Raw genomic sequence first — 55,057 nt, 5'->3', positions numbered from 1 at the left:
CGACGCCTATCTGCGTGGCGAGGCGGTGCTGCGCCGCGAGGCCCGCGTACCGTTCCAGGGCTGGCGCATGGTCAGCTATACCGCCTATTCGTCCGTCCGCGAGCGGGTCAATGGCGTGCTGGCGCTGGAGGTGATGGGCTTTGCCATCCTGCTGGCGCTGTTGTTCTGGGTGTCCAGCCGCAAGGCGACCTCGCGCCTTGCAATCTTTGCCCGCGAATCGGCAGAGTTGCGCAGCCTGAACGTCGCCTTGCAGCGCGAGATCGCGGCCCGCAAGCAGATGGAGCGCAATCTGGAGGTGGCCGAGCAGACCGTGGCGCAGACCTCCAAGCTTGCGGCACTGGGCGAGATGTCGGCGGCGGTCAGCCACGAGCTGAACCAGCCGCTGGCCGCGATGAAGACCTATCTGGCGGGCGCGCGGCTGTTGCTGCAACGCAAGCGACCCGAGGAGACGCTGTCGTCCTTCCAGCGCATCGACGACCTGATCGACCGGATGGGCGCGATCACGCGGCAGCTGAAATCCTATGCCCGCAAGGGAACCGAGGCGTTCGAGCCGGTGGATACCCGTGCCGCCGTATCGTCGGCCCTGTCGATGATGGAACCGCAGCTGAAGACCCGCCGTGTCGAGATCAGCCGCACCCTGCCGGGTGAACCTGCGCTGATCTATGGCGACCGTCTGCGGCTGGAACAGGTCATCATCAACCTGCTACGCAACGCGATCGACGCGACGAAATCCGCGAACGATCCGCGGATCGACGTGATCCTCGCCGTGGGTGAAACCGTGACCCTGACCGTGCGCGACAACGGCGAGGGGATCGACGACCTCGAACAGCTGTTCGAGCCGTTTTACACGACCAAACAACCCGGTGATGGCGTGGGGCTGGGCCTTGCGATCTCCTCCGGTATCGTAAACGACCTTGGCGGGCGCCTGACGGCGCGCAACGGGGCTGACGGCGGCGCTGTGTTCGAAGTGCAGTTGCCGCTTTTCAAGACAGTCGCGCAAGCGGCGGAATAAGGATAGATGTCCATGAGCAAAGCCATGAAGATCGCGATCGTCGACGACGAGAAGGATATGCGCCAGTCGATCAGCCAGTGGCTGGCCCTGTCGGGCTTCGAGACGGAAGCCTACGCCAGCGCCGAAGAGGCGCTGCGCAGCGTCGGTGCCGATTTCCCTGGCATCGTCGTCAGCGACGTCAAGATGCCCGGGATGGACGGCATGCAGTTCCTGAAAAAGCTGCGCGGCGTCGATTCGGCGCTGCCGGTCATTATGATCACCGGCCACGGCGATGTGCCGATGGCGGTCGAGGCGATGCGCGTCGGGGCCTTCGATTTCCTTGAAAAGCCGTTCAACCCGGACCGGATGACGGAACTGGCGAAACGCGCCTGCACCGCCCGTCGCCTGACGCTGGACAACCGCGCGCTGCGCAAGGAATTGTCCGACGGATCGGCGCTGATCAAGAAGCTGATGGGTCAGTCCGCCCCGATGGAGCGGTTGAAGGAAGACATCCTCGATCTGGGGCAGGCCGACGGCCATGTGCTGATCGAAGGCGAGACCGGCACCGGCAAGACGCTGGTGGCCCATGCCCTGCATGCGGTGGGTGCGCGGGCCACGAAGAAGTTCGTGCTGGTCGCCTGTGCGGCCTTTGACGAGGCGACGCTGACCCGCCGCCTGTTCGGCCCGGCGGGCGAGGAGGAGCCGATCCCCGCGATGGAAGAGGCGCGCGGCGGCACGCTGGTGCTGGAGGATATCGAGAGCCTGTCCCAGACCCTGCAGGCGCGTCTGCTGACCGCGATCAACGATCAGGGCAACCCGGCCGAAACCCGCATCGTCGCGATCTGCAACCTGCAGGAACAGGACAAGACCTGCGAAAGTGTGCTGCGTCCGGATTTGTATTACCGTATCAGTGCCTTGCGGATCGTTGTTCCCCCATTGCGTCAACGGGGCGAGGATATCCTGACCCTGTTCACCCGCCTGTCGGACCAGTTTTCCGACGAATACGGCTGTGACGCCCCCGAGGTCAGCGCGCAGGAGGCCGCACAGCTGCTGCAGGCACCCTGGCCGGGCAACGTGCGCCAGTTGATCAATGTGGCCGAACGCGCCGTGTTGCAGAACCGGCGCGGCACCGGGTCCATTGCGTCCCTGCTGATGGCCGACAACGACGACAGCCGTCCCGCGATGACGACGGAAGGCAAGCCATTGAAAGAGTTCGTCGAAGCCTTCGAGCGGATGCTGATCGACAACACCATGCGCCGTCACAAGGGCAGCATCACCTCTGTCATGGAGGAGCTGTGCCTGCCGCGCCGGACCCTGAACGAGAAGATGGCGAAGTATAACCTCAGCCGGTCGGATTACCTCTGACCCAATTTCACAGGAGAGCCGTGGCGATGCTGCGCAGACTGACACTGATGATCGCAGCGGCAACGCTTGGCGGCTGCGTGGGCACCTTTGCGGATGATTTCGGCAGCGATGCGCCGACCGGCAACCGGTTCGGGGCCGCCGTCGCGGCGCCGACAACGTCGGGCAGTTTTGCGGGGATCGCCAACGCGGACCGCACGGTCGTCAGGGATGCCACCGGCAACGGCTATGCCTTTGCCTATGCGGAGGTGGATGGTTCTGACTTCGGCAGTGGCAGCGGGCCGGCCAATCTGGCGATCGCGGGCCTGCTGCCGGGCACTGATGTCGGGATCACGCCGATGACAGGCTCGGCCCTTATGACCGGCACCTACAACATGGTCGTGGTCGACAACGCGACGACGGCCACGGACCCTGCGACATGGACCGTGACGCGCCCCACCGGGACAATGTCGGCAGAGATCGACTTTTCCACCGGCCGTCTGACCGGCCAATCCGGCGACGGTGCGCTGACATTGACCGCGCAGGGCGACCGGGGCTTTGCCAACGGGTTCGCCGGCGACGCCGCCTACAACGGCACGCCGGGGCGGTTTGCGGGCGTGTTGGGAAACAATGACGCGGTGGCGACCGTGACCGGGCAGGGCGGCAGCCGCTTTTATGCCGGTGGTTTCAGCATCGGGCGCTAGCCTGCGGCCCAGGCCGCGGCAAAACGCACTTTGTGATTGTCTTATGACAGTCATCTCCCCTATGAAGGTGGTACGGGCGGTTGCCATGACGGTATGCGCAAATCCCCGGTGAGATTCTCTGGTGCGGTCTACGCGGGCAATGTCTGCGGTTCCGCTCAGCTGATTGGATCGGAAACGATCGCAAGTACGCCCTTGGTTTGCATGTGAACAACTGTGACCGGGCATTGAACCGGCCCCTGTTCGCACGGGCCAGATAAGGACCGCGATGCGAGGCGCGCAGACAGATGGCCACACGATCCGCACCCCAAGGGGTGTCGTCGTGGCCCGCGCACCCATCGCCTACATCAGACATGACAGCCGCACGATCGCGCCCCCCGGGGCCGATGGCGTGCGTCATGTGATTGGATATCATGAAGAAAATGCTGATCGACGCCACCCACGCGGAAGAAACCCGCGTCGTTGTGGTAGACGGAAACAAGGTCGAGGAATTTGATTTCGAAAGCCAGTTCAAGCGACAGCTTGCTGGCAATATCTACCTGGCCAAGGTCACGCGGGTCGAACCCTCGTTGCAGGCGGCCTTTGTGGATTACGGCGGCAACCGCCACGGATTCCTCGCGTTTTCCGAGATTCACCCCGACTATTACCAGATCCCGATTGCCGACCGGCAGGCGCTGATCGCCGAAGAAAAGGCCTATGCCGCCAGCCAGCGCGCTGACGACGATGCCGAGGATGAGGCGGACGAGGCCGAAGCCGCTGGCGACGACACCGGATCGAAGCCCCGCGTGCGCCGCACGCGCCGTCGGGGATCGCGCGCAGCGGATGCGTCGGGCGATGATGCGACGGCCAAGCGTGACGTCGCCGGGATGGAAACCATCGACCTCGACGATCCTGACGAAGGCTCCAGCCCGATGGAACTGGTCGGAGAGACTCCGGTCGATACCCCGAGCCACGACGACGAGGATGATCATGACGATCAGCCGACGGCCGCCGACAAGGACGACAGCATCGACGTCGTGGCCGAGGATGACAGCGACGACGTGCGCCCGGCGCGCAAGCCGCGGCCCAAGCGCTACAAAATCCAGGAGGTCGTGAAGGTCCGCCAGATCATGCTGGTGCAGGTCGTTAAGGAAGAGCGCGGCAACAAGGGTGCGGCGCTAACCACTTACCTGTCGCTTGCCGGTCGTTACTGCGTCCTGATGCCGAACACCGCCCGGGGCGGCGGCATTTCACGCAAGATCACCAACGCCGCCGACCGCAAGAAGCTGAAGGATATCGCAGGCGACATGCTGGTGCCCGAAGGCGCCGGCCTGATCATCCGCACCGCAGGCAGCCAGCGCACCCGGACCGAGATCAAGCGCGACTACGAATATCTGCAGCGGATGTGGGAAACGATCCGCGAACTGACGCTGAAATCCATCGCTCCCGCGAAGATCTATGAAGAGGGCGATCTGATCAAGCGGACGATCCGCGACCTTTATTCAAAGGACATCGACGAGGTCATCGTGGCCGGGGCCGAAGGGTTCCGCACCGCCAAGGACTTCATGCGGATGATCATGCCGTCCCACGCCAAGAACGTGAAGCAATACGCCGAGCAGATGCCGCTGTATGCGCGCTATCAGGTCGAAGGCTACCTTGCGGGCATGTTCAACCCGACCGTGCAACTGCCCTCTGGCGGTTACATCGTGATCGGCGTGACCGAGGCGCTGGTGGCGGTCGACGTGAACTCTGGCCGGGCGACCAAGGAAGGGTCGATCGAGCAGACCGCGCTGAAGACCAACCTGGAGGCCGCCGACGAGGTGGCGCGCCAGATGCGTCTGCGCGACCTGGCCGGTCTGATCGTGATCGACTTCATCGACATGGACGAACGCCGCAACAACGTGGCGGTGGAAAAGCGGTTCAAGGATGCGCTGAAGACCGACCGCGCGCGCATTCAGGTGGGCCGGATCTCCGGCTTTGGCCTGATGGAAATGTCGCGCCAGCGTCTGCGCCCCGGCATGCTGGAGGCGACAACGCAGCCGTGCCCGCATTGCCATGGCACCGGCCTGTTGCGGTCCGACGACAACGTGGTGCTCAACATCCTGCGCCAGATCGAGGAAGAGGGCACCCGTGCCCGGTCCAAGGAAGTGCTGGTGCGCGCGCCTGTGTCCATCGCCAATGTGCTGATGAACGGCAAGCGGGATCATATCGCCAGCATCGAATCGCGCTACGGCATGTCCGTGCGTGTCGAATGCGACGTGACGCTGGTCTCGCCGGATTTTGCCATCGACAAGTTCAAGACCGCGACGCGGGTCGTGCCGGATGCGCAGCCCTTCGTGCCGCCCGCGATGGACGCGCGCGATCAGGCTGACGAACATGTCTTCGACGAGGTCGAGGCGGAAGAGGTGGCCTCACCCGTGGCGGTCGAGGCCGACGCGTCGACCGAGGACAAGGCCCCGCAGGCGCGCACGGCACCCGATGCCGAGGCCGACGACCAGCCCCGGAAAAAGCGGCGCCGGCGGCGGCGGCGGCGGGGTGGCGCCGGTGGCGATCAGGCGAACGATCAGACCCAGGGCGATGACGACGACAGCGACGAGTCCGATGACGGCGCGGCCACGACGCCTGAGGGGGTCGAGGCTACAGCCGAGGAGAAGCCCAAGCGTACCCGCTCGCGCAGCCGCAAGCCCAAGGCAGAGGTGACGGCAGAAGCCGCGACCGACGCGGTGGCCGCCGAGACGGCGACCGATGCACCGGCCGAGGCGGCGCCTGCCGCCGCAGACGCGCCCGCAGCAGACGAAGCGCCGAAAAAGCGGACCCGGACGCGGCGCAAGCCCGCTGCCGCTGCCGAAGGCGAGGCCACTGAGGCCCCGACCGAAGAGGCGCCCAAGCCCAAGCGTCGCAGCCGCGCCAAGAAGCCGGTCGAGGCCGCAACGCCCGAAGTGGTGACGGAAGCCGAAGCCGCCGTCGCCGTGGCAGAGACGCCAGCGGCGGATGCAACGACCGAGACGGCCCCGGTGGCCGTGGAGGTTCCGCCTGCGGAGACCGCACCGGAGCAGGCACCCGCCGCAGCGCCGGAGACCATGGCCCAAGAGGCCGCGCCGGAGGTGAAATCCGTGCAGACCGCAGCGCCTGCCGCAGCGGAAGAACCCGAGGCCGAGGCTGAGGCCGACGTCGACGAGAAGCCCAAGAAGCGCGGCTGGTGGTCTTTGGGCCGCTAAGCCCCGCGCGACGCACATGAAAAAGGCGGGCCTCACGGTCCGCCTTTTTTAATGTCCGCGCTTCGGTCGGGTCAGCCCTTGCGGATGTAGTAGATCTGGACTGGGCCGTCGTCTTCGCTGGCGGCCAGCGCATGACCGGCCTCGGCGCAGAAGTGGGGCACGTCGATGACGGCGGCGGGGTCGTCGGCGCGCATGCGCAGCACCTGACCGCTGGTCAGCGCCTGCAAGCGTTTGCGGGCTTTCAATACGGGCAGGGGGCACAGCAGCCCGACGGCATCAAGTTCGGCATCATGGTTCATGCCGTCAGAGCTAGGGCGCCTGTGACAGTTTGTAAACGCCCTCGTGACGGATCGCGGCGTGACGCGGGCGGCGCGATGGCCTAAGCCTGTGCAGACAATCGCAGGAGTCTTCATGTTCGAAAATCTGTCGCTGCTGGACGCCAGCCTGCTGCCCGCAATGGCCATCGCGCTGTTGGCGGGCTTGCTGTCGTTCCTGTCGCCCTGCGTGCTGCCCATCGTGCCGCCCTACCTTGCCTATATGGGCGGCGTGTCGGTGACGGAACTGGACCAGACCGCGACGGCACGCCGCCGTGTGATGCTGGCCGCACTGATGTTCGTGCTGGGCCTGTCGACGGTGTTTTTGCTGCTGGGCATGGCATTTTCGACGCTGGGGCGGGCGCTTCTGCAATGGCAGGGATGGTTCGTGCCCATCGCGGGCATCGTCGTGATGATCTTTGGCGCGCATTTCATCGGGATCTTCCGCCTGCGGTTTCTGGACCGAGAGGCCCGCGTCGCCACCGGCGACAACGGCGGCAGCGCTTTTGGTGCCTATATCCTCGGCCTCGCCTTTGCGTTTGGGTGGACTCCCTGTCTTGGCCCGATCCTGGGGACGATTCTGGGTCTGGCCGCATCAGAGGGCGACGTCGCGCGCGGCACGGTTCTGCTGGCGGTCTATGCGCTGGGGCTGGGCCTGCCGTTCCTCGCGGTCGCGGCCTTTTTCCCCCGCTTGAAAGGCCCGATGGCCTGGATGAAGCGCCATATGGAGCGGATCGAGCGGACCTCTGGCCTGCTGCTGTGGACGGTGGGGCTGATGATGCTGACGGGGCAGTTCAGCGCCTTCAGCTTCTGGCTGCTGGAACGGTTTCCGGCCTTGGGCGCGATCGGTTAGTGGCTTAATTTCGCCCGGTTTACGCACTAGGGTCCGGGCATGAGCGATGTGCAGGCACAGGACGGGCAGGTGGCCAGACGGCGGGTGTTCTACATCCCCGGCTATGACCCCATTCATCCGCGCCGCTACCGCGAGCTTTATCGCACCGAGGGCGCGACACAGGCGGCGATCAGCGGCTATGACCTGACGTTGCGCCCCAAGCCGCGCGGCAAGACCTATGGCTGGCGCGTCGATGCGGTGATGGACGGCAATTGCGTCGCGGCAGAGGTCGACGTGCTGGTCTGGTCCGATATCGTGCGGGACAGCATGTCGAATTCCATCCCTGCCACTTATGCCCAGCTGGTCCGCACCGCCTGGACCTATATCGCCAGCGGCACGCTGCGGCGGCTGATGTGGCTGCGCAAGGGACCTGTGATCGCAGCACTCTATCCTGTGGGGATGCTGCTGGTGCAGCTTCTTGTCGCCATCCTGCTGGGGCGGCTGGCGGCGGCCATCGTGGCCCTGCTGCCCTTTGGCGGGATGCTGGGACAGGTTTTGACCGTCCTGTCGTGGATCGTCTGGGTCGCGGTCGCTATCGTCGTGCTGCGCTGGTTCGAGAAAAAGGACGGCAAGTTCTTTGCCTACTACCTGATGCACGACTACGCCTATTCCGCGCGGCTGAACGGGGCCAATCCCCCCGAACTGGAAGAGCGCATGGCCACCTTCGCCGACTGCATCGCAGAGGCCTTGGGCGAGGATCTGGACGAGGTGCTGGTGGTCGGCCATTCGTCCGGCGCGCACTTGGGCGTGTCGATCCTGTCAGATCTGCACCGCGCGGGGCGCGTGCCGCCGCACGGGCCAGCGCTGTCCTTCCTGTCCTTGGGACAGGTCGTGCCGATGGTGTCATTCCTAAAGGGTGCCAAGCAGTTGCGGCGCGATCTTCATTTTCTGTCGCAACAGGCAATGCCCTGGGTGGACGTCACCGCACCCGGCGATGGCTGCGCTTTTGCGCTGTGCGATCCGGTCAGCGTGTCGGGGGTGGAAAGCGCTGGCAAGCGCTGGCCGCTGGTGATCTCGGCCGCCTTTACGCAGACCCTGTCGCCCGCGCGGTGGAAAGAGCTGCGGTGGAAGTTCTTTCGCCTGCATTTTCAATATCTTTGCGCCTTTGACCGGCCCGGCGATTATGACTATTTCCGCATCACCGCGGGTCCGCTGACGCTGGGTGACCGGTATCGCGGACGGGCGCCATCCGCCTCTCGGATCGACGTGCCGGCATCAAAATACACGGATATGGCGCCGTGATCCCGGCCAAACCGCCGGCGCGGCCCGACAAGGTCTCGCTCTGGCGGTACCTGAGGCTCTTTCGTCAGGACATCCTCTCGGCACAGCCGGCCAAGCTCTACGGCGCGTGGATGGCGGAGTTTCGCACGCCGTTCTTTCGCAGCTACATGGTCAACGACCCGGAGGTGGTGAAGCTGGTGCTGAACGACCGACCCGATGATTTCCCGAAATCCGACCGGGTGGGCGCGGGGCTGCGGCCCTTGCTGGGGCAATCGGTGTTCCTGACCAATGGCGATCTGTGGAAGCAACAGCGTCGGATCATCGACCCGGCCTTTGCCGGCGGGCGGTTGCGCGATACCTTCCCCGCGATCCTGGCCGCCGGGCAGGCCGCTGTCGCCCGCATGGCGCCGCTGGCCGATGGCACGCCGCGCGATATCGAGCCCGAGACGAGCCACGCCGCCGCCGACGTGATTTTTCGCACGCTGTTTTCCGTCCCGATCGAAGACCGGGTTGCGTCAGAGGTCTTTGCCGCCTTCAAGACCTACCAGCGGACCCAGCCGATCCTGAACCTTGCGGCTTTCATCCCCGGCCCGCGCTGGATGCCACGCTTTTTTAGGCGCGAGACGCGGGCGACGGCGCGGCTGATCCGGCGTCTGATCACCGACATGACCGCCGCGCGGCTGGCGCAGATCGAGGCGGGAACCGCCCCAGACGATCTGGCGACCAAGATCATGACGACGGCGGATCCTGTGACCGGGCAGACGTTCGATGTGCCGGAGATGGTCGATCAGGTCGCGATCTTCTTTCTGGCGGGGCACGAGACGAGTGCGGCCGCACTGGCCTGGACGCTGTATCTGCTGGCGCTGCATCCTGACTGGCAGGACCGCGTGACGGCCGAGGCTGTCGCGTGGGACGGCAGCTTTGCCGGGTTGTCGGGCCTGCGCACGACGCGGGACGTCTTCCGCGAAAGCCTGCGGCTTTATCCGCCCGTTCCGATGATGGTGCGGGAAACCACGCGGCAAGAGGTCTTTCGCAAGCGGCCTGTGGGGGCCGGCGCGCAGGTGGTGCTGTCGCCCTGGCACCTGCACCGGCATACGCGGATCTGGGACAACCCGGACGCGTTCGATCCCGACCGCTGGCAGACCGAGAACGGCAAGACCGGGCAACGCACGGCTTATATGCCGTTTTCGGCCGGACCGCGCGTTTGCACCGGCGCCGGTTTTGCGATGATCGAAGGGGTCGTGCTGCTGGCGCAGGTGCTGGCAGCTTACCGTTTCGAGCTGGTAGCCGACCGCCCGCCGGTCCCCGTTGCGCATCTGACCGTGCGGACGGCTAACGGGATGTGGTTGCGCATGACGCCGCGCAGCGGCTGACAAGAAGGGCGCGGGACATCGCGCCGTTGTTTACCCGATCTTTTTCGGTCGGTGGTGATGTGAGGTCACGTCCCCCAGATCGGCAGCGTCATCATGTCCAGACACAGCAGACTCGCTCTCCTCCTTGGCAAAGGTGCGACTTGGCTTTGGGCGACGCTCAATCCCGAGCGGCACGATCCTTATGAACGCGATCTAAAGTATTGGCCGGTCAGTAGCATGAATGTCGCCCGGCAACCGTTTGACGTCACAAGCAAAGGTGGGCGCCTTGGCGTGACCCGAAATCACCTGCGCTGTCCGGGGCGCTAAGGCATCCCCTGCAAGTCGCGCAGCACATGCACCCGGATGGCAGAGGCAAGGCCCACATCGCCGCGATCCGCGTCGATCTGGCTGGCGAGGGCGTTGATCGTCATGTCCTGACGGGCGGCCAGATCGCGGAAGGCCTGCCAGAAGGCATCTTCGAGCGAGACAGAGGTGCGGTGCCCGCGCAGGGTCAGCGAATGCTTGACCGGGCGCGCGGAAACCGACGGTGTCATTCCTCGAACTTTGCCTGATCGAGTGCAGACCGCGCCTTGTCGGCGCGGGCGGCGTCCAGCAGGCGTTCGGCCTTGGTGCGGCCGAACTTGACTGCGTTCACGTCCGCCTCGGCCTTGTCGGCGGCGCGGTCGCGGGCCTTGCGCGCGCGGTTGAGGTTGATCGGCGTGTTGTCGGTCATTTCGGACCGATCATGTCTTCGGGGCGGACCACGCGGTCGAAGGTTTCGGCATCGACGAAGCCAAGCGCGATGGCCTCTTCCTTCAGCGTGGTACCGTTCTTGTGGGCGGTCTTGGCGACGGTGGTGGCGTTGTCATAGCCGATGGTCGGCGCCAGCGCCGTCACCAGCATCAGCGATTCGCGCATCAGCTTTTCAATCCGCGTGCGGTCGGCCTTGATGCCGACGACGCAGTTGTCGGTGAAGGCCATCGCCGCGTCGCCCAAAAGTTGCAGCGATTGCAACACGTTGTAGGCCATCATTGGTTTCATCACGTTCAGTTCGAAATGCCCCTGAGAGCCAGCAAAACCGACGGCGGCGTCGTTGCCCATGATATGGGCGCAGACCTGCGTGATCGCCTCGACCTGCGTCGGGTTCACCTTGCCCGGCATGATCGAGGAGCCGGGTTCGTTTTCCGGCAGGATCAATTCGCCCAACCCGCAGCGCGGACCGCTGCCCAACATGCGGATGTCGCAGGCGATCTTGTAGATCGACACGGCGGCGGTCTTGATCGCGCCCGAGATTTCCACGAGGCCGTCGTGGGCCGCGAGGGCTTCAAATTTGTTCGGCGCCGTGACGAAGGGCAGGCCGGTGATCTCGGCGATCTCCTTGGCCACGGTCTCGCCCCAGCCTTTGGGCGTGTTCAGCCCGGTGCCGACGGCGGTGCCGCCTTGGGCGAGTTCATAGATCGCGGGCAGGGCGGCTTTGATCCGACGGATGCCCATGGCGACCTGCTGGGTGTAGCCGGAAAATTCCTGCCCCAGGGTCAGCGGCGTCGCGTCCATCGTGTGGGTGCGGCCGATCTTGATGATGTCGTCGAATTCATCGACCTTGGCCTGCAGGGCTTTGTGCAGATGCTCCAGCCCTGGCAGGGTCACGTCGTGGGCGGTGCGCGCGACGGCGATGTGCATCGCAGTCGGGAAGGTGTCGTTGGACGACTGGCCCATGTTGCAATGATCGTTCGGGTGGACCGGATCCTTGGACCCGATGGTGCCGCCCAGCATCTCTATTGCGCGATTGCTGATCACCTCGTTCGCGTTCATGTTCGACTGGGTGCCGGAGCCGGTCTGCCAGACCACCAGCGGGAAATGATCGTCCAGCTTGCCTGCGACCACCTCTTTCGCTGCGGCGACGATGGCGTCACCGACCTTTGCGTCCAGCTTGCCGCGCGCCATGTTGGCGGTGGCACAGGCCTGCTTGATGACGCCAAGACCGCGCACGATGGCCACGGGCTGCTTTTCCCAGCCGATGGGAAAGTTTTCCAGACTGCGCTGGGTTTGCGCGCCCCAATAGCGGTCTGCGGGCACGTCGATAGGGCCGAAGCTGTCGGTTTCGCTGCGTTGGTCGGTCATTGAATTGTCCCGGCTTGTTATTCCAGTGGTCCGCTTATTTGCGGAATTTATCGAGGCTGACGACCTCGGCGTCCTTGCGGGGCGCGTCGTCGTCGTCCTCGACCATTTCGTCCATCGGTGCCTCGATGTCCTCGTCGTCGTCCTCGCCGGGCTGGGTTTCGAACCGCAGGCCGAATTCCACGCTTGGATCGACGAAGGTCTTGATGGCGTCGTAGGGGATGTAAAGCGGCTCTGGCGCGTTGCCGAAGTTCAGCGTGATCGAGAATCCCTCGTCGGTCACTTCAAGGTTATCGAACCAGTGCTGGATGACGATCGTCATCTCTCCCGGATAGCGGTCGGACAGCCAGTCGGCGATTTCGACGTCCGGGTGCTGGGTGTCGAAGGTGATGAAAAAGTGATGTGCCCCGGGCAGTTGCCCGGCCTTTTGAATGTCGGTCAGGACGTTCTGGATCAGGCTCCGCATGGCGCGGTGCATCAGGTTTCCATAGTCGATGGTGCGCGACATGTCTGATCTTCCCTCGAGTGTCTGGGTCTTAGCATAGCCAAATTGCGGCGGGATGAAAGGGCATCCGGTCAGCTGATGACCCGTGTGAGTTCGCGCAGGATCTTGGCCCGGATCGCGCGGGGATAGTCGCGGTGCATGCGGGCGGTCATGACGAAACCGTCGCGGGTGACGACTTGGCGGGCATAGAAATTGGTGATCGCCTGACCCAGCGATTCGATGGCGATGGCGTTGATCGTGATCCCGTCACGCTCTGCCTGACGGCGGGCGGCGGCCACGTCGCCGCCGGTGTTGGGCGTGCCGTCGCCGGAGATGTCGATGATGCGCCGGGTGCAGTCCATCACGGGGGCAAAGTTCGACAACGAAAACAGGATCGCTTCGGCCGGGGCGGTGCCGGAGAGGGTATAGGCACGCGGCATCAGCCGGGCCGCATCCGACAGGCGCGCCACGTCCAGCGCCGTGCGGATGCGGGTCCAGGGAACCGTGACGCTTTGGCGGTCCACGCCGGACCATTGCACCACGGACAGCGCCGATTGCCCGCGCACCAGCGCGTCGGTGATATCGGGATCGGTCAGGGCGTCGGCAAGCCCCTCGGCCTGCAGCCGATATTCGGCGACGTCGACGGAGTTCGACACGTCGATGGTCAGCATCAAGGCGGTGTCGCAGGCCACGGCCGCCCCCGGCGCGCCCAGACAGGCCAGCAGACCGAAGACGCGCGCCTTCATCCGACGGGGGCGCCGATCATCACGAGGCCGCCGGTCTCGCCCTCCAAGGGCCCGTGTTCGGCGCTCGTGGGTTTCGTCATCGCCTCCATCAGCACCGGGACGGGCGTCCAGTAGGGGATATACCACTCCTGATCGACCTCGAGGATCAGCACGCGGTCCGCCTCCGCGTCATAGGCACCGATCAGCGAGATATGCGGTCCGTCCCAGTCGCCGGTCACGACGCCCTGATTGAAATAGAGCAGGATCGCATTGTCGGCGGTGGCCTCGTTTTCCGCCAGCATGGCACGGACGTCTTCGATGGCGGCGTCATCGGTCGGCTGCAGCACGGTCACGATGCGGTCGGCCAGACCGTCGGCGGCCAGCGCAAGGGCGGTGAAATCGGCCAGTTGCTGGAAGGTGACGCCATCGCCCCCCTCTGCCGACAGCGCGGCCCAAGTGGGATCGCCGGTCTGCGCCAGCAGGGCTTGCTGGGTCATCACCTGATCCTCGGCATGGGGCAAAAGGCCGGTCAGGCCGTTCAGCGCCGCCGTGACCGTGGCGATGGAGCAGGCGGAGGTGGTGAACTGCGGTTTCACGAAGGGCGCGAAGGCCCAGTAATCCGGCGCGGGGGTATCGCGCAGCCAGGCGTTGTCGGCGGTGATCGGCACGGCGTTCGGCCCCAACTTTGGCTGCGCGTCCTGTGCCGCGAGCGGGCTGGCGGCAAGGAGAAGGGGCAGGAGGAGGCGCATGATGGAGTCCTTTTGCACGGGGCTTGGCGTCAGGCTAGACGGCCACGGTCCTGCGGAAAAGGGGCATCATCAAAGGGGGGAAAGGTGCAGGTTTCTGTTGCCAGGTACCTGCGGACCCCGCCTTAAGTCGCAAAACCTAAGGGCTTAAGGTTTCGATATTCCGCACAGCTTACGCTGCGAGGGCCATCGGTGCTTTGTTGTCATTTGCAACTAGCTTTTTTGTACCGATAACGGTGGTAACTCACCGAGACAAAGCATTACCCCTTTAGACGTTCGTCGATCCTGTTTCGTCCCCATCGCTGGCAAATGACCAGGGTGTTGGTGGAGACGCCGGGTACCGCCCCCGGGTCCGATCCGCTTATTACGAGCGCGTTTATGTCCATAGTCCCGAAGGACACCTTATAGATAGGCGCATGGGCGGTCGGTGGCAAGGGGTCAGTCGTGGGCCTTTTGCAGCACGAGGAAGGTCATCAGGCCAAGGGGCGGCAGGCTTTTCTGCACGACGACGCTCAGGCGCGGGTCCGACAGCACGGTGGACAGGGGAAAATCCGAATGCCAGCCCAGCTGGTTTTCCAGCGGTGCGAACAACCGCTCGATCCTTGCCATGACGCCGGTCTCTCGCTGGAAATGGTTGGCGATGACGACCTGCCCGCCGGGTTTGCAGACGCGGGCGATCTCTTGCATCACACGCTCTGGTTCCGGCACGACGGACAGGACGTGCATGGCGGCGACGGTGTCGAAGTGGTTGTCGGGAAAGTCGAGGTCGCGTGCATCCATCTGGCGCAACTCGCGCACATGGGTCAGACCGTCCTGCCGCACGCGCTTGCGCGCCTTGCCCAGCATGTCCGCGCTGTAGTCGATGCCGGTGACGGCCACCCGGTCGTCATACAGCGGCAGGGCAAGGCCGGTGCCCACGCCGACCTCCAGCACGTTGCCGCCGTGCTGCAGGATGTGATTGACCGTGCGCCGCCGCGCCATCGCGGTGATCCGCCCGAAGGTGTGATCATAAACCGGCGCCCAGCGGGCATAGCTTTTCTCGACGGCGGTGATGTCCAAGGGTCCGGTCCTTTTCGGGGTCAGGTCTTGCGGCGAATGGCACCCCATACAACCGCAACGATATAAGCAACGCACAGGGCGACCAAAGTGATCCACGGATACGTCAGTACCGCGGCAATCAGCACGACGACGCCCAGCAGGGCGTAGCGCACGTTGCCCGGTGCGATGCGCGCGGATTTGAAGGATGCGGTCTTGATCCCGCTGATCATCAGCAGGCCAATCGCGGCCATGTAAAGGCACAGGACCGGGTCCGGCAGGACCGCCGCATTGGCAAAGGCGAAGGAGGTGAACATCGGCAGCAGCACCAGCATGGCACCGGCGGGCGAGGGCACGCCGACGAAGTGGTCGGCCTTGGGTCCCGGTGTTTCCGATTTCGCATCGACGTTGAAACGGGCGAGGCGCAGCACGCAGCAGACGGCAAAGATCAGCACCGCGATCCAGCCGATCTTGCGGTAGTCCTGCAAGGCCCAGAAATACAGCATCAGGGGGGCGGCCACGCCGAAGTTGACGAAATCCGCGAGTGAGTCGAGTTCGGCACCCACCTTGGAATGGCTGCCCAACATCCGCGCCACGCGCCCGTCGATCCCGTCCAGCAGGGCCGCAAAGAGGATCAGCAGGGCGGCGGTCTTGAAGTCATGCTCGACCGCGGCGCGGATCGCCGACAGCCCCGCACCGATGGCCGTGATCGTCAGCGCGTTCGGCAGCAGTTGCAGCAGGGCGACATCGCGGCGGGGGGCGCGGGCCACCGCCTTAACCTTTCAGGTCGGCGATGACGGTTTCGCCAGCGACCATCGTCTGGCCGAGGCTGACCAAGGGCGCGACCCCCTCTGGCAGATAGACGTCGAGGCGCGAGCCGAAGCGGATCAGACCAAAGCGTTCGCCGGGGACGAGCGCCGTGTCGGGCTTGACGAAACAGACGATGCGCCGCGCGACAAGGCCCGCGATCTGCACGACGGCGATGTCACGCCCGTCCGCCATGGTGATCGCCACGGAATTCCGCTCGTTATCGACGCTGGCCTTGTCGAGGGAGGCGTTGAAGAACTTGCCGGGGCGATAGGCGATGGCCTTGACCGTGCCGCTCACGGGGGCGCGGTTCACATGGCAGTTGAACACGTTCATGAAGACGCTGACGCGGGTCAGGGGCGTGTCCGCCATCCCCAGCTCTGCCGGTGGCACGGCGGGTTCGATCAGGCTGACGATGCCGTCGGCGGGGCTGATGACGAGGTCTGCCCGCTGCGGCGTCACACGTTCGGGGTCGCGGAAGAAATAATAGCACCAGACCGTCAGCAGCACGCCCAGCCAGCCCAGCGGCTGCCAGATCAGGAACAGCACGACCGCGATTGCCGCGAAGATCGCGACGAAGCGGCGCCCTTCGGGGTGCATCGGCTTGATGAAGGTGCTGGCCATGTTCATGCGTGTCGGTCCCGTGACGTGTTCAGTCGCACCCGTCATAGGTGTAGGGGCGCGAAGCGCAAGGCGATAGACGCCACGCGCCTACTTTTCGGGCAAGATGCCGCGCGGGCTGAACCGCAGGATCAGCAGCAAAACCGTCCCCATCACGATGAACCGCATCTGCGGCGCGGAATCGATCAGGCTGGCCTTTAGCGCGCTGTCGGCGTGCAGGGCAGAGGTCGCCCAGATCATCAGGTCCGGCCCGTATTCGCCGACCGCGACCCACAGCCACCAGATCAACAGACCGCCAAGGGCCGCACCGATGTTGTTGCCGGACCCGCCGACGATCACCATGACCCAGACCAGAAAGGTGAACCGCAGCGGCTGGTAAGCGGCGGGCGTCATCTGCCCGTCCAGCGTCGTCATCATCGCCCCCGCCAGCCCGCAGATCGCCGAGCCGATGACGAAGACCTGCAGGTGGCGGCGGGTCACGTCCTTGCCCATCGCCTCTGCCGCGACCTCGTTGTCGCGGATCGCGCGCATCATGCGGCCCCAAGGGGAATGCAGGGCGCGCTGCGCGAGGATCAGCAGCACGATCAGGAACACGGCGAAGAGGCCCGCATAGGCAAGTTTCACCGCAAGGGTCGAGGCCGTCGTGGGGTCGATCCCAAGGTCCGCAGCCGCGGTGACAAAGGCCGGATCGGCCTGCAGGTCCGTCTCGTAAGGGACGGGCCGGGGCAGGCCGGTCACGTTCAGAACGCCCCGTGACATCCAGTTTTCATTCTTCAAAACGGCGATGATGATTTCCGCGATGCCCAGCGTCGCGATGGCCAGATAGTCCGACCGCAGCCCCAGCGCCGTCTTGCCGATGGCCCAGGCGGCGCCTGCGGCCAGCAAACCACCGACGGGCCATGCGATGATCGGCATCCACCACCAGTCACGGCCCGCGTCGCCACCGAAGTTCAACCCGCCAAGGTAGCCGGTCAGGGACGGATTGACCGCCTCGATCGCCGCGACACCGCCGTCGAAGACGCTGCGAAAGGCAAAGAACCCGGCGATCATCAGGACCAGCATGACGATGTTGCGGGTCCGGCCGCGCGTCATGCGCTTGTAGACCGTCACCAGCGCCACGATCACCGCCGCCCCGATGGCGAGGCCCAGCAAGGTGCGCCCGCCGCCGGCGGACCACGCCTCTGCCACGGGCGGCATCGAGATCAGGACGGACGCCAGACCTCCAAGGGCCACGAACCCCATGATGCCCACGTTGAACAGCCCCGCGAGGCCCCATTGCAGGTTCACCCCCAGCGCCATGATGGCCGAGATCAGACCGTAGTTCAGGATCACCAGTGCCAGGTTCCAATTGTCTAGAAACCCGGTGCCAAGGATCAGCAAGGCAACAAACCCCGCGAAAAGTGCGGTGCGGACACGGTCGGTCATATGTTCTGCCCCTTGAACAGGCCGGTCGGTTTGAACAGCAGCACGATCAGCAGGATCATGAAGCTGACGGCGAACTTGTAGTCACCGGACAGCAGCTGCACGAGGCCGTCCGGCCCCATGCCATCGGGCAGCCAGTAGGTCAGCACCTTCTTCAGCGGATAGGTCACGGTGACCTCGGCAAAGGCGATCAGGAACCCGCCGGCGATGGCGCCCACCGGGTTGCCGATCCCGCCGACGATGGCGGCGGCAAAAATGGGAAGAAGTAGCTGGAAGTAAGTGAAAGCCTTGAAGGATTTATCCAGACCGTAAAGCACGCCGGCAATGGTCGCGAGCGCCGCCACGATCAGCCATGTGACCCGCACCACCCTGTCCGGGTCGATGCCCGACAGCAGGGCCAGATCCTCGTTATCTGAGAACGCGCGCATCGACTTGCCGGTGCGCGTCCTGTTCAGGAACCAGAACAGCACGGCAACCGTGATCGCCGCCGTGACCAGCGTGATCGCCTGTGTGGTGCGGATCGCCAGCCCCTCGTCCAGACCGGTCCAGGCCTTGAACTGCTGCACGGTGAACAGGAACCGCGCGCCGTCCGCGAACTGGATGTCGCGCACGCCGATGAACACGCGTGTCACGCCGTTCAGCACGAACATGACGCCAAGGCTGACGATCACGAGGATCACCGGCTTCGCCTTCTGCTCGCGGTAGAATTTATACACGAGCCAATCGGTCCCCAGAAGCAACAGCCCCGTCGCGATGATCCCCACGGGCAGCGCCAGCAGGGCCGTCGGCAGCGGCCCCAGCGTGATGCCCAGCGCCACCAGCAGGGCCGTCACCTTGATCGTGACGGCGGTGCCGAATGCCATGGTGTCGCCATGGGCAAAATTGGAAAACCGCAGGATCGCATAGACCAGCGTGACCCCCAGCGCCCCGATCGCCAGCTGCGCGCCATAGGCAAGGGCCGGCACGATAACGAAGTTGGTCAGGAAGACGAGGCCGTTGAGAAATTCCATCAGGCCGGATCCTTGCAGGTCAGAAAATGAGTGGTTGCGGTGAGCGCCGTCACAGAGTTCTGACGCACCCAGAGCAGTGTATTTGGACCCGTCGGCATGAGGGTCTGCACGTCATCGGCCCCCTCTGCCCAGACGAAGGGACCGATCGTGTCCGTGTTCGTCATCGGGTAGGCCGCGCCGCCATGGGCGATGGTGTATTCACCTGCGCCACCGGGACCGACGTCGACGGGGGTCAGCGTAAAGACGATGGCCGCGTCGTCCGGGCCGCAGGCGCCTGCGGCATCGCAGGTGGTCGTCTGCGTGCAGTCAAGAACCTGCACCGCACCTTCGGCAAAGGCCGTCGTTGCCATCGCCGTCAGGGCAAACAGGACAGAAGACAGACGTCGCATCGTCACCCGCCCAAAAAACTGCGGCGAACCTCTGGGTCCGCCAGCAGCTCCTTGCCGGTGCCCGTGTGGGCGTTGGCACCCTGCACCAAGACATAGGCTTTGTCCGCAATCTCAAGCGCTTGCCGTGCGTTCTGTTCCACCATGAGGATCGGGATGCCGGTGCGTGCGACCTCGATGATGCGGTCGAACAGCTCGTCCATCACGATGGGGCTGACGCCCGCCGTGGGTTCGTCCAGCATCAGGACCTTGGGCTTCGTCATCAGCGCACGGCCCACGGCAACCTGCTGGCGCTGCCCACCGGACAATTCGCCCGCCGGCTGCAGCCGCTTTTCCTTCAGGATCGGGAACAGGTCGTAGATCTGCGCCATCGTATCGCGGAAATCGTCACGCCGGATGAAGGCACCCATTTCGAGGTTCTCCTCCACCGTCATGGAGGTGAAGATGTTGTGCGTCTGCGGCACGAACCCCATGCCCTTGACCACCCGCTGCTGGGGCGACAGGGCGGTGATATCCTCGCCATCCAGCATGACGTGGCCCGACCGCACGTCCAGCATCCCGAACATCGCCTTCATCGCCGTCGATTTGCCGGCGCCATTGGGCCCCACGATCACGGCAATCTCGCCGGGTTCGACGGCGATAGTGCAGGCGTGCAGGATGTCCGGCCCCTTGCCATAACCGCCAGTCATGGCGTCGCCGATCAGGAACGGTGTGCCGGGGGCGGGGCTTGACGCGCCGTGCCGCACCGGCTGGGCCGAGCCGCCGCCGGGTTTGGTGATCGACCGGTCCTTGTTGCCGCGGCCGTCCTGGTAAGGGTTGTCAGACATGCCGCTGCCCTTTCGGTCGGGTCTTCTTCTGGTCGAAAATACTTTCGGGGGTGAATGCGCGCCAGCGCAGAGGGGGCAGACAGCCCCCCTGCCGCCGCCCGCAAGACAGCCAGCGTACTCATGCGGAGGCCACCTGATCCTTGTTCTTCAACCCGGTGCCCAGATAGGCCTCGATCACATGCTCGTTGGCCTTGATTTCCGCCAGCGTGCCCTGCGCCAGCACGCGCCCTTCGGCCATGCAGATGACCGGATCGCAGAGGCGTCCGATGAAATCCATGTCGTGTTCGATGACCACGAAGGTATAGCCCCGTTCCTGATTGAGCCGCAGGATCGCGTCGCCGATGGTGTTCAGCAGCGTCCGGTTCACGCCGGCGCCAACTTCGTCGAGGAACACGATCTTGGCGTCCACCATCATCGTGCGCCCCAGTTCCAGCAGCTTCTTCTGCCCGCCGGAAATCTGGCCCGCCTTGTGGTCGGCCAGATGGCTGACGGTCAGGAAATCAAGCACTTCGTCGGCCTTGGCGCGCAAGGCGCGTTCTTCGTCCGCGATGCGTTTGCGGCCGAACCAGGTGTTCCACAGGCTTTCGCCCGATTGGGCGCCGGGGACCATCATCAGGTTCTCGCGGCAGGTCATGGAGGGGAATTCATGGGCGATCTGGAAGGTGCGCAGCAGGCCGCGGTGGAACAGATCGTGCGGCGGCAGCCCGGTGATATCCTGTCCCTGCATCGTCACCGTGCCGGAGGTGGGTTGAAGGACGCCTGCGATCACGTTGAAAAGGGTGGTCTTTCCGGCGCCGTTCGGCCCGATCAATCCGGTGATCGACCCTTCGCGGATCGTCAGGCTTGCGCCATCCACCGCGTGAAAACCACCAAAGGTCTTCACCATGTTTTCCACGACAATCATGCAGTGTCCCCGTCCGGCACGCGCAAGGCGTGCCGTAAATTATTGAAACGGCGCAGGATTGCTCCCGCGCCGTCCGTCAGTTCGCTTAGCGGAACTTCACGGTCTCGATCTTGCCGTCCTTGATCTCGATCTCGCGGTAGTTGCCGGCGGATTCGCCCGGTCCGATCAGCTCCACCGCCGTCGCACCGACGTAGTCGATGTCCTCGCCGGCCTTCAGCAGTTCGATCGCCTTGGCGAGTTCGCCCGGGAAGATCTCGGTGCCCGGCGCGTTGGCGACGTCCATGACCTTGTCCTTGAAATCGGCGGATTGGTTCGACCCTGCGGCCTGCATCGCCAGCATGATCAGTGCTGCGGCGTCGTAAGATTCCGGTGCAAAGGCGCCGGTGCCGTCAAAGCCTGCCTCTTTCGCCATCGCCTGGAACAGTTCCGCGCCCTGGCTGTCGGTGCCGGGGAACTGGCCGAAGGACCCGTTCAGGCCCGCGCCGATATCGTCGACCAGCTGCTGACCGACCATGCCGTCAGGCAGCACGAAGGTATCGAAGGCCCCGGTGTCGAGGGCGTTCTGGATGATGCCCTTGCCGCCCTGGTCGGTGTAACCGGCCACGACCAGCACGTCACCGCCGGCGGCGGCCAGCGCTGCGACCTCGGACGAATAGTCGCCTTTGCCGTCCTCGTGCGCGGCAGAGATCGTCACGGTGCCGCCCGCTTCGGTGTAGGCGGCCGCGAAGCTGTCGGCCAGACCCTTGCCGTAGTCGTTGTTGGTATAGGTCAGCGCGACCGTCTTGATGCCCTTGTCCATCAGAATTTCGGTCATCACCACACCCTGACGGGCGTCAGACGGCGCGGTGCGGAAGAACAGCCCGTCATCTTCGGCCGAGGACAGCGCGGGCGAGGTGGCGGAGGGGGAGATCATCACGATGCCATTGGGGCGGGCGACGTTCTGCAGGATCGCGCCGGTCACGCCGGAACAATCGGCGCCCATGATCGCGTTGACCATGTCGCCTGTGACCAGACCTTCGGCAGCGGCAGTCGCCGCACCGGCGTCGATGCAGGTGGAATCGGCGCGGATCGCGGTGACGGTGGCGCCGTCCAGCAGCGTGCCTGCGTCGTTCACTTCCTTGATCGCAAGGTCGGCACCGGCACCCATGGCGGGGGTGATGGATTCCAGCGGACCGGTAAAGCCGAGTTCGACCCCGATCTTGACGTCGCCGGTGTGGGCTGCGGCAAAGGCCTGTCCAGCCATCAGGGCGGTGGCGGCGGTCGCCAGAAGCAGTTTGTTCATCGAAAGTCTCCCAGGTTGGTTTATTATTCTGTCGGGCAGACTAACAGCGATAAACGGATTGTGAAGCGGGGATTTCAAGGCGTTCCGCCCGATTGACGCAAGGTTTGCGGGCCGTTCGGACCACCTTGCACGTCAGGCTTGCGGACGGCCCGCGTGGGCACCCCGCTCGCGGTAGGGGGTGGTGTCATAGTGCGACCGGTAGCACTTGGAAAAGTGCGAGGGCGAGGCGAAACCGCAGGCCAATGCCACGTTGATGACCGTCATATCGGTCTGCATCAGCAGGTTGCGCGCCTTGGACAGGCGCAACTCCATATAATAGCGTTTCGGACTGCGCGACAGGTAGCGGCGGAACAGGCGTTCCAGCTGCCGGGTCGACATGCCGACGTCATGGGCGAGGGTGGCGGGGCTGATCGGATCCTCGATATTGCTTTCCATCAGCTGGATCACGCGGCTCAGTTTGGGGTGCCGCACGCCAATCCGCGTGGGGATCGACAGGCGCTGGGTATCCTGATCCGTGCGGATCGAGGAATAGATCAGGATGTCGGCCACGGCATTGGCCAGATCCTCGCCGTGGTCATCGGCGACGATCTTCAGCATCAGGTCGATGGAGGCGGTGCCGCCGGCGGTCGTGATCCGGTTGCCGTCGATCACGAAGACCGATTTCGTCAGGTTCACATCCTCGAATTCCTCGGCAAAGCTGTCCTGATTTTCCCAATGAATGGTGGCCTTACGCCCGTTCAGAAGTCCCGCGCGCGCCATGGTGTAACCGGCGGTGCACAGCCCAGCGACGGCGGTGCCGCGGCGCGCCTCGCGGCGCAGCCAGTTCAGCATCCGCCGCGTCGTGGCCTCTGCGATGTCGATGCCGCCGCACAGCATGATCGTGTCGTCGCGGTCCAGTTCGATCAGGTCGCCGTCCAGCCGGAAAGTGCAGCCGTTGGAACAGGTGGCGGTCTCTCCGCCCTCGCCAAGGATCGTCCAGTCATAGAGCTTGCGCCCGGCGGTGCGGTTGGCGATGCGCAGGCTTTCGATCGCGGCGGAAAAGCACAGCATGGTGAACTGGTCCAGCAACACGAAGACAAACCGGCGCGGTTTGCCGATGTGAAGGGTCTCGATGATCTGTGGTGCGACTTGCATGGCGGCCCCGCTGGCTGTGCGGGAACACAATCCGTTATCCCCGGATGCCACAAGGGGGGCCTGCCTGAATAATGACCTTTTGCGACACAATCCGCCGTTTTTCGCCCCCGATTCCCCATTGGCCCGCCGCAGCGCCCGCGCTATAAGCGCCGCTCTTATGTACACGGACCGGCCACGGGAGGGTCAGATGACCAACTGGAAAAAATCGGACTGGCGCGCGAAGCCGCGGGTGCAGATGCCGGATTATACCGATGCGGCAGCCCTCGACGCGGTCGAGCGCAAGCTGTCCTCCTATCCGCCGCTGGTCTTTGCGGGTGAGGCGCGCCGCCTGAAATCGCATCTGGCCAAGGTCAGCCGCGGTCAGGCGTTCCTGCTGCAGGGCGGCGACTGCGCCGAGAGCTTTGCCGAGTTCAGCGCCGACGGCATCCGCGACACCTTCAAGGTGATGCTGCAGATGGCGATGGTGCTGACCTATGGCGCCAAGGTGCCGGTGGTGAAACTGGGCCGCATGGCGGGCCAGATGGCCAAGCCGCGCTCTGCCCCGACCGAGGTCGTGGGTGGCGTGGAACTGCCCAGCTACCGCGGCGACATCATCAACGGCTTCGATTTCACGCCCGAGTCGCGCATTCCCGATCCTGCCCGGATGGAACAGGCCTATTTGCAGGCCGCAGCCTCGCTGAACCTGCTGCGCGCGTTCTCGACCGGCGGCTATGCCGACGTGCACAAGGTCCACGCCTGGACGCTGGGGTTCACCGACAAGCCGGAGGCCGAGAAATACCGCGATCTGGCGAACCGGATCAGCGATACGCTCGACTTCATGGAAGCGGCGGGGCTGAGCACCGAGACGAACCACGAGTTGCAGACGGTGGAGTTCTATACCTCTCACGAAGCGCTGCTGCTTGAATACGAAGAGGCGCTGACCCGCGTGGACAGCACCTCTGGCAAGTGGCTGGCGGGATCGGGCCACATGATCTGGATCGGCGACCGCACGCGGCAGCCGGACGGCGCGCATGTGGAATACTGCAAGGGCGTGATGAACCCGATCGGGCTGAAGTGCGGGCCGAGCATGACCACAGGCCACCTCAAGGCGCTGATGAACACGCTGAACCCCGACAACGAGGCGGGGCGCCTGACGCTGATCGCGCGCTTTGGCGCGGGGCAGGTGGGCGATCACCTGCCGCGTCTGATCAAGGCCGTGGAAGAGGAAGGCGCAAAGGTCGTCTGGTCCTGCGATCCGATGCACGGCAACACGATCAAATCTTCCTCGGGCTACAAGACACGGCCCTTCGAGAGTGTGCTGCGCGAGGTCCGCGAATTCTTTGACATCCACAATGCCGAGGGCACGATCCCCGGCGGCGTGCATTTCGAGATGACGGGCAAGGACGTCACCGAATGCACCGGCGGCGTGCGCGCGGTGACGGACGAGGACCTGTCCAGCCGCTATCACACCGCTTGTGACCCGCGTCTGAACGCCAGCCAGTCGCTGGAACTGGCCTTTCTGGTGGCCGAGGAACTGGGCGAACGCCGCGTCAAAATGGCCGACGCTAAGGCCAGCTGATCAGCCGGCAATGCGTATGAAAAAAGGCGTCCCGTTAGGGGCGCCTTTTTTATATCACAGAGGACTGCTGAGCGGGACAAACCGACCATGCATGGCAGAGCCACGTGGCCGCCATAGCCCATTCAACCGAAGACCAGCCCACCGTCGACAATCAGGTTCTGCCCGGTCACGGCCCGCGCCCATGGGCTGGCAAAAAAGAGTGTCGCGTCCGCGACTTCCTCTGGTGTGGTGACCGACCCCAGGGGGGTGCTGCTGGCGATCAGATCGAACACCGCCTCCGGTGTCGCGGCACTGGCGTCGGTGGTGCGTAAAAGACCGCCAGAGACCATGTTGACGGTAATGCCCTTCGGTCCCAGTTCTGCGGCAGCGGTGCGCGTCAGCGCCAGCAGGGCGGCCTTTGCGGATGTGTAATCGTGGTAGGGCACGACGGGATTTTGCAGCAGATTGGTCCCGATGGTGATGATGCGGCCAAAGTGCGCGGCCTCCATCGCCGGAACCACCGCCTTGATCACGTTCAGCGCGCCCAGCACCGCTGTCGCGTGCTGCGTCAGCATGTCGGCGGCAGGCAGGCTGGCGAGAGTCTTTCTCGCATCGCCGTTGAAGCTGAAATCAGCCAGCGCGTTGTGAACGACGGTCGTGATCGGACCCAGCCGGTCGGTCGCCTCTGCGACCATCGCGGCGACGGCATCGGCGTCCGTCACGTCCGCGCGCACCGCAATCGCCCGGTCCCCCAGGCGGTGGGCCAGGGCCTGCGCCGCCGACTGGCTGTTGCGATAATTGATGACCACGCCGGCCCCTGCGTTGGCGAACGCGGTCGCGATGGCCGCGCCAAGCCCGCGCCCCGCGCCGGTCACCAGCACGGTCTGCGCGTTGATTGCTTGCGACATCGTCAGTCCTTCCAGAGGGTGTGAAAATGATGGACGGGCCCATGCCCGCGCCCGACGGACAGCGCGTCTGCGGCACCGATCGCGCCGGTGACATAGCGTTTGGCCACATCGACCGCCGTGGCGATGTCAGCCCCCTGCGCCAGTTGGGCCGCAATGGCGGATGACAGCGTGCATCCAGTCCCATGCGTGTTTTTTCCCGGCCTGCGCGGCGCGTCGAACCAATGCAACTGCCCCTGCGCGAACAGCACATCGGGGCTGTCCGGCTGCGCCAGATGCCCGCCCTTTACAAGCACCGCTGCGGGGCCAAGATCGGCCAGTGCCCTGACCTGATCCGCCATCGCCGCCCGGTCTGTGGCCTCGTCCCGTCCCAAAAGCTGTGCAGCTTCGGGCAAGTTGGGGGTGACAAGGGTCGCGAGCGGCAAAAGCGCGTCGCGCAGGGCCGTGATTGCATCCTCTGCCAGCAACGACGCGCCACCCTTCGCGACCATCACCGGGTCGAGAACGATGGGGATGTCGCGATGCACTGCCAAGGCATCTGCGATCACGCGGGCAATCTCGGCTGTCGCGATCATGCCGATCTTGACCGCATCGACGCGCACATCGTCGAAGACGGCCTTGATCTGCGCCGCCACGAACGCGGACGGCACCCATTCCACAGCGCTGACGCCTTGCGTGTTCTGGGCCGTCAGCGCCGTCAGCGCGGCCATGCCGTAGGTTCCGTTCGCGGCAAAGGTCTTCAGATCGGCCTGAATGCCGGCGCCGCCGGATGGATCCGATCCGGCGATTGTCAGGACATTTCTGATCATCTGTCGTCTCCGTTTGAAACAGTCAGGGCGTGGCGCAGGGCCCGGGCGGCCCGTTCGGGGTCCGGTTGACCGCAGATTGCGGACACGACGGCCATGCCGTCGCATCCGGCGGCCAGCACGCCCGCCGCGTGATCGTGCTTCAGTCCGCCGATGGCCACGCAGGGCAAGGCGGCGACGCGCGCCAGTGCCGCCAGACCGTCCATGCCGATGCTTGGCTTGTGATCGGCCTTCGACGTTGTCGGAAACACGGTCCCGAGGCCGAGATAATCCACCGCGTCCGGATCGGCGGCGCGCACCTGATCCACCGTTTCGCACGACAGACCGATGATCTTGTCGGGTCCCAGCCGCGCGCGCGCCGCAGTGACCATGAAGTCATCCTGACCCAGATGAAGTCCATCCACATCGGCGGCCAAGGCGGCATCAACGTCGTCGTTGATGATCAGTGGCACGCCGCTGCCCGCCAGCGCTTGCTTGACCGCACGGGCTGCGGCTATGCGGTCTCGTGTGGATCCCGTCTTGTCGCGCAGCTGAACGCAGGTGACACCACCGCGCACGGCCGCCGTCACGACCGCAACCAGGCCATGCTGCGCACACAACGAAGGATCCGTCACAAGATACAGCCTGAGATGGTCGCGGATCAAAGCCATGTCAGCCGGCTCTCATCCAGATCTGCGGGTTGGATCGCGTAAAGCTGGTCGAGGAAGCCAACCGCGAAACTGCCGGGGCCAGTGGCTGTTGCAGCGGCGCGTTCTCCGGCTGTGGCGAAATGAACGAGGGCCGCGACGGCTGCATCAAACGGTGATGCGACGGCGGCGTATCCTCCCATGACGGCGGTCAGGGAACACCCCAGCGCCGTGACTTTCGGCATCAGGTCGGACCCGCCCCGCACGGTGACGGACCGCGATCCATCCGTGACAAAATCGACCGGACCGGTCACCGCAACGACGCAGCTTTGCCGCACCGCAAGATCGGTTGCGTTCCCCTGCGCATCGGACACGCGGTCGCCGCTGTCGGCCCCCTTGCCAGCGCCAGCCCCGCCGGCCAAGGCGATGATTTCAGACGCATTGCCGCGGATGATACTGGGGGCGTGCGCCAGAAGGTCCTGCGCCACATTCGCGCGATAAGGTGTGGCAAAATGGGCGACCGGGTCGAGGACCCAAGGCACGGCATGCGCTTTAGCCGCCTGTGCTGCGATCAGCATCCCGTCGCGCCACGGTGCGGACAGCGTCCCGATATTGATCGTCAAAGCACCTGCGACGGGCACAAAGTCGCCAACCTCTTCGACGGCGTGGATCATCGCGGGGGACGCACCTGCCGCCAGCGTGACATTCGCTGCGATATTCATGGCGACATAATTGGTGATGCAGTGAACCAGCGGCGTCTGGGCCCGCATCGCCCGCAGGGCCTCGTTGGGTGTCATGAGTGTCTCTCCAATCTTTGACAAGACGGAGAGATGCGCCAAAACCCAAAGTCAGACACAACCTCCCTCCGCCAGCATTATCTGGTTCAGGTTCAAAGGGTGCATCTCAGCCTTGCGGCGCCCCTGGCTCTGACAAGAGGGTCATGCAGAATACGACCGGTGTCAAGGCGACCGCATGTCATGGCTGGCGGGCCAAAGCGACTTCGCCGCAACCCATGCCAAGCGCATCGCTGGCGGAAAGGAGGCGACGCGAACTTTGGCGCGACGCGTCGATCAGGGCGCAGTCAATAGACGGGGCGTCGCATCAGGCCTGACGTCGCCTCAACCGTTGTTGACGACCAGCCGCAGCATCGGCCGCTGCCCCGGCACCGGGCGGGCCCGGTGGCTGCGGCGGTCGGCGAAGGGCAGGTCCAGATCGTCGAACCGCAGGGTCGCATCCTCGGCGATGTCGAAGCGATAGCTGCGGTTGCCCAGCGGGCCGGCGGCCACCAGCGCGCCCATCATGCGCGTGGTCTGACCGGCGGCGTCACGCATCGGCAGCAGCAGCAGTTCCGCCTTCATCGGCTGGCGGCCCAGTCCGCGCGCGGCGGTGAGCGGCAGGCCCACGATGGCGGGGGCGTCGAAGGCGGACTCGACAATGTTCATCGCCACATCGCGCGCTGCCGCGGTGAAGAACGTGCCGAAGGACATGCCGCGCGGGTCGATGCGCAGCAGGTCGTGCAGGCGCTGGCCCGCGACGCGGATGCGCACCGCCGACGGGGCCGTGCGGTGCAGCAGGAACGCATGGGGCAGGGCGTCGTGCAGGGCGTGGGGGTCCAGCTGCGCGTGAACCGGAATCTCGGTGCCGCTGCACATCTGCCGCCAGTCCGCCTCCAGCAGGCGCAGGACGGCCTGTTCGGCCTGGGGCAGGCGGTGCGCGGTGGTGTGATGGTCGGAACGGGTATCACTGCGGTCGAACATGGCAAAAACCTTCTCTGGCAACGGGGACGGCAATCCCGCCGGGGGGATGCGTTTGTTAAGAGAATATTAAATTTTTATCGGCCGAAATCACTTAAGAAAGTCTTAAGCGGTTAATCGGCCCCCGGGACGATGACAGGTGCGGCGGCCCCTTGCCCCGGGCGTCGGAATTCCCTTAGGTGCTGCCACGACCAACGGGGACCCCGCATGACGCATTCGATGACCGCCTTTGCCAGCCGCACCGGCCAGACCGACACCGCCAGCTGGCACTGGGAGATGCGGGGCGTGAACGGACGCGGTCTGGATATCCGCACCCGTCTGCCAGACGGCATGGACCGGCTGGAACAGACGCTGCGCACGGCCCTTGGCAAGGCGCTGCACCGGGGCACGGTCACGGTCAGCCTGCGGCTGACGCGGACCTCTGACGCGGTGGATCTGAATATTGACGAGGCGCAACTGGACCGCGTGCTGCGCGCGCTGGATCTGGTGCAGGAACGCGCCTTTGCAGCTGGCGTGACACTCGGCCAGCCAACCGCCGCCGACGTGCTGTCATCGCGCGGTGTGGTGGGCACCCCGGCACCGGGGAACGACGACGCGCTGATCGCGGCGCTGACCACGGATATCGGGCCGCTGCTGTCGGACTTCCGCGCCATGCGCAAGCAGGAGGGCGATGCCTTGCAACGCATCGTGGCCGACCAGCTGGACCGCATACGTGCCCATGTGGATCAGGCCCGCACGCTGGCCGAGGCGCGCCAGCCGCGCGTGCGCCAGACCCTGCGCGAAGCCTATGCCCGCATCATGGAGGTGACCGCCGCCGACGATGCCCGTCTGGTACAGGAACTGGCGGTGCTGGCTGTCAAACAGGACGTGACCGAGGAATTGGACCGCCTGAAGGCTCATGTCGCCGCCGCCTGGGACATCATTGAGGATGACGCCCCCGCCGGTCGCCGCCTCGACTTCCTCGCACAGGAGTTGAACCGCGAGGTCAACACGCTCTGTGCCAAGTCGCAGGATACGGAGCTGACGCAGGTGGGCCTTGCGCTGAAACTGGTCGTCGACCAGATGCGCGAGCAGATCCAGAACGTGGAATAACCCCATGGCAAGACGCGGTTTATTGATCATCCTGTCGTCACCCTCCGGTGCGGGCAAGTCGACGCTGGCGCGGCGCCTGATGGCCTGGGATCCGTCGCTGTCGTTCTCGGTCTCGGCCACGACACGTGCCCCGCGACCGGGAGAGATTGACGGCGTCGACTATCATTTTGTGGCCGAGCCTGCGTTCCGCAAGCTGGTGGACGACCGCGGCATGCTGGAGCACGCGCGGGTCTTCGACAACTACTATGGCAGCCCCAAGGCCCCCGTGCAGCATGCGATCGAAGCCGGGTCGGACGTGCTGTTCGACGTGGACTGGCAGGGCGCGCAGCAGATCGCGAATTCCGACCTGCAAGACGCTGTTCTGTCGATCTTTATCCTGCCGCCCACGATCACGGAACTGCACCGCAGGCTGGTGGAACGCGGGCAGGACGCGCCAGAGACGATCAACCGCCGGATGCAGAAAAGCTGGGACGAGATCAGCCACTGGGACGGTTATGACTACGTCCTCGTGAACGACGATCTGGACACGACAGAGGCGCAGTTGCGCACCATCATCAGCGCGGAACGCCTGCGCCGTGCGCAGCAGCCTGACCTGCTGGACCACGTCCGCACCCTGCAACAACAGTTCGAGGATCGTTGAATGCCCATTTATGCGCTTGGCAACCTGACACCTGATCTTGCCGACGATGTCTGGATCGCCCCCGGTGCCCATGTGCTGGGCCGCGTGCGGCTGGAACCGGGCAGCAGCGTCTGGTTCGGGGCCACCTTGCGCGGTGACAACGAGCTGATCAGCGTGGGTCAGGGCAGCAACATTCAGGAAAACTGCGTGCTGCATACGGACATGGGCTTTCCCCTGACGATTCATGCGGGCTGCACCATTGGCCACAAGGCGATGCTGCATGGCTGCACCATCGGCGCCAACAGCCTGATCGGCATGGGGGCGACGGTCCTGAACGGTGCCGTGATCGGCGCCAACTGCCTGATCGGGGCCGGTGCGCTGGTGACCGAAGGCAAGGTCATTCCCAATGGCAGTCTTGTCATGGGCGCGCCGGGCAAGGTCGTGCGGCAGTTGGATGACGCAGCCATCGGCCGCCTGCGGGCCTCGGCCCTTCACTACAGCGAAAATGCGGCGCGCTTTGCCCGCGATCTGAAAGAAATCAAATGACGCAGCCCTCGAAAGCCCCTCTGAAAAGCATCGTCCGCCGCACCCAGTGGCCGACGTCCGTGTCGCGCCCCGTGGTGACGCCGTTGCAGCCGTCCGTCGTCTACAGCAGCCCCGATCCCGATGCGCTGGACGCGCAATACGCGGACAAGTCCGGCTATACCTATGCCCGCGAAGGCCACCCCAACGCGCAGGTGCTGGCTGAGAAGATCGACATGCTGGAAGGCGTCGATCCGGCGTCGGGCGGCGGGATCGTCACAGGGTCCGGCATGTCGGCGATCGGGGCCGTGTTCCTGGGCCTGCTGAAGGCGGGCGACCATGTGCTGGGCGGCGATCAGCTTTACGGACGCTCCTTGCGGTTGATGGCGCAGGATCTGCCGCGTTTGGGGATCGAAACCTCGCTGGCCGATCCGACGGATGCGAAGGCGATGGAGGCCGCACTGCGGCCCAACACGCGCATGATCCTGGTCGAGGTCGTGTCGAACCCCACGATCCGCGTGGCGGATATGGAGGGGATCGTCGCACTGGCAAAGGCGCGCGGCATCCTGCTGGTGGTGGACAATACCTTCACGACTCCCGTGGCTTACCAGCCGTTGTTGCAGGGCGCGGATATCGTCGTGCATTCGGTGACGAAGCTGTTGGCGGGCCATTCGGACGCGACGCTGGGCTATGTCGCGACGCAGGATCCGGAGCTGCGGCGCCAGATGAACGACGCCAACGTGACATGGGGCCTGACGCCCAGCCCCTTCGACTGCTGGCTGGCAGAGCGTGGCTTGCATTCCTTCCACCTGCGCCACCGCGCGGCACAGGACAATGCGCGCCGTCTGGCCGATGCGCTGGCCGAGATGCCGGGCGTGAAACAGGTCCTCTATCCCACCCGCAGCGACCACCCGGACCACAACCGCGCCGTGGCCTTGCTGGACGGGCAGGGCGGCAACATGCTGTCCTTTGCCCTGCACGGCGGGCGCGAGGCGGCGAACAAACTGACGCAGGCGGCGCCGGATATCGCCTTTGCGCCCACGTTGGGCGACATCGGCACGACGCTGTCGCATCCGCCGTCGTCGTCCCACCGCGGGCTGACGCCCGAAGGGCGCGCAGCACTCGGGATCACCGAAGGGTTCTTCCGCGTCTCGGTCGGGGTCGAGGATGCGGATCTGCTGATTTCCGAACTGCGCACTGCGGTCGCGGCCGCCACCGCGACGTGACCCGGGGCGGGGCGCGCGCAGATGGCTGACACCTCCGCGATCCCGACAGCCGCCCTGCCGTTTCCGGTCATGCTGATCGCCGCCGACCAGACGGTCGCGGCGATCAGCCCGTCGCTGGCGGCGGTGCTGGGCCACCACGTCGTCGGGCGCCATTATATCAACGCCTTGCGCCAGCCCATCACGCTGGAGGCGATCGAGACCGCATTGCGCACGCGCCAGCCCGGCCAGACCCGCTGGCTGGGCAGTGACGGCGGGCGCGACACGACCTGGCTGGTGCATGTGACGCCGGACGCCGGGCGAATCGTGCTGACTTTTGAGGACCGCACCGCCGCCGAGGCCGTCGGCCAGTTGCGCCGCGATTTCGTGGCCAACGTCAGCCACGAGCTGCGCACGCCGCTGACCGCCCTGCAGGGCTTCATCGAGACCCTGCGCGGGGCCGCCCGCAACGACGCCGTGGCGCGCGAGCGGTTCCTGGGCATCATGGAGCGTGAGACGGCGCGGATGACCCACCTTGTCGACGACCTGCTGTCGCTGAGCCGGGTCGAGGAGAACGAGCGGATGCGCCCCGCCGCCGCCGTCGATCTGGGCGCGCTGGTCGCCGCGACGCTGGCGGATCTGGAACCGGTGATCGCGGCCTCTGGCGTCACCGTCACGCTGACGGACGACAGCGAGAGGGCGCTGGTCAAGGCGGACGCCAACCAATTGCGGCAGGTGATCGGCAACCTGATCGAGAACGCGGTCAAATACGGTAGCAGCGGCGGTGTGCTGATCGTGACGCTGGACGCCGTGACGCAGCACCGGGTGCTGCGCGGCGAGGGCGTGGCGCTGCATGTGCAGGATCGCGGGCCGGGCATAGCGCAGCATCACATTCCCCGCCTGACCGAGCGGTTCTACCGCGTCGATACCCACCGCAGCCGGGCGCTGGGGGGGACCGGGCTGGGGCTGGCCATCGTCAAGCATATCGTGAACCGGCACCGGGGGCGGCTGCTGATCGACAGCACGCTGGGGCAGGGCACGACCTTTACGGTGATTCTGCCCACAGCCTAACCGCGCAACCGCGCGCGCGCCGCATTGCGGTTGCCGGTCGCGGGCAGACGTTCTGCCACGCGGCCAAGGCCGTAGGGCGGCATGCCAGCATAGATTGCTTCATATTCACCGGCGCGGACCAGATAGGTTTCGTGCCAGATGCCGACGTCGCCGCGGCTGTCCTTCATACGCCCATTGAAGGCCGTCCAGGCGGGAAAATGCGCGCGGTCGGGCGCGCGGGCGTAGGATTCGAGGTGATCGAAGCTGCGCCAGTATTGCACGATGCACTGCCGGTTCAGGCCGTTGTGGCCCAGAAAACCCGTCTCTGACACCGGGCGGGCCGCCAGTTCCTGCAACATCCGCGGCATGGCCATCAGGGCGGGCACCCATTTGTGCGGCTTGTGCCAGGCGTTGATGCGCAGACCGATCAGGAAGACGACGAAATCACCTTCGATCCGGGCGGACATGCGGCGGGGGTCGATGGGCGGCATGGCGATCACCGGGATGCTAAGGGGGCTGCGCGCAGCCTAGGCGCTGCGCAGAAAATAGCTACCGCCAAGTTAATTTCCGCGCTGTCATAAAACTTTTACAAGGTTGTCACAAAAGCGTAGTGGCCGGACCCTAGGTGGACGGCAGCGGTCGGACCCGGGGGGTTCGATCCATGAAGCCTGACAGGAGCAACACATGTCATTCATGAAAATCGCAACCTCTGCCCTTGCGATCACTGCCGCCACCGTCACCGTCGCCGCCGCGCAAGGCCGCGACAACGTGCAGATCGCGGGTTCGTCCACCGTCCTGCCCTACGCGAACATCGTCGCGGAAGCCTTTGGCGAGAATTTCGATTTCCCGACGCCTGTCGTCGAATCCGGCGGCTCTTCGGCCGGTCTGAAGCGGTTCTGCGAAGGCGTGGGTGAAAACACCGTCGACATCGCGAACGCCAGCCGCGCCATCAAGGACTCGGAGATCGAGACCTGCAACGCGAACGGCGTGACCGACATCATGGAAGTCCGCATCGGCTATGACGGCATCGTCTTTGCCAGCCAGATCGACGGCCCGGCCTTTACCGCCTTCACCGAAGATCAGTGGTACAAGGCGCTGGCCGCCGAACTGCCCGTCGACGGCAAGATGGTCGCCAACCCGAACAAGACCTGGGCCGACGTCGATGCGTCGCTGCCCGCCGAAGACATCATGGCCTTCATCCCCGGCACCAAGCACGGCACCCGTGAAGTGTTCGAAGTGAAGGTGATCGAGGCCGGCTGCGAATCCTCGGGCAACAAAGAGGCGATCATGGCGATCACCGCTGACGAGGACGCCACCATGACCGCCTGCACCGCGATCCGCACCGACGGCGCCTCTGTCGACATCGACGGCGACTACACCGAGACGCTGGCCCGCATCGACGCAAACCCGAACGGCGTCGGCGTCTTCGGTCTGTCCTTCTACGAGAACAACACCGACAAGCTGAAGGTCGCGACCATGGGCGGCGTGGCCCCGTCCACCGAGACCATCGCATCGGGCGACTATCCGGTGTCGCGTCCGCTGTTCTTCTACGTCAAGAAGCAGCACATCGGCGTCATTCCCGGCCTGAAGGAATACACCGAGTTCTTCGTCAGCGACGACATGGCAGGCCCCGACGGCCCGCTGGCCGAATACGGTCTGGTGTCCGACCCCGAGCTGGCCGCGACGCAGACCGCAGTGGCCGACGAGACCACGATGTAATCAGGCCTTTGCCTGATCCTTGGGCCGGGCGTGCGACAGCATGCCCGGCCCGTCCTGTCCCATACGTCAGACCGAAAGCTGCCCCATGTCCCTGACGCTTCCCCTTGTGGTCATCATCGTGCTGGCGGTCATCGGATCGTTGCTTGCGCGCAGGCGCGCCCTGTCCGTCTCCGGCGGCGATATCCGCCATCTGGCGTCCCTGCCAAAACAGCACGGGTTGAACGCGATCCTGTCCACGGTCGTCCCACCACTGCTGGCGATCGTCGTCTGGCTGATGGCAGCACGCATCCTTGAATACCGGGGGCTGGCCCCGATCTGGGTGCCGCTTGCGATCATGGCGCTGGCGCTGGCCGGGGTGATCCTGTCGGTGCTGAAGGTGTCGAACACCTTTCGCGCCCGCACCGCGTCCGAAACATGGATCAAGGTCCTGCTGATCGGCGCCTCGACCATCGCTATCCTGACGACCATCGGCATCGTGTTTTCGATGCTGTTCGAAACCGTCAGCTTCTTTCAGCAGTATCCTTGGCAAAAGTTCTTCTTCTCGACCAACTGGTCGCCCAATTTTCGCGGCAATTCCGACCTTGGCATCCTGCCGCTGCTCTGGGGCACGCTTTACATCAGTTTCATCGCACTGGCCTTTGCCGTGCCGACGGGCCTTTTCGCCGCGATCTACCTCAGCGAATACGCCAGCCCGCGGGTCCGCGGTATCGCCAAACCGGCGATCGAGATCCTCGCCGGTATCCCCACCATCGTTTACGGCCTTTTCGCGCTGACCACTGTCGGCCCGTTCCTGCGCGATTACTTCGCGCAGCCGATGGGGTTCGGCGACAGCGCCTCGTCCGTGATGACCGCTGGCCTTGTCATGGGGATCATGCTGATCCCCTTCGTCAGTTCATTGTCCGACGACATCATCAACGCCGTGCCGCAGGCGATGCGTGACGGATCGCTTGGACTGGGTGCGACCAAGTCGGAAACCATCCGTCAGGTCGTCGTGCCAGCCGCCTTGCCGGGGATCGTCGGCGCCGTCCTGTTGGCGGCATCGCGCGCCATCGGCGAGACGATGATCGTCGTGCTGGGGGCAGGGGCTGCGGCCCGCATCTCGCTCAACCCGTTCGAAGCGATGACCACCGTCACCGTCAAGATCGTCAGCCAACTGACGGGCGACACCGACTTCGCCTCGCCCGAAACGCTGGTCGCCTTCGCGCTCGGGCTGACGCTCTTCGTCATCACCTTGGGGCTGAACGTCCTCGCCCTCTTCATCGTGCGCCGCTACCGGGAGCAATACGAATGACCAAGTCCCTTTACACCGAAGACGCCCGCACCAAGCGGCGCAACGGCGCAGAGCGGCGGTTCAGGGCCTACGGCGCGGCAGCCATCGGCATTGCCATGGTGGCGCTTGTGATCTTGCTGACATCCGTGGTGACGCAAGGCATCGGGGCGTTCCGCCAGACCTATATCTCTGTCGACGTGCCCCTGCCGGAGGCCAAGCTGGACAAGTCCGGCACCCGCGATCTGGCGGTGATGAGCAAGGTCACGACCATCGGGTATGCACCGCTGCTGGAGCAGGGTCTGGTCGATGCGATTGCCGCCGCCGGGATCCAGACTGACCTGTCCAAAAAGGACATCGGCAGCCTGATTTCCAAGGAAGCCCCCGCCACGGTGCGCGACATGGTGCTGGCCAACCCCGATATGATCGGCAGTCCGCACCGGTTCGATCTGCTGGCCGACGGCCGTGTCGACGGCTATTTCAAGGGCCGTGTCACCATGGCAAGCGCCGCGCTGGACAAGAACACCAGCCCGGAAAAGCTGGAATTGGCTGACAAACTGGTCGATGCGGGCATCATGCAGGTCAAGTTCAACTGGGCCTTCCTGACCGCCCCCGATGCGTCGGACCAACGGCCAGAGGCGGCGGGGCTCGGTGTCGCGATCCTCGGCTCGCTTTACATGATGATCGTAGTACTGGTGCTGGCCCTGCCGATCGGTGTGGCAGCGTCCATCTATTTGGAGGAGTTCGCCCCCAAGAACCGCTGGACCGACGTGATCGAGGTGAATATCGCGAACCTCGCCGCCGTACCCTCCATCGTTTACGGCATCCTGGGCCTCGCGATCTTCATCAACTTCATGCAGTTCAACCAGTCCTCGCCGCTGGTGGGCGGCATGGTGCTGGCGCTGATGACGCTGCCGACGATCATCATCTCGACCCGGGCTGCACTCAAGGCCGTGCCGCCGTCGATCCGCGATGCGGCTTTGGGCGTCGGTGCCAGCAAGATGCAAAGCGTGTTCCACCACGTCCTGCCGCTCGCCGCACCCGGCATCCTGACCGGCACGATCATCGGTCTGGCGCAGGCGCTGGGGGAAACCGCACCGCTCTTGCTGATCGGTATGGTCGCCTTCGTGCGCGACTACCCGGAGGCCTATTCCAGCGCCACGGGCCTCTTCGGCGATCCTTCGACCGCCTTGCCGGTGCAGATCTACAACTGGACCCAGCGCGCCGACCCGGCCTTTGTCGAACGCGCGCAGGGTGCCATCATCACGCTGTTGGTCTTTTTGCTGATCATGAATACGGTGGCCATCATCCTGCGCCGCCGCTTTGAACGCCGCTGGTAGGAGTTGCCGCAATGGAAGACATGTATCGAATGGACAAGGCGATGAACGCACAGCAGGACGTCAAGATCTCGGCCCGGAACGTGAACGTCTATTACGGCGAAAAACACGCCATCAAGGACGTGAGTGTCGAGATTGCCGACAAGACCGTGACCGCTTTTATCGGCCCGTCGGGCTGTGGCAAGTCGACATTTCTGCGCTGTATCAACCGGATGAACGACACAATTGATATTGCCCGCGTCACCGGCGACATCCTGATCGACGGCGAGGATATCACCGATCCGCGCGTCGATCCGGTGCAGCTGCGCGCCAAGGTCGGCATGGTGTTCCAGAAGCCGAACCCGTTTCCCAAGTCGATCTATGACAACGTGGCCTACGGCCCGAAAATCCACGGCCTCGCCCGTAACAAATCCGATCTGGACGAGATCGTGGAACGTGCCCTGCGCCGCGGTGCGATCTGGGAAGAGGTCAAGGACCGCCTGCAGGAACCCGGCACCGGGTTGTCCGGCGGCCAGCAGCAACGTCTGTGCATCGCCCGCGCCGTGGCGACGGAACCCGAGGTTCTGCTGATGGACGAGCCGTGTTCGGCCCTTGACCCCATCGCGACAGCACAGGTCGAGGAGCTGATCGACGAATTGCGCCAAAGCTACTCGGTCGTGATCGTCACGCACTCGATGCAGCAGGCGGCGCGCGTCAGCCAGCGGACCGCCTTCTTTCACCTTGGTAACATGGTGGAATACGGCGAGACCGACAAGATTTTCACCAACCCCGAAGACCCCCGGACCGAGAGCTACATCTCTGGCCGGATAGGATAAGGCCGGATTGGAAAAGGAATGACACCCGTGAAAGAGCAACATATCTCCTCGGCCTACGACCGCGATCTGGACGCGATCACGACGCTGATCCTGAAAATGGGCGGGCTGGTCGAGGATGCGATCCTGCAAGCCGCCGAGAGTCTCGCGAACCGCGACGTCGAACTGGCCGAAAAGGTCCGCAAGGGCGACAAGGTCATCGACGCACTGGAGTTGGAAATCAGCGAGGCGGCGGCCCGGACCATCGCCCTGCGTGCGCCCGTGAGCCGGGACCTGCGGTCGCTGCTGACCGTCCTGCGGCTGGCCGCGGCGCTGGAACGGATCGGCGACTACGCCAAGAACATGGCAAAGCGCACGTCCGTTCTGGTCGACATGACGCCCATCGCCGGCGCCGAGGCCAGCTTGCGCCGCATGGCCCGCGAAGTGCAGGGCATGCTAAAGAATACGCTGGACGCCTATATCAAGGGCGACGCGCAACTGGCCGAGGACGTGCGCCAGCACGACCAGGACGTCGACCAGATGTACAACGCCCTGTTCCGCGAATTCCTGACCTTCATGATGGAAGACCCGCGCAACATTACGGCCTGCATGCACTTGCATTTCATGGCTAAAAACATCGAACGCATGGGCGATCTGACCACCAACATGGCCGAACAGGTGATCTACCTGATCACCGGAGAGATGCCCGAGGAAGCGCGGCCCAAGAGCGACCGCACATCCTACATGAAAGAGCCGGAGTAAGCGCCATGGCCGCCCAACCCCACGTCCTGATCGTCGAGGATGAAGAGGCGCAGCGCGAAGTGCTGGCCTACAACCTCGAAGCCGAAGGCTTTCGCGTCAGCCGCGCCGAGGATGGCGAGGAAGGGCTGATGCTGGTCGCAGAGGACGCGCCGGACGTCATGGTGCTGGACTGGATGCTGCCGCGCGTGACGGGGATCGAGGTCTGTCGCCGCTTGAAGATGGACCCGGCCACGCGAGGGATCGCGATCATCATGCTCTCGGCTCGCACAGAGGAAGTGGACAAGGTCCGCGGTCTGGAAACCGGGGCGGATGATTATGTCACCAAGCCCTATTCCGTGACCGAGCTGATGGCGCGCGTGCGCAGCCAGTTGCGCCGGGTGCGGCCGACGACCGTGGGGCAGGTGCTGGCTTTCGACGACATCCTGCTGGACGCCGAAACCCACCGCGTGTCCCGCGACGGGGCCTCATTGAAGCTGGGTCCGACGGAATTTCGGCTGCTGTCCACCTTCATGGAAAAGCCGGGTCGGGTCTGGTCGCGGGACCAGCTGCTCGACCGGGTCTGGGGCCGCGACATCTATGTCGACACACGGACCGTCGATGTGCACGTCGGGCGCCTGCGCAAGGCGCTGACGGCCACCGGCGGCAGCGATCCGGTGCGGACGGTGCGCGGCGCGGGCTACGCGCTGGGATAATCGTTGCGCGGTGCGCGGGGTCGGGCGCATATTCGTGCCATGACACATCCGAATCCCGCCTTCGCGCCCGCCGAATACGCCGCCCGTCTGGCCCGCGTGCAATCCACGATGGAACATGCGGGCCTTGATTGCCTGTTCATCACCGATCCCAGCAACATGGGGTGGCTGACCGGCTACGACGGCTGGTCGTTCTACGTCCATCAGGGCGTGCTGGTTGGCCGCGATGGCCCGCCGCGCTGGTGGGGCCGCGGCATGGACGCGGCGGGGGCCTTGCGCACGGTCTGGATGGCCGACGAGCTGATCCACGGCTACGACGACAGCTTTGTGCAGAATCCGGTCAAGCACGCGATGCTGGACCTGTGCAGCCTGATCCGCGCCTGTGGCTGGGATACCGGGCGGCTGGGGGTGGAAAAGGACAATTACTATTTCACTGCCGCCGCTTACGAGACGATCCTGACCGGTGTGCCGCAGGCCGAGATTGTCGATGCGACCGGCCTCGTGAACTGGTGCCGGGCGCTGAAATCACCGACCGAGATTACCTATCTGCGCCGCGCCGGCGCCATCGTCACGCGGATGCACGCCCATATTGCAGAAGTCGCGGAAGAGGGCATGCGCAAGAACGATCTGGTGGCGCAGATCATGGCGACGGGGATCGAAGGCGCCGACGGGCACTGGGGCGACTATCCGGCGATCGTGCCGATGGCGCCCTCTGGCCGGGATGCCACCGCGCCACATCTGACGTGGGACGACAGCCCGCTGACCCGTGGCGTGCCGACATTCTTTGAAATTGCAGGCGCTTACAGGCGCTACCAATGTCCGCAGTCGCGCACGCTGTTTCTGGGGCAGGTGCCCGATACCTACCGCCGGGCAGAGGCTGCGGTGGGCGAGGCGACAGAGGCGGTGCTGGGCATGGCGCAACCCGGCGTGCGCTGCGAGGATCTGGCGCGGGTGTTCAACGGGACGCTGGCCAGTCACGGATTCCACAAAGACAGCCGCGTCGGCTATTCCATCGGCATGAGCTATCCGCCGGACTGGGGCGAGCGCACCATGTCGCTGCGCGCGGGCGATACCACGACATTGCAGGCGGGCATGACGTTCCACTTCATGCCCGCCCTCTGGCTGGACGACGGCGGGATCGAGATGACGGAGCCGATCCTGATTACCGATGAGGGGGCGGAACGGCTTTGCGCCACGCCCCCCGGTCTGGTGGTCAAACCCTAGTCGGCCCAGGGCCCGTGGTAGTCGGTGCCATCGCGGTCCAGCCGTTCGAACCCGTGACGGCCGAAATAGTCCCGCTGACCCTGCAGCATGTTGGCCGTGCCGCGATGGGTGCGCATGGTGTCGAAATAGGCCAGACCCGAGGACAGCGCAGGCACCGCCAGACCGTGCAGTGCGGCCTGCGCCACGACCTGCCGCAGGGCGGTATGGTTTTCCTTCAGATCATCAGAGAACGTGTTGGAGAACATCAGGTTTTCGTCCGGCGTCTCGGTCAGCGCCGTCGCCATGTCGTCCAGCATGACGGACCGGATGATGCAACCTTCGCGCCAGACGCGGGCAATGTCGGGCAAGGGCAGTTTCCAGCCGAACTGAGTCGAGGCGGCAGAGATCATCTTGAAGCCTTGGGCGTAGCAGATGATCTTGCCCGCGATCAGCGCCTGCTCCAACTGGTCTTCAATCAGCGCGCCGTCCAGCGGCTGCGGGGCAGCGCCGAATATATCCTCGCCGATCCGGCGCTGGTCGCGCGCGGCGGACAGGTTGCGGGCGGCGACGGCGGCCTCGATGGCGGGGACGGGGGCGCCAAGGTGCTGCGCCTCGATCGCGGTCCAGCGGCCGGTGCCTTTTTGCCCTGCGGCGTCGGTGATGATGTCGAGCAGGGGGCGGCCGGTGTCGGTGTCCACAGCCTCTGCCACGCGGGCCGAAATTTCGATCAGGTAGGATTTCAGCGGGCCCGCGTTCCAGCGGTCGAAGACGGCGGCGATGGCATCGTTGTCCAGCCCCATGCCGTCGCGCAGGATGCCGTAGACCTCTGCGATCATCTGCATGTCGGCGTATTCGATGCCGTTGTGGACGGCCTTGACGAAATGGCCGGCCCCTTCTTCGCCCATCCAGGTGGCACAGGGGGTGCCGTCGTGATCGGCGGCGATGGCGGTCAGGATCGGGGCGACGCGGTCCCATGACGACTTCTTGCCGCCGCCCATGATCGACGGGCCGAAACGTGCGCCTTCCTCGCCACCGGACACGCCGATGCCGAGGAACGGCTTGTCGCCCGCCGCGCGCGCGCGGCGGTTGGTGTCGTGAAAGTTGGCGTTGCCCGCGTCGATGATCAGGTCGTCATCGTCCAGCAGGGGCCGCAGGGCGGCGATCTGTTGGTCGACAGGGTCGCCCGCGGGCACCATCAGGATGATGGCGCGGGGCTTGGCGATGGCGGCGACGAAGTCCTGCAGGCTCTCGGTCGCGGTGATCCGGTCGGACAGATCGCCCGCCTGCGCCTTGAAATCACGGGTGACCTGGGTGGTGCGGTTGAAGACGGCGATGTCGAACCCGTGGTCCGCGATGTTCAGGGCAAGGGCTGCCCCCATGGTGCCAAGGCCCAGCAGGCCGATGTCGCTTTTGGTCATGATGGTCTCCGATGTCGTGTCTGGTGACGACATAGGGCGTGACGCGACGAAACAACAGCGTGATGGGTTGCCCCGCCCGCGCCAGACCATAAGGTGGCGGCAAGCGCGGAGGAGGACCACCGAGGTGGAGACCCTTGGGCGGCGCGTGGCCGCGCGTAGGATAATTGAGGGGGATCAACATGTTGCCAGACGTCTTGTCGCATTTGCGGGTGCCGATGGTGGCGGCCCCGCTGTTCATCGTCTCGACCCCCGATCTGGTGATCGCCCAGTGCTGCGCGGGAATCGTCGGCAGCTTTCCTGCGCTGAACGCGCGCGAGGGCGACGGCGATCCCATCATGCTGGAGGTCTGGCTGAAGCGGATAACGGAGGCGCTGGACCGCTATAATCAGGCCAACCCCGACACGCCCGCCGCCCCCTTTGCGGTCAACCAGATCGTGCACCGGTCCAATGCGCGGCTGGAGCGTGATCTGGAGATCTGCGCACGCTGGCGGGTGCCGATCTGGATCACGTCCCTCGGTGCGCGGCCAGAGGTGAACGAGGCCGCCCATTCCTGCGGCGGTATTGCGTTGCATGACGTCATCAACAATCGCTTTGCCCACAAGGCGATCGAGAAGGGGGCCGATGGCCTGATTGCTGTGGCGGCGGGTGCAGGCGGTCATGCCGGACAGCAATCGCCCTTCGCCCTGATCCGCGAGATCCGCGACTGGTTCGACGGGCCGCTGCTGTTGTCCGGGTCCATCGCCACGGGGGATGCGGTGCTGGCGGCACAGGCGATGGGCGCGGACCTCGCCTACGTCGGCTCGCCCTTCATCGCGACGACGGAGGCGAACGCCGCCCCGGACTACAAGCAGATGATCGTCGACAGCAGTGCTGCGGATATCGTGACCTCGGCCCTGTTTACCGGCATCTCCGGCAATTACCTCGGCCCATCGATCCGCAACGCAGGGTTGGACCCCGACAACCTGCCCGCCAGCCAGACCGACATGAGCTTTGCCGATGGGTCGTCCAAGCCCAAGGCGTGGAGCGCGATCTGGGGTGCGGGGCAGGGCATCGGTGCGGTGAAGGACGTCGTGCCGGCCGCCGATCTGGTCGCCCGCATCGGGCGTGAATACGCTGCCGCGCGGCACAGGCTGGCGCTGTGATGGACCTTGGTATCACGGACCGCGCCGCCCCGCTGATCGCCGCCGTCAAGGCGATGATCACAGAGCAGATCGCACCGCAGGAAGCGGAATACGCGGCCGAGGTCGGCCGCCACCCGGACGGCCGCTTTAGCCTGACCGACCGCCAGATCGCGATCATGGAGGGGCTGAAGGCCGAAGCATGTGCGCGCGGGCTGTGGAACTTCTGGCTGACTGACAGTGGTGCAGGCCACGGCCTGACGACGGTGGAATACGCCTATCTTGCGGAAGAGATGGGAAAATCGACGCTGGCGGCAGAGGTCTTCAACTGCAGCGCGCCCGATACCGGCAACATGGAGGTGCTAGAGCGCTACGGCACGCAGGCCCACAAGGACCGCTGGCTGGCGCCCTTGCTGGCGGGCGAGATCCGGTCCGCCTATGCGATGACGGAACCGGACGTGGCATCCTCGGACGCCGTGAACATCGCGCTGGCGGCCCTGCGCGACGGCGATGACTACGTTCTGAACGGCGAAAAATGGTGGATTTCCGGCGCAGGCGATCCGCGCTGCAAGCTGTTGATCGTCATGGCACAAACCGATCCGGATGCGGCGAAGCACCAGCGCCATTCCATGTTCCTGATGGACATGGACACACCGGGGGTCGAGATCCTGCGCCCCATGCAGGTCTTTGGTCACGACGACGCGCCGCACGGTCACATGCATCTGGCGTTCCGCGACGTGCGGGTGCCGGCGGACCAGATGGTGCTGGGGCAGGGGCGCGGGTTCGAGGTGGCGCAGGGTCGTCTGGGACCGGGGCGCATTCACCATTGCATGCGGGCCATCGGGCAGGCGGAACGCGCGCTGGACCTGATGTGCGACCGTGCGCTGACCCGCCGCGCCTTTGGCAAACCGCTGGCGGAACTGGGGGCGAATTTCGACATCATCGCCAATGCGCGCATCGGGATCGAGCAGACGCGACTGCTGTGCCTCAAGGCCGCGTGGATGATGGACACCGCAGGGACACGGGCAGCACAACCGTGGATCAGCATGATCAAGGTCGCAGCCCCCCTGATGGCGCTGGAGGTTGTGGACGAGGCGATGCAGATGCACGGCGGCATGGGGATTTCACAGGACACGCCGCTGGCGTGGATGTGGACGCAGTTGCGCACCCTGCGCTTTGCCGACGGTCCCGACGCGGTGCACCGGCGTCAGGTGGCCCGCGCCGAGCTGAAGAAACACGTGAAGAACGAGGGCTAGATGACTGATGATCTTAACGTCTCTGCCGTTGCGGCCTGGGTGGACGGGCGGCTGCCGGGTCTGGATGGCCCAGTCACGGTGCACCGGTTTCAGGTCGGACAATCGAACCCGACATTCCGGATCGAAACGCCTGCAGGCGACTACGTCTTGCGGCGCAAGCCCGGTGGTGCACTTCTGAAATCCGCCCATGCGGTGGAACGGGAATTCGCGGTGCAGCAGGCCTTGTGGCAAACGGATGTGCCTGTGCCGCAGATGCATCTGCTGTGCGAAGACCCGGACGTCATCGGCGCGCCGTTCTACCTGATGGACCATGTCGCGGGGCGCAGTTTCGACGATCCGCGGCTGCCGGACCAGACGCCGGCGGCGCGCGGTGCAATCATCGACGCGATGGGCCAGACACTCGCGGCGATCCACAGCGTGGATCTGGCCGCCGTGGGTCTGTCTGATTACGGGCCGGGGGGCGACTACTATGGCCGCCAGATCACGCGCTGGGTCAAGCAATACCGCGCCTCCGCCACGGAAGAGATCCCGGACATGGAGGCGCTGATCCGCTGGCTGGAGGATCACCAGCCGCCCGACGACGGGCGCCGCACGCTGGTCCACGGCGATTACCGCATCGACAACCTGTTGTTTGCAAATGGCGGCACGGATGTCGTGGCCGTCCTGGACTGGGAGCTGTCGACGCTGGGCCATCCGTTCGCTGACCTTGCGGCCGTCATCATGCAGTGGCGGATGCCGCCTGGGCCTGACGGGCGCGGTCTGGCCGGCGTGGACCGCGCGGCGGCGGGTCTGCCGACGGATGAGACTTTCATCGCATCCTATTGCAAACGCACGGGATTGGACGGCATCGACCGGTTCAACTTCTACCTGGCATTCTGTTTTTTCCGCATGGCGGCGATCCTGCAGGGGGTCAAGGCGCGCGGCCAGTCCGGCAACGCAGCCAACCCCGCGAAAGCCGCCAAGCTGGGGGCCTATGTGCCCGCATTTGCCAGACAGGGCCTCTCAGCCGCACGGACCGAACCGGATTGAGGGGCAGGCCGCGGACTTCTTCTGTTGCAACCCTCCGGACATGTCAGCCGCTGTGAAAGGCAGGCATGCCACCAAGAGTGGTGACGGCACTGAGGCTGAAGCCATTCGAGTTCAAATATCGCAGGGATGAGATGATAAGCCTTGTGGGATCGCCAAGCGGACGTTCGGGCTAGACGCAGCGAAGGTCCGGAAGGAGCCCACTTTATGAGAGTTCTGCTACGTAGCGAATGGCGGCTCTCAGGACACAGCTAGCAATCTTAAGCCAGCAAATTTGCTTGAAACAAGAGATGTGGCAGCATTAGGTAATGTTGTTCGAGACCTTTGATCTGATACAGGAATTACGCATCATGCTTCGCCTGATCACAACAATAATATTGCTGTCAACAAGCGCTTGCCTTGCTGATGATCTTGGAACTGCCAGAGCATTTGCAACATTCGACAGGGCAGAGCTAGCGGACTATCTATTATTAAAACCCGAGTCCGAAATAGCGCAATATGTATCTGAAAGGGGGCAGAATGCAGTTCATTCAGCGATCTTGAACAACTCAAATCTTGACGCTATTGAGCAGGCCTTCAAACATGGTGCTGATTTAAACCATCAGGATATTGATGGCCGCACACCCCTTCATCACGCCATAGACGGGAACTTGGCCGCCGCGGCGCTAATCCTCATCGACCTCGGCGCACGGAGGGATATTCCTAACGCATCGGGATTTACGGCAATTTCGTTTTGCAAATACACCCTAACAATCGAGTCTCAGCATGCGACTTGCAAACTCGTCAACTCACCTTAGCGCAGAGGTGCAGAGATGGCGTTGGTCGACCTGCGAAGCATCCGGCAACGAACATTTTGGACAGTTTTTTAAGCGGACATTAATGTAGTGTTGGACAAGGTCGGCTTTGTCCGCATAGCAGACCTCTGGCCAAATCATCGGATGTCAGCTTTCGGATTGTATCTGTGCCGCCGCTGCGCGTTTCGCCGCGTCATGCAACTCTGGCTTGGACGGCCGTGTTTGAGAAGATAACTTGCCAGCGCCTCGAAATAACTGAACGTGTTATCAACGTGGAATGGCCCAGCCATGCCGTCGTAACTAATCAATTTTGGCAGTTCATCGCCACCAATCAATTTTGGCAGCTCATCGCCGACATATCGGTTCCGGTTGATCTCGCGACACACTGTCGCATGATGCCGGCAGATCTCAGTCACGATTGCGGTTACAGGTTTCTGGCGCGCGACATCTCCTTGATCGTGCGTGGTGCGCGCGCACTCAACGCAGTGTGGGCCATCTTGCGTTCTTCTTGCTTTCCAGCGGGATAGGGGATTTTTCGGAACCGAGATGAGAATGTGTCGCGCAGCATGTACTGATGCGTGTAATCAGTATTATGTTAAAAAGAGAAACATACGCAGCAACCGTTTCATTGCGTCGATACCCCGATCCAGTTTATCTTTCTGTCGTGATCTGTGTTGAGCGTCATATCCCGCGCCACCGAAACATGCCGGTAATCCCGTCATGACCGATTTGATTGCGCATCTGGACGCACTGACTGGTGCCAAGACAGATCAAGTCTTGTGGCACCGCCATTGCGCCGCAATGCAGAGCTTTGGTTTCGATCATCTGCTGTACGGCTGCACGCGGTATCTGAGCCCGACGTCACTGGGCGATCCGCTGGACTGGACCGTGCTGACAACCTACCCGGACGGCTACATGCGCGACTACGTCGGTCTGGGTCACATCCATCATGCGCCGATGGTCCGTTGGGCGCTGGATCATCCGGGTCAGCAGACAAGCTGGCAGATCATCAGGTCGATGGTCGAGCGCCACGCGCTGTCGCAGCGCGAAATGGAGGTGCTGGCCTTCAACCAGAAGTTTGGCATCACCGCCGGTGTGACGATCAGCTTTCCCACGGCGTCCGACCGCACCGCAGCCGCCATCGCGCTGGCCGCAGGTCCCGGCCGGTCCCAGGCCGAGATCGACGCAATCTGGCGCGATCATCAGACCGAACTGGTGATCCTCAACAACGTGATGCACCTGAAGCTGATGACCCTGCCGCAGTCCGGTCACCGGCCATTGACGCCGCGCCAGCTGGAAGTCCTGCAATGGACCGGTGACGGCAAGACGACACAGGATATCGCGACCTTGCTGAACCGGACCCCGGCCACGGTGGAAAAACACCTGCGTCTGGCCCGGTCTGCCCTTGGCGTGGAAACAACCGCCCAGGCGGTGTTGAAGGCCGCCTTTTCGAACCAGATGTTTGTCGTCCGGTCAAAGATTGACCACGAGGTCAGGAAAACCTGACTTTCATTACGCTACGTCAAGCGGCAGGGTTACCACGTTCGGCAATCAATGGGCCTTAGGCCTCGCCGGACATCCGGGCCGTGCAACCTGACAATTATCAGGCTCTCCGGTCCGGGCCGCATGGCGGGCTGCACTGTGCACGCAGTGCAGTCTTTTGCCGCTTCGCCCTTTTCACCACCCGCCAATGCTATAGCTTGCCGATGAACAGCAGGTTTCGGAAAGCGCGCATGGCACAGGGTAAACGGACGTTCGGCATCGTCGGTCTGGGCATCTTCGGCAGCACCGTCGGAACGGAGCTGGCGCGGTTCGGCAATCATGTGATCGGCGTGGATACGGACGAACAGGCCGTGGCGAACATGGTCGAAAAGATCTCTCAGGCGATGATCGTGGATGCCCGCGACGACACCGCCCTGCGCGAGGCCGGGATCAGTGATTGCGACGTGGCCCTCGTGGCCATGGGCGACGATCTGGAGGCGTCGATCGTCGCGGTCATGAACCTCAAGCTGATCGGTGTGCCGACAGTCTGGGCCAAGGCCCGCACCAAGACCCACCACCGCATCTTGCTGAAACTGGGCGTCGACCGCGTCATCCAGCCAGAGGCCGAGGTCGGCCAGCACATCGCGCAGGTCATGCACAACCCGCTGGTGCGCGACTACGTCAGCCTTGGCAATGGCTACCACGTGGTGAACTTCCGTATCCCCGAAAGCCTTGAGGGCCGCAGGCTGTCCGAGCTGCCGCACACCAAGGATTACGACCTGCGCTGTGTCGGTGTCATGCGCGGCACAGAGTTCGTGGGTCAGGACGGATCCGGCTGCACCCTGCAGCGTGACGATCTGCTGCTGCTGCTGGGCCAGCGCAAGGATCTGCGCGACTTCGCCGCGAGCCTTTGACACGATGGAGCTGAAACGCGCCCGCGGCCGGTTCGGCCTGCAAAGCCTTCGCATCCCGCCGCCGGCGGTACTGTCGCTGCTGTACCTTGGTTCGGTCATCGTGGGCGGTCTGCTGCTGTGGCTGCCGGTCTCGACGCAAGAGCCGATCAGCCTGTTCACAGCACTCTTCATCTCGACCTCGGCGGTCACGGTGACGGGCCTGTCGACGGTGGACATCGGCACGACCTTCAGCTTCTTCGGCGAGGCGGTGATCATGGTCCTGATCCAGCTGGGCGGCCTTGGCCTGATGACATTCGCCGTGCTGGTCCTGTCGGCGATGGGCATTCCGATCGGCATGCCGCAACGCCTGATCCTGCGCGAGGATCTGAACCAGACGGCGCTGAACAACCTGACCGTACTGGTGCGGATCATCTTCTCGGTCGCTTTGCTGTGCGAGGCGGTGGGCCTGCTGGCGCTGGCCTGGGTCTGGGTGCCACAGTTCGGCTGGGCGCAGGGCCTGTGGTACGCGGCATTCCATTCGGTCTCGGCCTTCAACAACGCAGGCTTCGCGCTCTTTCCCGGCAGCCTCAGCCTCTATGTCGACGATCCGGTGGTGAATATCGTGATCCCTGCCCTGTTCATCCTCGGCGGTCTTGGCTTCATCGTCGTCGGCGACATCTATCAGAAACGTCACTGGTCTCGCCTGACATTGCATTCCAAGCTGATGCTGGTTGGCACCGCGGGGCTGATCGTCTGGGGCTTCGTCACCTTCGCCACGCTGGAATGGACAAATCCGGGCACGCTGGGCGGTTTGCCCACCACCGGGGCCAAGCTCTGGGCCAGCTGGTTTCAGGCGGTGACACCGCGCACCGCCGGGTTCAACACGATAAACACCGCCGCCATGCACGACAGCACGACGCTGATGACGATGATGTTGATGCTGGTCGGCGGCGGTAGCACCTCGACCGCCGGCGGCATCAAGGTCACGACACTCATCGTACTGGTGCTGGCCACCGGCGCCTTCTTTCGGCGCACGACCACGCTGCACGTCTTCGGGCGCAGCCTCAAGATGGAAGAGATCATGAAGGTCATGGCCCTGACCACCGTCAGCATGCTGCTGGTGGCGCTCGGCCTGTTCGCGGTCTCGATCAGCCACGACGGCAATTTCCTCGACCTGATGTTCGAGGTCACCTCCGCCTTCGGCACCGTCGGCCTGTCGCGCGGCGCCACTGGTCAGCTCGACACCTTCGGCCTCACCCTCATCATGATCATGATGTTCATCGGCCGGGTCGGCCCGCTGACGATTGGCTTCTTCCTCGCCACACGCAGCGTCCCGCGCGTGCGCTACCCCGCCGGGCAGATATATCTGGGTTGACCAAACCCCGAGGTGGTCACGGTATGCCGCGCCCCCCTTCTTCTGGTCGCAAATACTTTGGGGGATGCGGGGGGCAACGCCCCCCGCACTGTCGGTTTGCGACAGGCAAACCGAAACCCCTGCCCCACGCACAACCCACGAAAAAGCGCGCCGAAGAAACCTCCGGCGCGCCCTATTAGTCCTGACTGAGATATTAGCCCTTCAGCTTGGCGACCTCGGCGGCGAAGTCTTCCTTCTCGACTTCGATGCCTTCACCCACTTCCAGACGCACGAAACCGGTGATCTTGATGCCGGCTTCTTCGGCGGCCTTCTCGACGGTCAGGTCGGGGTTCACGACGAAGGCCTGACCCATCAGGGTCGATTCGGCCATGAACTTCGCCATGCGGCCGACGATCATCTTCTCGATCACAGCTTCCGGCTTGCCGGACTCGCGGGCGATGTCCATCTGCACGGACTTTTCCTTTTCGACCACGGCGGGGTCCAGATCGGCTTCGCCCAGGGCGGCCGGGTTGGCGGCGGCGATGTGCATGGCTACCTGACGGGCAAAGCCTTCGTTGTCACCGTCGAAACCGACCAGAACGCCGATGCTGCCCATGCCGGGTGCGACCGAGTTGTGGACGTAGGACACGACGTTGCTGCCATGCACGGTCGCCATGCGGCGCACGGACATGTTCTCGCCGATGATGGCGATGGCGTCGGTCACGGTCTGCTCGATGGTCTTGCCGTCGACAGAAGTGGCCTTCAGGTCCTCGACCGTTTCCACGGCGATGGCGGCGGTTGCGATCTTGCTGACCATCGTCTGGAAGTCGGAGTTCTTGCCGACGAAGTCGGTTTCCGAGTTCACTTCGACAGCAACGCCCTTGCCACCTTCGGTCGCCACGGCAACGAGGCCCTCGGCAGCCGTGCGGCCGGATTTCTTGGCGGCCTTGGCCAGACCCTTGGTGCGCAGCCAGTCGACCGCGGCTTCCATGTCGCCGTCGGTTTCGGTCAGCGCTTTTTTCGCGTCCATCATGCCTGCGCCGGTGGATTCGCGCAGTTCTTTGACCATTGAAGCGGTGATTGCCATGTTCACTCTCCTGAATAGGGGGAATTCATTTGAAACGGGCAGAGGTGCTGTACACCCCTGCCCTGTCTTATCGTGCCGGTCCGTAACGCTTACGCGTCGGCGGCTGCGGTTTGCTGCCCAGCGGCCTCTTCTTCGGCCATCAGCTCTTCCATGGCACCCATGTCGACGCCGGCGGCGCCAAGCTGCGCGCTCATGCCGTCAAGGGCGGCGCGGGCGGCCAGATCGCAATACAGCTGGATCGCACGGGCGGCGTCGTCGTTGCCGGGGATGACATAGTCAACGCCCTTGGGGCTGCAGTTGGTATCGACCACGGCCACGACGGGGATGCCCAGCTTCTGCGCTTCAAGGATCGCAAGGTCTTCCTTGTTCACGTCGATGACGAAGATCAGGTCGGGCACGCCGCCCATTTCGCGGATGCCGCCCAGCGATGCCGTCAGCTTGCCCTGCTCGCGTTCCATGCCAAGACGCTCTTTCTTGGTCAGGCCGGCAAAGCCGTTTTCAGAGGCTTCGTCGATCTGCTTCAGACGGTTGATCGACTGGGACACGGTCTGCCAGTTGGTCAGCGTGCCGCCCAGCCAGCGGTGGTTCATGTAGAACTGTGCGGATTTCTCTGCAGCGTCCTTGATCGGGGCCTGCGCCTGACGCTTGGTGCCGACGAACAGGATGCGGCCGCCCTTGGCGACGGTGTCACGGATGACCTGCAGGGCCTGATCCAGCATCGGAACGGTCTGCGTCAGGTCCATGATGTGGATGCCGTTGCGCGCGCCGTAGATGTATTCACCCATCTTGGGGTTCCAACGGGCGGTCTGGTGGCCGAAGTGAACGCCAGCTTCAAGCAGCTGACGCATGGAGAACTCGGGAAGAGCCATGGTCTTATCCTTTTCCGGTTTAGCCTCGGCGGGGGTATCAGACCTTTGTGGTCCAACCGGTGGATGATGCGGGATTTCTCCCCGTCTCACCCGCCCCCGCCTGCGGGATTACGTGCGCGGCCTATATGACAGGGCGCGCACGCTGGCAAGAGCCTAGAGGAAGACGCGTTCGATCACCCAGTAGACGGCAACCAGCGCGATCAGCACGGACGCGGGCATCGCGACCATGGTGGTATAGGTGTCGTATTGCCCCACGTTCACCGCCGCCGCCGAGAGCCCCAGCATGACCGCGATGATCCCCAGCAAGGGCAGCAGATCGCCCAGCAGGTCCGGCGCCCAGATCGACAGTGGGATCGCGATGGCCAGCACGACTGCTGCTGCTGCCATGTAAAGTGCCGCCGCCGTGGCGCTCCGCTCGCCCTTTTCACTGTATTCACGCGCCATGTAGACGCAGAGATAGGCCACCGCGATCACGCAAAGCTGACCGATTTCCACGCCGATATTGAAGCCGATCAGCGCGGGCACGAAATTCGCCTCTGGCAGGCCGAACTGCGCGAGGACGGATGCGAACCCCAGCCCGTGCAACAGACCGAAGCCGAAGATGACGAAGGGTCGCCACGGCGACAGGGTCCGCAGAAAGATGTTCTCGACCGCAACATAGGCGATCGAAAGGGCGATCAGCGGCTCTACGATTGCAGCGGGGACGGTGACGTATCCAAGCGCCGCAAGCGCCAGCGTGATCGTATGCGCCAGCGTGAAGGCGCTGACCTGCCACAAGAGCGGCTTCAGATGCGAGGACAGAAAGAACAGCCCCAGCACGAAGAGGATGTGATCGACGCCCAGCGGCACGATATGGTCGAACCCTGTCGGCACGTAGGCAAAGAACGTCGCCGCAGCGCCCATGGCGTTCCCGCCGGTCAGCGTGATTGGGTCTGACATCTGACCGGCCTCGAGGAAGCCGTCGTAAGGATCGTCGACGCCCATCTGGCGCACGACCAGCGTGCCGTAGGGCCGGATCCAGCCGACCTGCACGCTGTCGGCCCCCTCCGGCAAGGCTGCGGTGAACTGGACATCGGACAGGCGCGCGATGCTCTCGTCGCCGACGTCTGCCGCCTGCACTGCGGTCAGGGTCAATGCCAGACGGTCCTCGCCTGCCTGCACGGTGATGTTCTTAGCCATGTCGGGCCAGAAGTCGCGGAACCGCGCGTCAAGCTGATCTGCGGGCAAGGCGCGCAACTGGTCATAGGTCGCGGCCTGGGCCGATTCTGCGGTATCCGTGACCGTGTCCTGATCGATCCCCGCCAGAAAGCTTTCGATATTCAGGCGCATGTCGAAGACCAGCACCGACCCGTCCTGCGTCATGTCCGTGATCGACGGCAAAACCTCGTGGGCGCGCGCCGGTGACGCGAGCGTGAGCAGGCCAAGCGTCACGCTTGACAACAGCCCGATAAGCCACACCCTGATGGCGGTAAAAAAGGAACTCGTCATGCGTCGTCTTACCCTTGCCTTGGCCCTGCTGGCATCCCCCGTCAGCGCCCATGAATTCTGGCTGCAACCCGTGGATTACTCTGTGGAGCCGGACGCTACGTTGATCGTGCGGATTGTCAACGGGTCGGACTATACCGGGCAAAGCCTGCCGTTTTTACCGCAGCGGATCGCGCGGTTCGACGATTACGTGAACGGCACACCGACCCCGGTCGAGGGCCGGACCGGCGACCTGCCCGCTGTCACGATGCAGGCCACCCAGCCGGGGCTGAACGTGCTGGCCTATCAGGCCCAGAACGCCACCGTCGATTACAAGGACTGGGACACCTTCGTGCGGTTCACCGAACACAAGGATTTCCCGGGCATTCTGGACAAGCACCGCGCACGCGGCTTTCCGGAAGAAGCCTTTCGCGAGGTTTACTCCCGCTACTCCAAGGCGCTGGTCGCGGTGGGTGACGGCGCCGGACAGGATCAGCGCACCGGGCTGGAGACGGAAATCGTCGCCCTGACCAATCCCTATACCGACGACATGAAGGACGGCATGAAATTCCAGCTGTGGTACGGCGACAGCCCACGCGCCAACGTCCGGTTCGAAGTCTATGACTACAGCCCCGCAGGCGAGATCACGCAGACCTTCCTGACGACAGACGACCAGGGCATGGTCACGGTGCCCGTCAAGCCGGGCTACATGTACATGGCCGACGCCGTCGTGATCCGTGAACCCGAAGCGGCCCTCGCCGAAGAGACAGGCGCGCTGTGGGAAACGCTGTGGGCGAACATGACCTGGGCCGTGCCAGGCTGACACCTTGCACAGGACGCCGCGCCGCGCTTAAAGAGCGGCATGAGTGCCGCGCCTGACATCATCTGCATCGGCTCCGTCCTGT

Annotated in this window: 57 protein-coding genes, 1 other RNA gene and 1 riboswitch (2 of these 59 only partly in view); of the genes, 30 read left to right on the top strand and 28 right to left on the bottom strand. The window is 64.3% G+C overall.

Translation table 11 applies throughout. The annotated features are described in order from the left end of the window. The 4 genes from GLR48_RS15250 to GLR48_RS15235 form a co-directional block, all read left to right on the top strand. Window positions 1-1,012: the 3' portion of a sensor histidine kinase gene (locus tag GLR48_RS15250; RefSeq protein ID WP_237062689.1), read on the top strand. The gene continues 749 nt to the left of window position 1, outside the view; the window shows 1,012 of its 1,761 coding nt (coding positions 750-1,761); its start codon lies off the left edge, out of view; the stop codon is at window positions 1,010-1,012. A gap of 12 nt (window positions 1,013-1,024) precedes the next feature. After that, complete coding sequence (locus GLR48_RS15245) at window positions 1,025-2,356, top strand: sigma-54-dependent transcriptional regulator (RefSeq protein WP_237062688.1); 1,332 nt, start codon at window positions 1,025-1,027, stop codon at window positions 2,354-2,356. Window positions 2,357-2,382: 26 nt separating this feature from the next. Beyond that, a complete protein-coding gene (locus GLR48_RS15240; RefSeq protein ID WP_237062687.1) occupies window positions 2,383-3,036 on the top strand; it encodes a hypothetical protein in 654 nt (217 codons plus the stop codon). A 407-nt stretch (window positions 3,037-3,443) separates the two neighbouring features. Continuing rightward, window positions 3,444-6,230, top strand: a complete 2,787-nt coding sequence (locus GLR48_RS15235; protein ID WP_442915843.1) for an Rne/Rng family ribonuclease — start codon at window positions 3,444-3,446, stop codon at window positions 6,228-6,230. A gap of 71 nt (window positions 6,231-6,301) precedes the next feature. Here the strand turns inward: GLR48_RS15235 and GLR48_RS15230 are convergent, their stop codons facing one another. Next, window positions 6,302-6,529 (bottom strand): sulfurtransferase TusA family protein, encoded by a 228-nt coding sequence (locus tag GLR48_RS15230; protein ID WP_237062684.1) that lies wholly within the window; start codon window positions 6,527-6,529, stop codon window positions 6,302-6,304. Between the two features lie 112 nt (window positions 6,530-6,641). Here GLR48_RS15230 and GLR48_RS15225 point away from each other — a divergent pair, with 112 nt between their 5' ends. The 3 genes from GLR48_RS15225 to GLR48_RS15215 are packed head-to-tail and all read left to right on the top strand — an operon-like array spanning window position 6,642 to window position 10,030. Next, window positions 6,642-7,397, top strand: a complete 756-nt coding sequence (locus GLR48_RS15225; protein WP_237062682.1) for a cytochrome c biogenesis CcdA family protein — start codon at window positions 6,642-6,644, stop codon at window positions 7,395-7,397. 39 nt (window positions 7,398-7,436) lie between these two features. Further along, window positions 7,437-8,678: a hypothetical protein gene (locus GLR48_RS15220; protein ID WP_237062680.1), complete on the top strand. Its 1,242-nt coding sequence runs from the start codon at window positions 7,437-7,439 to the stop codon at window positions 8,676-8,678. After that, the gene (locus GLR48_RS15215; protein WP_237062678.1) at window positions 8,675-10,030 is read left to right on the top strand and encodes a cytochrome P450; all 1,356 of its coding nucleotides are present in this window, start codon (window positions 8,675-8,677) and stop codon (window positions 10,028-10,030) included. Before GLR48_RS15220 ends, GLR48_RS15215 begins: the two co-directional genes overlap by 4 nt. Before the next feature lie 302 nt (window positions 10,031-10,332). On the opposite strand, the gene GLR48_RS15210 is transcribed toward GLR48_RS15215, so the two are convergent. From GLR48_RS15210 to GLR48_RS15130, 17 genes are all read right to left on the bottom strand, one after another. Then, window positions 10,333-10,563, bottom strand: coding sequence for a ribbon-helix-helix domain-containing protein (locus GLR48_RS15210; protein ID WP_237062676.1), 231 nt, complete (start codon window positions 10,561-10,563; stop codon window positions 10,333-10,335). Continuing rightward, window positions 10,560-10,742, bottom strand: coding sequence for a DUF4169 family protein (locus GLR48_RS15205; RefSeq protein WP_237062675.1), 183 nt, complete (start codon window positions 10,740-10,742; stop codon window positions 10,560-10,562). Before GLR48_RS15205 ends, GLR48_RS15210 begins: the two co-directional genes overlap by 4 nt. Further along, a complete protein-coding gene (fumC, locus tag GLR48_RS15200; protein ID WP_237062673.1) occupies window positions 10,739-12,130 on the bottom strand; it encodes a class II fumarate hydratase in 1,392 nt (463 codons plus the stop codon). The genes GLR48_RS15205 and fumC overlap by 4 nt, the downstream gene beginning before the upstream one ends. A gap of 34 nt (window positions 12,131-12,164) precedes the next feature. Beyond that, the gene (locus tag GLR48_RS15195) at window positions 12,165-12,635 is read right to left on the bottom strand and encodes an SspB family protein (protein ID WP_237062671.1); all 471 of its coding nucleotides are present in this window, start codon (window positions 12,633-12,635) and stop codon (window positions 12,165-12,167) included. 68 nt (window positions 12,636-12,703) lie between these two features. Continuing rightward, complete coding sequence (locus GLR48_RS15190; protein ID WP_237062669.1) at window positions 12,704-13,357, bottom strand: DUF1194 domain-containing protein; 654 nt, start codon at window positions 13,355-13,357, stop codon at window positions 12,704-12,706. Then, the gene (locus GLR48_RS15185) at window positions 13,354-14,085 is read right to left on the bottom strand and encodes a phytochelatin synthase family protein (RefSeq protein WP_237062667.1); all 732 of its coding nucleotides are present in this window, start codon (window positions 14,083-14,085) and stop codon (window positions 13,354-13,356) included. The genes GLR48_RS15190 and GLR48_RS15185 overlap by 4 nt, the downstream gene beginning before the upstream one ends. 83 nt (window positions 14,086-14,168) lie before the next feature. Then, window positions 14,169-14,520: a transfer-messenger RNA gene (gene ssrA / locus GLR48_RS15180) on the bottom strand. Beyond that, window positions 14,521-15,141 carry a class I SAM-dependent methyltransferase gene (locus tag GLR48_RS15175; RefSeq protein ID WP_237062665.1) on the bottom strand — a complete coding sequence of 207 codons (621 nt, stop codon included), beginning with the start codon at window positions 15,139-15,141 and terminating at the stop codon, window positions 14,521-14,523. A 20-nt stretch (window positions 15,142-15,161) separates the two neighbouring features. Beyond that, window positions 15,162-15,887, bottom strand: a complete 726-nt coding sequence (pssA, locus tag GLR48_RS15170) for a CDP-diacylglycerol--serine O-phosphatidyltransferase (protein WP_237062663.1) — start codon at window positions 15,885-15,887, stop codon at window positions 15,162-15,164. 4 nt (window positions 15,888-15,891) lie between these two features. After that, a complete protein-coding gene (locus tag GLR48_RS15165) occupies window positions 15,892-16,554 on the bottom strand; it encodes a phosphatidylserine decarboxylase (RefSeq protein ID WP_237062661.1) in 663 nt (220 codons plus the stop codon). Between the two features lie 81 nt (window positions 16,555-16,635). Beyond that, a complete protein-coding gene (locus GLR48_RS15160; RefSeq protein WP_237062660.1) occupies window positions 16,636-17,970 on the bottom strand; it encodes a branched-chain amino acid ABC transporter permease in 1,335 nt (444 codons plus the stop codon). Continuing rightward, window positions 17,967-18,977 carry a branched-chain amino acid ABC transporter permease gene (locus GLR48_RS15155; RefSeq protein WP_237062659.1) on the bottom strand — a complete coding sequence of 337 codons (1,011 nt, stop codon included), beginning with the start codon at window positions 18,975-18,977 and terminating at the stop codon, window positions 17,967-17,969. Before GLR48_RS15155 ends, GLR48_RS15160 begins: the two co-directional genes overlap by 4 nt. Further along, a complete protein-coding gene (locus GLR48_RS15150; RefSeq protein ID WP_237062658.1) occupies window positions 18,977-19,366 on the bottom strand; it encodes a hypothetical protein in 390 nt (129 codons plus the stop codon). The genes GLR48_RS15155 and GLR48_RS15150 overlap by 1 nt, the downstream gene beginning before the upstream one ends. 2 nt (window positions 19,367-19,368) lie before the next feature. Then, window positions 19,369-20,190, bottom strand: a complete 822-nt coding sequence (locus GLR48_RS15145; RefSeq protein ID WP_237062657.1) for an ABC transporter ATP-binding protein — start codon at window positions 20,188-20,190, stop codon at window positions 19,369-19,371. Window positions 20,191-20,308: 118 nt separating this feature from the next. Further along, a complete protein-coding gene (locus GLR48_RS15140; RefSeq protein ID WP_237062656.1) occupies window positions 20,309-21,094 on the bottom strand; it encodes an ABC transporter ATP-binding protein in 786 nt (261 codons plus the stop codon). An 85-nt stretch (window positions 21,095-21,179) separates the two neighbouring features. Continuing rightward, window positions 21,180-22,376 (bottom strand): ABC transporter substrate-binding protein, encoded by a 1,197-nt coding sequence (locus tag GLR48_RS15135; RefSeq protein ID WP_237062655.1) that lies wholly within the window; start codon window positions 22,374-22,376, stop codon window positions 21,180-21,182. Between the two features lie 132 nt (window positions 22,377-22,508). Continuing rightward, window positions 22,509-23,510 carry a GlxA family transcriptional regulator gene (locus tag GLR48_RS15130; RefSeq protein WP_237062654.1) on the bottom strand — a complete coding sequence of 334 codons (1,002 nt, stop codon included), beginning with the start codon at window positions 23,508-23,510 and terminating at the stop codon, window positions 22,509-22,511. Window positions 23,511-23,697: 187 nt separating this feature from the next. On the opposite strand from GLR48_RS15130, the gene GLR48_RS15125 reads away from it, so the two are divergent. Beyond that, window positions 23,698-25,068, top strand: coding sequence for a class II 3-deoxy-7-phosphoheptulonate synthase (locus GLR48_RS15125; protein ID WP_237062652.1), 1,371 nt, complete (start codon window positions 23,698-23,700; stop codon window positions 25,066-25,068). A gap of 122 nt (window positions 25,069-25,190) precedes the next feature. On the opposite strand, the gene GLR48_RS15120 is transcribed toward GLR48_RS15125, so the two are convergent. The 5 genes from GLR48_RS15120 to GLR48_RS15100 all read right to left on the bottom strand — a co-directional run bounded on the left by GLR48_RS15120 (window position 25,191) and on the right by GLR48_RS15100 (window position 29,141). Continuing rightward, entirely contained in the window at window positions 25,191-25,955 is a 765-nt protein-coding gene (locus tag GLR48_RS15120; RefSeq protein ID WP_237062651.1) for a 3-oxoacyl-ACP reductase, read from the bottom strand. Window positions 25,956-25,957: 2 nt separating this feature from the next. Further along, window positions 25,958-26,761 (bottom strand): bifunctional hydroxymethylpyrimidine kinase/phosphomethylpyrimidine kinase, encoded by an 804-nt coding sequence (thiD, locus tag GLR48_RS15115; RefSeq protein WP_237062650.1) that lies wholly within the window; start codon window positions 26,759-26,761, stop codon window positions 25,958-25,960. Continuing rightward, window positions 26,758-27,408, bottom strand: a complete 651-nt coding sequence (thiE, locus tag GLR48_RS15110; protein ID WP_237062649.1) for a thiamine phosphate synthase — start codon at window positions 27,406-27,408, stop codon at window positions 26,758-26,760. The genes thiD and thiE overlap by 4 nt, the downstream gene beginning before the upstream one ends. Then, complete coding sequence (gene thiM / locus GLR48_RS15105; protein ID WP_237062648.1) at window positions 27,399-28,181, bottom strand: hydroxyethylthiazole kinase; 783 nt, start codon at window positions 28,179-28,181, stop codon at window positions 27,399-27,401. Before thiM ends, thiE begins: the two co-directional genes overlap by 10 nt. A 46-nt stretch (window positions 28,182-28,227) precedes the next feature. Continuing rightward, window positions 28,228-28,316, bottom strand: a riboswitch (TPP riboswitch). Between the two features lie 186 nt (window positions 28,317-28,502). Beyond that, complete coding sequence (locus GLR48_RS15100) at window positions 28,503-29,141, bottom strand: PAS domain-containing protein (RefSeq protein WP_237062647.1); 639 nt, start codon at window positions 29,139-29,141, stop codon at window positions 28,503-28,505. Between the two features lie 204 nt (window positions 29,142-29,345). Here GLR48_RS15100 and GLR48_RS15095 point away from each other — a divergent pair, with 204 nt between their 5' ends. Genes GLR48_RS15095 through GLR48_RS15075 form a run of 5 tightly spaced genes read left to right on the top strand, consistent with a single transcriptional unit; the run spans window position 29,346 to window position 33,644 of the window. Then, window positions 29,346-30,230: a YicC/YloC family endoribonuclease gene (locus tag GLR48_RS15095; RefSeq protein WP_237062646.1), complete on the top strand. Its 885-nt coding sequence runs from the start codon at window positions 29,346-29,348 to the stop codon at window positions 30,228-30,230. 4 nt (window positions 30,231-30,234) lie between these two features. After that, entirely contained in the window at window positions 30,235-30,870 is a 636-nt protein-coding gene (gmk, locus tag GLR48_RS15090; protein ID WP_237062644.1) for a guanylate kinase, read from the top strand. Next, window positions 30,871-31,395 carry a gamma carbonic anhydrase family protein gene (locus tag GLR48_RS15085; RefSeq protein ID WP_237062642.1) on the top strand — a complete coding sequence of 175 codons (525 nt, stop codon included), beginning with the start codon at window positions 30,871-30,873 and terminating at the stop codon, window positions 31,393-31,395. Then, complete coding sequence (locus GLR48_RS15080; protein WP_237062640.1) at window positions 31,392-32,597, top strand: trans-sulfuration enzyme family protein; 1,206 nt, start codon at window positions 31,392-31,394, stop codon at window positions 32,595-32,597. The genes GLR48_RS15085 and GLR48_RS15080 overlap by 4 nt, the downstream gene beginning before the upstream one ends. 21 nt (window positions 32,598-32,618) lie before the next feature. Next, window positions 32,619-33,644, top strand: coding sequence for a sensor histidine kinase (locus tag GLR48_RS15075; RefSeq protein WP_237062639.1), 1,026 nt, complete (start codon window positions 32,619-32,621; stop codon window positions 33,642-33,644). On the opposite strand, the gene GLR48_RS15070 is transcribed toward GLR48_RS15075, so the two are convergent. Continuing rightward, window positions 33,641-34,114 carry a DUF4188 domain-containing protein gene (locus GLR48_RS15070; RefSeq protein ID WP_237062637.1) on the bottom strand — a complete coding sequence of 158 codons (474 nt, stop codon included), beginning with the start codon at window positions 34,112-34,114 and terminating at the stop codon, window positions 33,641-33,643. The two genes, GLR48_RS15075 and GLR48_RS15070, sit on opposite strands and share 4 nt — an antisense overlap. 193 nt (window positions 34,115-34,307) lie before the next feature. Between GLR48_RS15070 and GLR48_RS15065 the strand changes: the two genes are divergently transcribed. The 7 genes from GLR48_RS15065 to GLR48_RS15035 all read left to right on the top strand — a co-directional run bounded on the left by GLR48_RS15065 (window position 34,308) and on the right by GLR48_RS15035 (window position 41,412). Then, the gene (locus GLR48_RS15065) at window positions 34,308-35,342 is read left to right on the top strand and encodes a PstS family phosphate ABC transporter substrate-binding protein (RefSeq protein WP_237062635.1); all 1,035 of its coding nucleotides are present in this window, start codon (window positions 34,308-34,310) and stop codon (window positions 35,340-35,342) included. Between the two features lie 85 nt (window positions 35,343-35,427). Next, window positions 35,428-36,633 (top strand): phosphate ABC transporter permease subunit PstC, encoded by a 1,206-nt coding sequence (gene pstC, locus GLR48_RS15060; RefSeq protein ID WP_237062633.1) that lies wholly within the window; start codon window positions 35,428-35,430, stop codon window positions 36,631-36,633. After that, complete coding sequence (pstA, locus tag GLR48_RS15055) at window positions 36,630-37,949, top strand: phosphate ABC transporter permease PstA (protein ID WP_237062631.1); 1,320 nt, start codon at window positions 36,630-36,632, stop codon at window positions 37,947-37,949. Before pstC ends, pstA begins: the two co-directional genes overlap by 4 nt. Window positions 37,950-37,960: 11 nt before the next feature. After that, on the top strand, window positions 37,961-38,761 hold the full coding sequence (pstB, locus tag GLR48_RS15050) for a phosphate ABC transporter ATP-binding protein PstB (RefSeq protein ID WP_272911419.1): 801 nt from the start codon (window positions 37,961-37,963) through the stop codon (window positions 38,759-38,761). A gap of 27 nt (window positions 38,762-38,788) precedes the next feature. Continuing rightward, on the top strand, window positions 38,789-39,499 hold the full coding sequence (gene phoU, locus GLR48_RS15045; protein WP_442915803.1) for a phosphate signaling complex protein PhoU: 711 nt from the start codon (window positions 38,789-38,791) through the stop codon (window positions 39,497-39,499). Between the two features lie 5 nt (window positions 39,500-39,504). Beyond that, a complete protein-coding gene (gene phoB, locus GLR48_RS15040; RefSeq protein ID WP_237062629.1) occupies window positions 39,505-40,191 on the top strand; it encodes a phosphate regulon transcriptional regulator PhoB in 687 nt (228 codons plus the stop codon). Window positions 40,192-40,230: 39 nt separating this feature from the next. Next, window positions 40,231-41,412 (top strand): M24 family metallopeptidase, encoded by a 1,182-nt coding sequence (locus GLR48_RS15035; RefSeq protein ID WP_237062628.1) that lies wholly within the window; start codon window positions 40,231-40,233, stop codon window positions 41,410-41,412. On the opposite strand, the gene gndA is transcribed toward GLR48_RS15035, so the two are convergent. Then, window positions 41,409-42,809 (bottom strand): NADP-dependent phosphogluconate dehydrogenase, encoded by a 1,401-nt coding sequence (gene gndA, locus GLR48_RS15030; protein WP_237062627.1) that lies wholly within the window; start codon window positions 42,807-42,809, stop codon window positions 41,409-41,411. The two genes, GLR48_RS15035 and gndA, sit on opposite strands and share 4 nt — an antisense overlap. Before the next feature lie 179 nt (window positions 42,810-42,988). On the opposite strand from gndA, the gene GLR48_RS15025 reads away from it, so the two are divergent. The 8 genes from GLR48_RS15025 to GLR48_RS14990 all read left to right on the top strand — a co-directional run bounded on the left by GLR48_RS15025 (window position 42,989) and on the right by GLR48_RS14990 (window position 50,753). Further along, the gene (locus GLR48_RS15025; RefSeq protein ID WP_237062626.1) at window positions 42,989-43,951 is read left to right on the top strand and encodes an NAD(P)H-dependent flavin oxidoreductase; all 963 of its coding nucleotides are present in this window, start codon (window positions 42,989-42,991) and stop codon (window positions 43,949-43,951) included. Then, complete coding sequence (locus GLR48_RS15020) at window positions 43,951-45,183, top strand: acyl-CoA dehydrogenase family protein (protein WP_237062625.1); 1,233 nt, start codon at window positions 43,951-43,953, stop codon at window positions 45,181-45,183. The genes GLR48_RS15025 and GLR48_RS15020 overlap by 1 nt, the downstream gene beginning before the upstream one ends. Beyond that, window positions 45,184-46,212 (top strand): phosphotransferase family protein, encoded by a 1,029-nt coding sequence (locus GLR48_RS15015; protein ID WP_237062624.1) that lies wholly within the window; start codon window positions 45,184-45,186, stop codon window positions 46,210-46,212. A 305-nt stretch (window positions 46,213-46,517) separates the two neighbouring features. Beyond that, window positions 46,518-47,006, top strand: a complete 489-nt coding sequence (locus GLR48_RS15010; protein ID WP_237062622.1) for an ankyrin repeat domain-containing protein — start codon at window positions 46,518-46,520, stop codon at window positions 47,004-47,006. A 164-nt stretch (window positions 47,007-47,170) separates the two neighbouring features. Continuing rightward, on the top strand, window positions 47,171-47,530 hold the full coding sequence (locus GLR48_RS15005; RefSeq protein ID WP_237062620.1) for a hypothetical protein: 360 nt from the start codon (window positions 47,171-47,173) through the stop codon (window positions 47,528-47,530). Between the two features lie 193 nt (window positions 47,531-47,723). Further along, window positions 47,724-48,509: a LuxR family transcriptional regulator gene (locus tag GLR48_RS15000; RefSeq protein ID WP_237062619.1), complete on the top strand. Its 786-nt coding sequence runs from the start codon at window positions 47,724-47,726 to the stop codon at window positions 48,507-48,509. Window positions 48,510-48,736: 227 nt separating this feature from the next. Continuing rightward, window positions 48,737-49,399 carry a potassium channel family protein gene (locus tag GLR48_RS14995; RefSeq protein ID WP_237062618.1) on the top strand — a complete coding sequence of 221 codons (663 nt, stop codon included), beginning with the start codon at window positions 48,737-48,739 and terminating at the stop codon, window positions 49,397-49,399. A 4-nt stretch (window positions 49,400-49,403) separates the two neighbouring features. Next, entirely contained in the window at window positions 49,404-50,753 is a 1,350-nt protein-coding gene (locus GLR48_RS14990) for a TrkH family potassium uptake protein (RefSeq protein ID WP_237062617.1), read from the top strand. Window positions 50,754-50,946: 193 nt separating this feature from the next. Here GLR48_RS14990 and tsf read toward each other — a convergent pair whose 3' ends face one another. The 3 genes from tsf to GLR48_RS14975 all read right to left on the bottom strand — a co-directional run bounded on the left by tsf (window position 50,947) and on the right by GLR48_RS14975 (window position 54,176). After that, on the bottom strand, window positions 50,947-51,819 hold the full coding sequence (tsf, locus tag GLR48_RS14985; protein WP_237062616.1) for a translation elongation factor Ts: 873 nt from the start codon (window positions 51,817-51,819) through the stop codon (window positions 50,947-50,949). Between the two features lie 89 nt (window positions 51,820-51,908). Next, window positions 51,909-52,688 (bottom strand): 30S ribosomal protein S2, encoded by a 780-nt coding sequence (gene rpsB / locus GLR48_RS14980; RefSeq protein ID WP_237062615.1) that lies wholly within the window; start codon window positions 52,686-52,688, stop codon window positions 51,909-51,911. A gap of 153 nt (window positions 52,689-52,841) precedes the next feature. After that, window positions 52,842-54,176, bottom strand: coding sequence for a HupE/UreJ family protein (locus GLR48_RS14975; RefSeq protein ID WP_237062614.1), 1,335 nt, complete (start codon window positions 54,174-54,176; stop codon window positions 52,842-52,844). Here GLR48_RS14975 and GLR48_RS14970 point away from each other — a divergent pair. Further along, window positions 54,175-54,975, top strand: a complete 801-nt coding sequence (locus GLR48_RS14970) for a DUF4198 domain-containing protein (protein ID WP_237062613.1) — start codon at window positions 54,175-54,177, stop codon at window positions 54,973-54,975. The genes GLR48_RS14975 and GLR48_RS14970 overlap by 2 nt on opposite strands. Window positions 54,976-55,014: 39 nt before the next feature. Continuing rightward, a protein-coding gene (locus GLR48_RS14965; RefSeq protein WP_237062612.1) for a PfkB family carbohydrate kinase crosses the window boundary here: on the top strand, window positions 55,015-55,057 show its start. Its footprint extends 851 nt past the window's final position; the window shows 43 of its 894 coding nt (coding positions 1-43); it begins with the start codon at window positions 55,015-55,017; its stop codon lies beyond the right edge, outside the window.

It is taken from the genome of Loktanella sp. M215, from assembly GCF_021735925.1.
In the GTDB taxonomy this organism is placed as follows: Bacteria; Pseudomonadota; Alphaproteobacteria; order Rhodobacterales; family Rhodobacteraceae; genus Loktanella.
Note: the sequence above shows the minus strand (reverse complement) of the source record. Positions and strands in the feature narration are given on the sequence as shown.

What these genes read in the sequence shown, in the direction of transcription:
- thiE (WP_237062649.1), bottom strand. Translation starts at nt 27,408, where the DNA reads ATGGCTTTGATCCGCGACCATCTCAGGCTGTATCTTGTGACGGATCCT.
- GLR48_RS15210 (WP_237062676.1), bottom strand. Translation starts at nt 10,563, where the DNA reads ATGACACCGTCGGTTTCCGCGCGCCCGGTCAAGCATTCGCTGACCCTG.
- GLR48_RS15020 (WP_237062625.1), top strand. Translation starts at nt 43,951, where the DNA reads ATGGACCTTGGTATCACGGACCGCGCCGCCCCGCTGATCGCCGCCGTC.
- GLR48_RS14975 (WP_237062614.1), bottom strand. Translation starts at nt 54,176, where the DNA reads ATGACGAGTTCCTTTTTTACCGCCATCAGGGTGTGGCTTATCGGGCTG.
- GLR48_RS15225 (WP_237062682.1), top strand. Translation starts at nt 6,642, where the DNA reads ATGTTCGAAAATCTGTCGCTGCTGGACGCCAGCCTGCTGCCCGCAATG.
- fumC (WP_237062673.1), bottom strand. Translation starts at nt 12,130, where the DNA reads ATGACCGACCAACGCAGCGAAACCGACAGCTTCGGCCCTATCGACGTG.
- GLR48_RS15085 (WP_237062642.1), top strand. Translation starts at nt 30,871, where the DNA reads ATGCCCATTTATGCGCTTGGCAACCTGACACCTGATCTTGCCGACGAT.
- GLR48_RS15220 (WP_237062680.1), top strand. Translation starts at nt 7,437, where the DNA reads ATGAGCGATGTGCAGGCACAGGACGGGCAGGTGGCCAGACGGCGGGTG.
- GLR48_RS15145 (WP_237062657.1), bottom strand. Translation starts at nt 20,190, where the DNA reads ATGTCTGACAACCCTTACCAGGACGGCCGCGGCAACAAGGACCGGTCG.
- thiD (WP_237062650.1), bottom strand. Translation starts at nt 26,761, where the DNA reads ATGATCAGAAATGTCCTGACAATCGCCGGATCGGATCCATCCGGCGGC.
- GLR48_RS14990 (WP_237062617.1), top strand. Translation starts at nt 49,404, where the DNA reads ATGGAGCTGAAACGCGCCCGCGGCCGGTTCGGCCTGCAAAGCCTTCGC.
- GLR48_RS15245 (WP_237062688.1), top strand. Translation starts at nt 1,025, where the DNA reads ATGAGCAAAGCCATGAAGATCGCGATCGTCGACGACGAGAAGGATATG.
- GLR48_RS15240 (WP_237062687.1), top strand. Translation starts at nt 2,383, where the DNA reads ATGCTGCGCAGACTGACACTGATGATCGCAGCGGCAACGCTTGGCGGC.
- GLR48_RS15160 (WP_237062660.1), bottom strand. Translation starts at nt 17,970, where the DNA reads ATGACCGACCGTGTCCGCACCGCACTTTTCGCGGGGTTTGTTGCCTTG.
- GLR48_RS14970 (WP_237062613.1), top strand. Translation starts at nt 54,175, where the DNA reads ATGCGTCGTCTTACCCTTGCCTTGGCCCTGCTGGCATCCCCCGTCAGC.
- GLR48_RS15120 (WP_237062651.1), bottom strand. Translation starts at nt 25,955, where the DNA reads ATGTCGCAAGCAATCAACGCGCAGACCGTGCTGGTGACCGGCGCGGGG.
- GLR48_RS15130 (WP_237062654.1), bottom strand. Translation starts at nt 23,510, where the DNA reads ATGCAAGTCGCACCACAGATCATCGAGACCCTTCACATCGGCAAACCG.
- GLR48_RS15185 (WP_237062667.1), bottom strand. Translation starts at nt 14,085, where the DNA reads ATGCGCCTCCTCCTGCCCCTTCTCCTTGCCGCCAGCCCGCTCGCGGCA.
- GLR48_RS15025 (WP_237062626.1), top strand. Translation starts at nt 42,989, where the DNA reads ATGTTGCCAGACGTCTTGTCGCATTTGCGGGTGCCGATGGTGGCGGCC.
- GLR48_RS15195 (WP_237062671.1), bottom strand. Translation starts at nt 12,635, where the DNA reads ATGTCGCGCACCATCGACTATGGAAACCTGATGCACCGCGCCATGCGG.
- GLR48_RS15095 (WP_237062646.1), top strand. Translation starts at nt 29,346, where the DNA reads ATGACGCATTCGATGACCGCCTTTGCCAGCCGCACCGGCCAGACCGAC.
- GLR48_RS15070 (WP_237062637.1), bottom strand. Translation starts at nt 34,114, where the DNA reads ATGCCGCCCATCGACCCCCGCCGCATGTCCGCCCGGATCGAAGGTGAT.
- GLR48_RS15080 (WP_237062640.1), top strand. Translation starts at nt 31,392, where the DNA reads ATGACGCAGCCCTCGAAAGCCCCTCTGAAAAGCATCGTCCGCCGCACC.
- tsf (WP_237062616.1), bottom strand. Translation starts at nt 51,819, where the DNA reads ATGGCAATCACCGCTTCAATGGTCAAAGAACTGCGCGAATCCACCGGC.
- gmk (WP_237062644.1), top strand. Translation starts at nt 30,235, where the DNA reads ATGGCAAGACGCGGTTTATTGATCATCCTGTCGTCACCCTCCGGTGCG.
- GLR48_RS15010 (WP_237062622.1), top strand. Translation starts at nt 46,518, where the DNA reads ATGTTGTTCGAGACCTTTGATCTGATACAGGAATTACGCATCATGCTT.
- GLR48_RS15155 (WP_237062659.1), bottom strand. Translation starts at nt 18,977, where the DNA reads ATGGAATTTCTCAACGGCCTCGTCTTCCTGACCAACTTCGTTATCGTG.
- GLR48_RS15000 (WP_237062619.1), top strand. Translation starts at nt 47,724, where the DNA reads ATGACCGATTTGATTGCGCATCTGGACGCACTGACTGGTGCCAAGACA.
- GLR48_RS15135 (WP_237062655.1), bottom strand. Translation starts at nt 22,376, where the DNA reads ATGAACAAACTGCTTCTGGCGACCGCCGCCACCGCCCTGATGGCTGGA.
- thiM (WP_237062648.1), bottom strand. Translation starts at nt 28,181, where the DNA reads ATGACACCCAACGAGGCCCTGCGGGCGATGCGGGCCCAGACGCCGCTG.
- rpsB (WP_237062615.1), bottom strand. Translation starts at nt 52,688, where the DNA reads ATGGCTCTTCCCGAGTTCTCCATGCGTCAGCTGCTTGAAGCTGGCGTT.
- GLR48_RS15015 (WP_237062624.1), top strand. Translation starts at nt 45,184, where the DNA reads ATGACTGATGATCTTAACGTCTCTGCCGTTGCGGCCTGGGTGGACGGG.
- GLR48_RS15065 (WP_237062635.1), top strand. Translation starts at nt 34,308, where the DNA reads ATGTCATTCATGAAAATCGCAACCTCTGCCCTTGCGATCACTGCCGCC.
- GLR48_RS15190 (WP_237062669.1), bottom strand. Translation starts at nt 13,357, where the DNA reads ATGAAGGCGCGCGTCTTCGGTCTGCTGGCCTGTCTGGGCGCGCCGGGG.
- GLR48_RS15165 (WP_237062661.1), bottom strand. Translation starts at nt 16,554, where the DNA reads ATGAACATGGCCAGCACCTTCATCAAGCCGATGCACCCCGAAGGGCGC.
- GLR48_RS15075 (WP_237062639.1), top strand. Translation starts at nt 32,619, where the DNA reads ATGGCTGACACCTCCGCGATCCCGACAGCCGCCCTGCCGTTTCCGGTC.
- GLR48_RS14995 (WP_237062618.1), top strand. Translation starts at nt 48,737, where the DNA reads ATGGCACAGGGTAAACGGACGTTCGGCATCGTCGGTCTGGGCATCTTC.
- pstB (WP_272911419.1), top strand. Translation starts at nt 37,961, where the DNA reads ATGGAAGACATGTATCGAATGGACAAGGCGATGAACGCACAGCAGGAC.
- GLR48_RS15150 (WP_237062658.1), bottom strand. Translation starts at nt 19,366, where the DNA reads ATGCGACGTCTGTCTTCTGTCCTGTTTGCCCTGACGGCGATGGCAACG.
- GLR48_RS15125 (WP_237062652.1), top strand. Translation starts at nt 23,698, where the DNA reads ATGACCAACTGGAAAAAATCGGACTGGCGCGCGAAGCCGCGGGTGCAG.
- phoB (WP_237062629.1), top strand. Translation starts at nt 39,505, where the DNA reads ATGGCCGCCCAACCCCACGTCCTGATCGTCGAGGATGAAGAGGCGCAG.
- GLR48_RS15140 (WP_237062656.1), bottom strand. Translation starts at nt 21,094, where the DNA reads ATGATTGTCGTGGAAAACATGGTGAAGACCTTTGGTGGTTTTCACGCG.
- GLR48_RS15205 (WP_237062675.1), bottom strand. Translation starts at nt 10,742, where the DNA reads ATGACCGACAACACGCCGATCAACCTCAACCGCGCGCGCAAGGCCCGC.
- GLR48_RS15100 (WP_237062647.1), bottom strand. Translation starts at nt 29,141, where the DNA reads ATGTTCGACCGCAGTGATACCCGTTCCGACCATCACACCACCGCGCAC.
- pstA (WP_237062631.1), top strand. Translation starts at nt 36,630, where the DNA reads ATGACCAAGTCCCTTTACACCGAAGACGCCCGCACCAAGCGGCGCAAC.
- pstC (WP_237062633.1), top strand. Translation starts at nt 35,428, where the DNA reads ATGTCCCTGACGCTTCCCCTTGTGGTCATCATCGTGCTGGCGGTCATC.
- GLR48_RS15230 (WP_237062684.1), bottom strand. Translation starts at nt 6,529, where the DNA reads ATGAACCATGATGCCGAACTTGATGCCGTCGGGCTGCTGTGCCCCCTG.
- GLR48_RS15035 (WP_237062628.1), top strand. Translation starts at nt 40,231, where the DNA reads ATGACACATCCGAATCCCGCCTTCGCGCCCGCCGAATACGCCGCCCGT.
- gndA (WP_237062627.1), bottom strand. Translation starts at nt 42,809, where the DNA reads ATGACCAAAAGCGACATCGGCCTGCTGGGCCTTGGCACCATGGGGGCA.